A 57,671-nucleotide genomic window follows, 5' to 3' on the forward strand; every position below is an offset into this window, starting at 1 on the left:
TATAATAATAGTAGAACCCTATTTGCCTAATAAGTTTATTTGATATCTCATAGTTAGTAAGAACTTCAGCTTTATTTTATGCTGAAGTTCTTTGTTAGTAACTTTAAAGCTATATAATTGGTATAAATTGTACTGAATAATATTCTGGATTATTCTTGCTATGTCTAGTATAATATTCTATAGATGGTTTTATTGCTTAGATGATTATCGTTAATTGTATACGTTCATATATTAAGAGAGATTTGTCTAATAAATTTATTTGATGGAGGTAGTATAGATGGGAGAAGCAATTGTAGTAACATCAGGCAAAGGTGGAGTTGGGAAAACTACTACTACGGCAAACATAGGTACTGCATTAGCTGCTTTGAATAAAAGTGTAGTAGTAGTAGATGGAGATACAGGACTTAGAAATTTAGATGTTCTTATGGGACTTGAAAATAGAATTGTATTTACTATACTTGATGTAGTAGAAGACAAGTGCAGATTAAAGCAGGCTCTTATAAAGGATAAAAGACTACCAAACTTGTATCTTCTGCCTACAGCACAAACAAGAGATAAAGATGACATAAGTACCCAAGATATGCTAAATTTAATTGAAGAATTAAAAAGTGAATATGACTACGTAATTATAGATTGTCCTGCAGGAATTGAGCATGGATTTGAAAATGCAATAGTAGGGGCAGATAGGGCATTAGTTGTAGTAAATCCTGAAGTTACTTCAGTTAGGGATTCTGACAGAGTCATTGGAAAGTTAGATGCTAAAGGAATTGAAAAACATCAACTTATAGTAAACAGAATAAATTATGAAATGACTAAAAATGGAGATATGCTGGATGTAAATGACATATTAGACAGTTTGGCTATAGAACTTATAGGAGTAGTGCCGGATGACAGAAATATAACTATTTCTACAAATAAAGGTGAACCTATAGTACTCACTAGCAGCTCATTATCAGGACAAGCATTTAGAAATATAGCTAAAAGAATAACAGGGGAAAAAGTGCCTCTTATGGATTTGAATACTAGCCATGAAGGATTATTTTCTTCAATAAAGAAACTATTTGGTATTAAATAAAGGGGGAGTAAGGGAATGGATTTGTTTAAGATGTTCTCTAGGCAATCTTCCAAAGATGTAGCTAAAGAAAGATTGAGATTAATACTAATACACGATAGATGTGATATGTCAAAAGAGGTATTAGACAATATAAAGGATGACATACTTAAAGTACTTTCAAAATATATGGAGATAGATCGTTCTGAAATAGATGTAAAAATGACAAATTCAGAGGAATTAACGGGAAATTCAGCAGCACTTGTGGCCAGTATACCTATAAAAAAGGTTAAGTATAATAAATAGGCTATGTATAAATTATGCATAGCTTTTTTATATTCCTGTGTTATAATCATTATAGTTGCATTGGAGGGATGTATAAAATGCTTGAAAAATTTGTTATAAACAGGAAGCTTTTAAGGGAATTTGATTTTCCTCTACTAATTACTGTTATAATTATATGTATCTTTGGAAGTTTAAATATTTATAGTGCTTCCCATATGAGTGATGGGACTTATTATCTTAAATCCCAGCTTATGTATATGGCTGTAGGGCTTGTACTAACTTATTTTATACTTCTAGTAGATTATTCTGTGATAAAAGGTTATGTCGGCATAATATACTGGTTTGGTGTGTTTCTACTTATAATAAATTGTATACCGGCATTTCAGGCTACAGTTAATGGAGCTTCATCGTGGATTAAGCTTGGTCCTATTAGAATGCAGCCTTCTGAATTTGCAAAAATAGGTATTATATTAATGATTGCAAAAAAACTAGAGGATATGGAAGGAAATATAAACAATGTAAAAAATTTTATAAAGCTTATGATTTATCCACTTATTCCTATGGCTCTAATTGTAAAACAGCCTGATATGGGAATGACAATGGTATGTTTCTTTGCAGTTCTTGGGATAGTTTTTATTGCAAAATTGGATTTAAGAGTATTAATAGGAGGGCTTTTGGCATTAACTGTTTTAATAGTTATAGCTTTAAATACGCCTCTTATAGAAGAGTATCAAAAAATGAGAATTATATCTTTGTTTAATCCTGAAAAATATCAAATGTCTTATGCCCTTCAGGTTACCCAATCACAAATAGGAATTGGTTCAGGTGGAATTTGGGGAAAAGGATTCTTGAAGGGAACTCAGATATCAGGAGGGTATGTACCAGAGGCCCATACAGATTTTATATTTTCTGTAGTTGGAGAAGAATGGGGACTTGTTGGGGCTTTAGCTTTGATACTGTTTTATGTTATTATACTTTATAGATCCATAAAAATATCCAGGGAAGCTAAAGATATTTTTGGATCTATAGTATGTGTAGGAATAGCTTCAATGATGCTATTTTCAATTTTTCAAAATGTAGGTATGACTATAGGATTACTTCCTATAACAGGTATAACATTGCCTTTTATGAGTGCAGGTGGAAGTTCGCTGCTTGCAGCATTTATAGAAATAGCTTTAATTTTAAACATAGGTATGAGAAGAAAAAAAATTAACTTTTAGGGGGGAATTTTGTATGAGAATTGCTTTTATAGCACATGATAAGAAGAAAGACGATATAGTAGATTTTGTAAAAAGATATAAAGATGTTTTTGAAGGCCATGAGATTTTTGCTACAGGAACTACAGGAAAACTTATAAATGAGATGACAGGTCTAAAAGTTAATAGATTTCTTTCAGGACCTTTAGGCGGGGATCAGGAAATAGGAAGTAAAGTGGCACAGGGAGAAATGGATATAGTTATTTTTTTAAGAGATCCTTTAACTTCACAGCCACATGAACCAGATATTGCTGCATTACTTAGAATCTGTGATGTTCATTGTGTTCCTCTAGCTACTAATTTAGGTTCTGCAGAAGTTTTTGTAAAAGCACTAAAGTCACATAATTAATAGACAAGCTATATTTTTTAAGCTGAAAGTTGTTAACTCAACTTTCGCACATATAAAATTTTGACTTAATATAAAAAATTACGAAGCAACTTTTTCAAGAGGACAATTGACAGAGGACAGAGGACAATGAAGGTGAGTTTTCCTCCTTGCGTCAGAAAACTAATTTATTTTTTAAGGCTTGTTTTGCTAATGCAAAACAAGCCTTAAATTTATATAAGTCAGCAATATTTCGCTTTAGCGAGATGAGTCATTAAAAATTCAATTAAACATTTTTCGTAGTGCAGCGGAGAAAAATCCTCCTTCACTGTTCTCTGTCAATTGTCCTCTGTCCTCTCAAAAAAATCATCCATAACTATTAACTTTTAATTATTAAAAATATGCTTAAGTAATAAATAGGTCGTCCCTTAAATATATATAATTATGTGTATCATTTTAAATGGGGGAATCTATATTGGGAAATTATGATTCGGAATACCAAAATTATTATAATTCGTTAAAAGGAAGAGCCAATTACTCACCGTACCATGATAGAATGAGAAATAGTGGAAGTTTCTTTTTTCAAAAAGATAATTATTTGGTCAAGAGAATTATAAGGGATCTAATAGGAGTGTTAGTGTTGTTTGCATTCGTTATAGTTTGTAAAATTGTACAAACTCCACAGACTAAAAGTGTATATAGTTATTCTAAGGAAGTTGTGAATGAAAATTATGATTATAGCAAAATAGAAACTCAACTCAAAAATATAAATATAAATGATATTAAAAACGGGGCTGAAAATGTAATGAATCGTATTAGAGTAAATGAAGAAGAATAAATTTTAAGAGGTATTTCTGTGATTAAAATAAGTAAATATTTTATACCATATGTGATATTTCTGATTTTTATAGGGTATAAAGGGAAACTTATTTATACTTTTATTATAGTTTTCTTTCATGAAATGGTTCATTATTTAGTTGCTAGGTATTATAAATTTTCTGGGTTTGACATAGAATTTATAGCAATAGGGGCAGTTATAAAGCTTAAAGATATAGATGAAGCATTTCCAAGAGAAGATCTAATGATTTCAATTTCTGGTCCTGTAGCTAATTTAATTTTTAGCGCAGTTTTTTATTTTGCATATAAGAATTTTTGCTCAAGCATTTTCTATATGTTCTTCTCTATAAATTTAGCTATAGGATTATTTAATTTAATACCGGCTTTTCCTTTGGATGGAGGAAGAATATTGAGAAGCATCTTAAACTTAAAAATGACTTATAGAAAAGCAAATAGAATTATGATAATGACAAGTATACTTATTGGAATATCACTTATGTTTATGTACATTCTCTTATTTTTAAATGGATATAGCAATTTTAGTATAGGAATAATAGGGATATTTATAGTTACTACTTCTTTAAAGGAAAATGAAAGGATATCATATATAATTATGGGTGATATAATTAGAAAAAGGTACAAATTTATAAAGAGAGGTTATATTGAAAACAGGGCTTTATCAATATACTATAAACAGAATTTGCTTACAGCTATGGGGCTATTTGATAAGAATAAGTATAATACATTTATGGTCTTAGATGATGAGATGAATTTAATAGATACAATATACGAAGAAGAAATTATAGAAGGGTTGAAGTTATATGGAAATATAACTCTAGAAAAATTTATTGAAATATTAAATGATAAATAATACTTTTTAACCTAAGGAAAGAACAAGATTGTATAGATTTTGTCTTTGTCTTAGGTTTATATATTTTAAATTATTTTTGGTTATGCTAAAATATAGGGATGATACCTAAGAGGAGGATTTTTAATGAATAGAATTTCTGATGATATATTATTTAAAGTGGAAAAACCTGCCCGATATATTGGAGGGGAGATGAATTCCTATGTAAAAAATAAGGATGAAGTAGATATTAGATATGCATTTTGCTTTCCGGATGTATATGAAGTTGGAATGTCATACCTTGGTATGAAAATACTTTACTATATACTAAATGAAAGAAAAGATACTTATTGTGAAAGAGTATTTGCACCCTGGCCTGATATGGAAGAACTTATGAGAAAAAATAATATATCACTTTATGGACTTGAAAGCAAAGATCCTATAAAGAATTTTGATTTTATAGGGTTTACTCTTCAATATGAAATGAGTTATACCAATATTTTAAATATGTTAAATTTAGCTGGACTTTCTATTAGGGCTTCTGATAGAGGAGAAGAAGATCCTATAATTATGTGTGGAGGGCCTTGTGCCTATAACCCTGAACCTCTCTTTGATATAGCAGATATGTTTGCTTTAGGTGAATCAGAGGAACAGATGAACGAGATTATGGACCTTTACAAAGAGTATAAAGGAAGAAAAAAAGAATTTTTGAGGGCGGTGTGCCATATAGAGGGTATATATGTGCCTTCTCTTTACGATGTAAACTATAATGAAGATGGAACCATAAGAGAATTTAAACCGCTTTATGATGATGTGCCACCTAGGATTACTAAAAGGATAATCAAAAATTTTAATGATGTGGAATATCCAGATAAAATTATAGTGCCTTATACAGATATAGTACATGACAGGATAACTCTTGAGACTTTTAGGGGATGTACTAGAGGATGCAGGTTTTGTCAGGCAGGTATGATATACAGGCCTGTAAGGGAGAAAAAAACATCTAAACTTTTGGAAACAGCAGATAAGCTTATAAAAAGTACAGGATATTCAGAGGTATCTCTTACTTCTTTGAGTATATGTGATTATTCAGATTTAAAAAATTTAGTTGTTAATTTTATAAATGAACATGAAAAAGACAAAGTAGGGTTATCCTTGCCTTCACTTAGAATAGATTCTTTTTCTGTAGGACTTATAAATGAAATACAAAAAGTTAGGAAAACTGGACTTACTTTTGCACCAGAGGCAGGAAGTCAGAGGATGAGAGATGTAATAAATAAGGGTGTTACAGAGAAAAATTTGATGGATTCTGTAAGCAGTGCTTTTGAATCTGGATGGTCTACCATAAAGTTGTATTTTATGATAGGGCTTCCCTATGAAACTATGGAAGATATAAAGGAAATTGCACATTTATCCCAAAAAGTAGTGGATGAATATTTCAAAGTACCTAAGGATAAAAGAAAAAAGGGATTAAAAGTAACAGTTAGTACTTCAATATTTGTGCCAAAACCTTTTACACCATTTCAGTGGACTGCTCAAATAAAAATGGAAGATGTTAAAGAAGAAATTAGAGAATTGAGATCTTCCATAAACAGTAGGCATATAGTATATAATTGGCATGAGAGTCCTTTAAGCTATTTGGAAGCTGTATTTGCAAGGGGAGATAGAAGGCTCTGTGAAGTACTTATTAAAGCTTATGAAAAGGGAGCTAAGTTCGATAGCTGGTCAGAGTATTTCAATTTTGATTTATGGGAAGAAGCCTTTAAAGAATGTAATGTGGATGGCGATTTTTATGCTTATAGAAATAGAAATTATGAAGAAATACTTCCCTGGGATTTCATAGATATAGGAGTAAATAAGAAATTCTTAATAGAGGAAAATGAAAAAGCTAAAAGGGCTGAAGTAACTCCGGATTGTAGATTGGGATGTAAAAATTGCGGAGTTAATATTAATTTAGGAGGTGAATGTTTTGAGAGCTCAGTACTTAATAAAGTTCAGTAAAAAACATAATATAAGATTCATAGGGCATCTTGATTTATTGAGGACCATACAGAGGATGATAAAGAGATCAGAGCTTCCTGTAGAATATTCTAATGGATTTAATCCACACATAAATATGTCTATAGCACAGCCTCTAGCTGTAGGAGTTTATTCCTGTGGAGAATATATGGATTTATATTTTGAAAAAGAAATTTCAGAAGATCATATTAAAGAAAAATTAAATAAAAATGCACCTAGTGGAATAGGAGTATTAAGGGTGGATAAAGTAAAAAATGTAGAAAATAAAAAAGTATTTAAATCCATGGCAGAAATAAATGCAGCTAAGTACATAATCAACATAAAATATAAAGACATAAATAAACTTAAAGAAAGTATGGAAAGTTTAATGAAATCTCCAACTTGGAATACGATAAAAAAGACCAAAAAAGGAGAGAAAGAAATAGATATAAAAAAATTAGTAAAGGAATTGAACTATGAAGTCTCTGAAAATAGACTTAGACTAGAAACTGTTATAAGCTGTGGAAGTGTAGAAAATTTATCTCCAGAACTTTTATCAAGTTTTATACAAAACAATACTGAAAATGCTGACAAAGAGTGTTTTATTGATATAATGAGAGAAGAAGTGTATGGGAGAAGACAGAATAAGTTACTCCCATTACATGAGTATGTATCAGACTTATATTAACCTGAAGGAGAGGTGAATTATGGTTTGGAAGAAATATTTGTTGAAAGAAGTGCGGAAGGTTTTTTGAGAATTGCTATAAAGGAAAATGATATTCTAAAAGAATGCCATATTCAGGAAGAAAGGGGCAATGCTTACCCGGGAGAAGTGTACATAGGTGTAGTTAAAAATGTAGTACCAGCTATAAAATGTGCTTTTATAGATATAAACTGCAGGAGAAATGCCTATATGTATATGGACAGCAAGTTTAGAAATCTTAACTTAAAAAAAGGTGAAAAAATTTTGGTACAGGTAACAAAGGAAGATTATGGAAGAAAAGGAGCCAAAGTTATTAAGATTATAAGCTTACCAGGTAAATATTGCGTTTTAAGTAATTTTAGCAAAGGCATGAGGTTTTCACAAAAAATACAGGATGAATCGTTTAAGAAGCTTATATTGGAGAAAATAAAAATACCATCAGGTATTGGGGTAATGATAAGAACCGATGCCCAGAATGTTCCAGCAGAATTTATAAATAAAGAAATCCATAAATTGAATGATATATATAACAAGATAAAAAATAAAGCTCAGTATGCCCTAAAGCCTGAACTCATGTTTGATAGTGGGGGTGCGCTGGGTGAAGTACTTAGAGATAGATTGTGGGATAGTAATTTAAAGATATATGTAAACAATGATGTGGATTATAAATATATAGAGGATTTTCTAAAAGGTGTATGCAATGTAAATGTACACCTAGAACTGTATACGGGTGAAAAAACTCTTCTGTCTCATTATAATATGGAAAATCAAATATTAAATTTACGAAATAATAGAATAGAATTAAATTGTGGTGGATATATAGTTATAAATAAAACAGAAGCTATGTTTGTAATAGATGTTAATTCGGGTAAAAACATAAGAAATAATAAAATGGATAAAACAGTATTTATAACTAATCTGCAAGCGGCGGAAGAAATTGCAAGGCAAATAGTGCTTAAAAATTTAAGTGGAATAATATTAATAGATTTTATAGATATGGAAGATGAGGCAGATAAGAAAAAGGTTATGGACAAACTTAAAGCTGGTTTCTTAAATAGCAAAAGTAAGGTTGTTATATACCCTTTTACGGAGTTGAATCTAGTGCAGATAGCTAGAAAAAGACAGGGTAAACCAATATATGATTATATAGAGGAAGATTGCAGGTACTGTGATGGAACGGGAAAAAAAATAAAACTATCTTATATGATGGTTCTCATAAGAAATGAAATTTCAAATATAAGTTGTGACAGGGATGTAAAAGATTTTCACATACAGATAGATGTATCTTATGAAAAAGATGTTAAAAATAATATGGATAGGTTTATAAAAGGCATAGGTGCTGGGGACAAGAGAATATATATTACTTATGAAAAGAAAGTATCTTATAAGATAGAACCCCTTGAGTTTATGAGCCAGATAGAACATCTGAAAGAGTTTAAAGTAAATTGAAAAAACTTTACAAACAATAACATATGTGTTAAAATGGCATTTGTAGACCGCTCAAAAAAGGTTTTATAAATTATAGAAGAATGGATTTTCTATATACCTTTTAGGCGAGACTGGATTGAGGAGGTGTTTTAAATGTATGCAGTTGTAGCTACTGGTGGAAAACAGTATAAGGTTTCAGAAGGAGACGTTATATATGTTGAAAAATTAGATGCTGAAGTTGATTCAACAGTTGAACTTGACAAAGTTTTAGTAGTAGGTAAAGATGACGCAGGTGTAGTTATTGGAAAACCTGTAGTTGAAGGAGCTAAAGTAAGTGCTAAGGTATTGGCACAGGGAAAAGCTAAAAAAGTTATAGTCTTCAAGTATAAGGCTAAAAAGGATTACAGAAAGAAGCAGGGACATAGACAGCCTTACACTAAATTACAAATTGAAAAAATTGATGCGTAATTATGATTGAAGCGTTTTTTAAAAGAGAATCTTGTAATTTGGTTTCAGTTGTACTTAAAGGCCATGCGGAATCAGTAAACCAAGGGTATGACATGGTGTGTAGCGCTGTTTCTGCCATATCTCAAACTACTGTAATAGGAATAACAGAAGTGTTAAAGCTTAAATTAAAGTACTCTATAAAGGATGGATTTTTAAGCTTTTCTTTAAAAGATATGAAACAGGATGACATTTTAAAATGTCAGGTACTTGTGGAAACTATGTTACTCGGTTTGAAAAGTATTGAATTTAATTTTAGTGAATATATAAATGTAAAGGTAGAGGAGGTGTAATTTTATGTTAATTATGAATCTTCAACTATTTGCCCATAAAAAAGGAGTAGGTAGTTCAAGGAATGGTAGAGATAGTGAATCTAAAAGATTAGGTACTAAATCTGCTGATGGACAGTTTGTTTTAGCTGGAAACATATTAGTTAGACAGCGAGGAACAAAAATTCATCCTGGAACTAACGTTGGAAGAGGATCTGACGATACTTTATTTGCAAAGATAGATGGTGTAGTTAGATACGAAAGAGTAGGAAAGACTAAAAAGAAGGCCAGCGTATATCCTTTAAAGTTAGAAGAATTAGCAGCTGAATAGTATTATTAAGGCACCCTAATGAGGGTGCTTTTTTAAAATTCCTTATTTTAAGAAAAAAGTTGTATACTGTGGTTAGAGTGAATTACTTACTTATCTGTGGGAATAATAGAATTTAGAATAAAGTGATTTTTTAATTTAATATAATTAACTTTTGAAAGGAAGTGAGCGGCATGTTTGTAGATACAGCTAAAATATTTGTAACCTCTGGAGATGGTGGAGATGGATCCATTTCTTTTAGAAGGGAAAAGTATGTAGCCTTTGGAGGACCAGATGGTGGAGATGGCGGAAAAGGCGGAGATGTTATACTTGTAGTAGATACAGAAAGCACTACACTTTTGGATTTTGCATATAGGAAAAAGTATCGTGCAGAAAAAGGTGAAAATGGAGCAGGATCTAAGTGTTTTGGAAGAAATGGAAAGGATCTTTACATAAAGGTACCTATGGGAACAGTTGTAAAGGATGTGAAAACGAATAAAATAATGGCAGATCTTGCTCATCCTGAAGACAAATGCATAGTTGCAAAAGGTGGAAGAGGTGGAAGAGGAAATGTGAGGTTCACAACTCCTGTAAGGCAGGCACCAGATTTTGCTGAGCCAGGAATGCCAGGAGAAGAAAGATATATATCCTTGGAACTTAAGTTACTGGCAGATGTAGGACTTTTAGGATTTCCCAATGTAGGCAAATCAACTCTTTTGTCTATAGTGACTAAGGCTACACCTAAAATTGCAAATTACCATTTTACAACATTATCTCCTAATCTGGGAGTAACTAATATTTCAGGAATAAAAAGCTTTGTAATAGCAGATATACCAGGTATAATAGAAGGTGCAGCAGAAGGAGTAGGCCTTGGAATTGAATTTTTAAGACATATCCAAAGGACAAGACTTTTAATACACGTAGTAGATATATCAGGAATTGAAGGAAGAGATGCTTTCGATGACTTTACCAAAATAAATAATGAATTGAAAAAGTATGATGTAAAACTCTGGGATAAACCTCAGATAATTGCTGCAAACAAATCAGATATGTTATATGATAATGAATTATTTGAAAACTTCAGAAAAAAAGTTGGTCAATTAGGATATGACAAGGTATTTAAAATATCTGCAGCTACAGGACAGGGTGTTAAAGAACTTATGAAGGAAGCTGCTAGGATACTAAGTACTATACCTGTAGAAAATATTGAAATAAATGAAGAAGATAAATTTGTACCTGAAGAAAAGAAATTTACTTATAACATAAGAAAAGAAGAAAATACTTTTATAGTGGAAGGAAGTTTTGTTGATAGGTTACTTGGAAGCGTCAATGTAAATGATCCTGACGAATTACGATATTTTTATAAGGTACTTAAAAACAAAGGAGTTATGCAGGAATTAATGGATATGGGAATTAAAGATGGGGATGTAGTTAAGCTGAATGATTTTGAATTTGATTATGTAATGTAATAAAAAAATAAATGGAGAGAAAATAGATGGTTAAAAAAGCTATTTTTGGGGGAACATTTGATCCAATACACAATGGACATATACATATAGCTTATGAAACTTTATATAGATTGGGAGTAAATAATATTGTATTTATACCGACAGGTAATCCTCCCCATAAAGCGAACAAAGATGTAACAAGTGCTTTTTTGAGATACGAGATGGTAAAGGCAGCTGTAGGTACGGAAAGTAAATTCTCTGTAAGTAAATATGAAATAAATAAGCCTAATTTAAGCTATACGTATAATACCTTAAAACATTTTAATAAAGTCGAAAGGAAAACCAAATGGTATTTCCTAACAGGAGTAGACTGTCTAATGGACATTGAAAATTGGAACAGGGTAGAGGATATATTTAAGTTGTGTCAATTTATAGTATTTAATAGGCCAGGGTTTCCGGATTTTACTGCACAAAACATAAAAGAACAGAAAGAAAAAATAGAAAAAAAGTATTCTACTAAAATTATATATTTAGATGCTCCTCTATTTGATATTTCTTCTACAGATATACGAAAAAATATTAAAATGGGCAGAAATGTGAGTTATCTTCTTCCCGAGAGTGTTTATGACATTATTAAACAACATAATCTTTATAAATAAAATTAAATAATTTTTTGGAGTGATAAGGGATGTGGAGTGAAGAACAGATCAAAGAATATTTAAATGAGAAGCTGAAGAAAAACAGATATGAGCATAGTTTGAGTGTACAGGATACGGCAATAAAGTTAGCTGAATTTTATCATGTGGATGTTAAAAAGGCAAGTACAGCAGGGCTTGTTCATGATTGTGCTAAGCACATGTCAAATGATGAAATTTTGTCTATGGCACATGAGAATCAGATTCCTATAGATGAAGTAAGTGCATTAAATCCTCAACTTCTCCATGGAAACATTGCTGCAGTTATAGCAAAAAATGTTATGGGGATTTATGATGAGGAAATATTGAGTGCAGTAGCTTGCCATACCACAGGTAAAAAAGATATGAATCTTTTAGAAAAGATAGTGTATATTGCAGATTACATAGAGCCTTTAAGAAATTTCCCAGGAGTAGAAATACTTAGAGAAGAGGCGTTTACAAATTTAGATACTGCGCTTTTAGATGCCTTTAATAATACTATAAAAGTTGTAATTGATAGGGGACAACTCTTGCATGTAAATACAATTAGCGGCAGAAATTATTTGGTTTTTAAAAAAGCTCATAGATAAATTTTAATTGTATACAAGTAAATACGCTATAATTAGTATATTATAAATTTTAAGCTTATTTTAGGAGGTTTTTTATAATGGAAAAAGAAATAATAAGCACAAAAAAAGCGCCAGGGGCTGTAGGACCTTATTCTCAGGCTGTTAAGGTTGGAAACTTTTTATTTACATCAGGCCAAATTCCACTGGATCCATCTACAGGAGAATTAGTCTCAAGTGACATTAAAAAGGCAACAGAGAGGTCACTTGAAAACATAAAAGCTTTACTAGAAGAAGCAGGAACAAGTTTTGATAAAGTTATTAAGACTACTGTATATGTAAAAAGTATGTCAGATTTTGCAGCTGTAAATGAAGTATATGCAAAATATTTTAAAAAGGATATGCCTGCAAGATCTTGTGTAGAAGTAAAGCTTCCAAAAGATGCATTGATTGAAGTAGAAGTAATAGCATTAGTTGATTAATTGTAGAGTTCTTAAACGAAAAATAAATTTATACTCCGAATATTTTTACAATTACAAGTACGATTAAATGTTTTAATAAGTCTAAGCAGAAAATTTACAAAAACATAAGGGCTTTTGAAAACTCGTACCTCAGACAATTCAAAAGCCCTAAGTTTTTTGTGAATTTTCCACTAAGACTTATATGCAAAATATTTAAATGTACTTGCTTATTGTAGAATATTTTTACGTATAAGTTTATTTTAAGTTAGAAACTCCTAACACTTAAGAAAATCATCTATAACTATTAATTATATTTAGCAGTTTCATGCAGAAAGGAAGAGTTGTATGAAGGAAAATAAGATAGTATTTACAGTAGACGAAAAAGATGAAGGCTTGAAATTGAGATATTATCTGCAAAGAGTTCAGAGACTTTCAGGCAGACTTATAAAAGGGGCGGCCTTGAGTGGAAGGATAGAGATAAACAATAAAAGGGTAAAATTAAACCATATAGTAAAGTCAGGGGAAAGTATATCTTTAAACCTTGTAAAAGAAGAATTTCAAAATGTAGAGCCTGAGAAGATGGATATAGAAGTAGCATACGAAGATGATGATCTGATAGTTGTAAATAAAAGACCAGGTATAGTGGTGCATCCTACAAGAAGTTATCCCTCAGGTACTTTGGCTAACGGACTTATGTATTATTTTAAGGAAAAAGGAGAAGACTGTATAGTCAGATTAGTAAGCAGATTGGATATGGATACTTCAGGTCTTATAATAGTTGGAAAAAATCAATTTGCTCATATGGCTCTGGCAAGAGATATGAAGAGTGAAGAATTTGAAAAAAGTTACATTGCTGTTATCCATGGCAAGATGAAAGAAAATGAAGGAACTATAGATTTACCAATATATAGGCAAGAAGGAGAAGATATAAGAAGAATTATAGATGAAAGAGGACAGAAAAGTATTACTCACTATAAGGTAATAAAGGATTTTAAGAATGATCAGTTATTAAAGCTTATGTTAGAAACGGGAAGAACCCACCAAATAAGAGTACATTTAAGTTATTTAGGTCATCCTCTTTATGGAGATACATTGTATGGAAAAGAGGATGACAGTATGTATATAAATAGGCAGGCACTTCATGCGTATAGGCTTAAGTTTCCACACCCTAGGGGAAATAAGATATTGGAGCTAGAAACTGCTATTCCAGAAGATATTCTAAAATTAATAGAAAAAATAAGCTGAAACCCTATGTATTTTAAGTTTCAGCTTATTTTAATATGATTATTTGTTAGAGAATACACGTTTTTTCAACACAAATACAACAGCTAAAATTATAATGATAATTGGTACAGCGAGTAAATACTTATTTTTCATGATAATTTTTTGCATATTATTAGAATTTAATACTTGTTTTTCACCATGAGCTATACTGCTTGCAAGCTTTAATTTCCCTATTTCTTTTCCTTCAAAGGATATAGAAGCTTCGTCAACTATATCTCCCTTTTTAAAGAATCTAAACATTAAGTTTTTATCCTTTAGGGTTACCTGGGGTACATTTGTATCATCCTTAGGCTTAATATAGTAAAAATCATAAGCAGCAATTAGTGGAATAGAAAGTCCATCTTTATTATAAGTTGTGACTAAAGCTCCTTTTTGGTACAATTTAGTAAAGGTAAAATTGTTAAATCCAAAATTAAATAGGGATACTGCGTCAGGAAAAAAAGTTTTATTTTTATCATGAATTAGTGCAACTATAAGCTGTTGTCCATTTCTTGTAGCTGTAGATACGTAGGAGTGAAATGATTGTACAGTATATCCTGTTTTACCTCCTAGGCATCCACTGTAATAATAGGTGGATTGTTTTTGTATCAATTTATTTTCATTCCATACTTCTCTTGGCTGTGGGGATTTGTTGGTAGCTGGGATAGTGTAAGATATAGTAGTAGCTATCTTAGAATATTCAGGATGCTTAGATAATGCTCTCATCATTAGAGCTAAATCCCTTGCTGAGGTTTTATGGTTTTCATCAAATAATCCAGTAGGATTTACAAAATTGGTATTTTTGGCGCCAAGTTCCTTAGCCCGTTTATTCATCTTAACTACAAACTTATCCATAGTACCACCTATATGCTCTGCTAGTGCTTCTGCACAATCGTTGTCTGAAGCTAGCAGTAAACCATATAACAAATCCTTTACAGTTAATTGCTCGCCTTCACAGAGTCCAACTCTAGTTCCATCTACATTTGGTGGATTTTTACCGATTATAACTTTATCATTTAAATTTGTATTTTCAAGTGTTAAAAGTGCAGTCATTATTTTGGTAGTGGATGCTGGTGGATACGCAGTGTCTGGGTTTTTAGAATACAAAAGCTGGCCAGTAGCTGCATCCAAGATTACAGCGCCATCAGCTGAAACAGGAGGAGGCATTTCTTTAGCATGAACTACTCCATAGGGATTATTAGAACAAATAAGCAAAAACAGTAGTGCAAATGTGACTATTCTTTTCATTTTTTCCTCCTTTAGGACAATTCCTAAATATTATATCAAAAAAATAATATATATGCGACATAATTTTTTTAAATTGTCAATAATTTAAATTATAAACATAAATATATTTCATTGCAAATTACAATTATATAAGGCATTTGAAATAAAATAACAAGTCAAAGATGCGACGGATATTTTTTATCAGACAAGGAGGCAGGTTCCGCAGATAGTGAATCCTATCTAAGGGTTCTACCGACGCAGTATGATAAAAAATATCCTAGTATACTGACTAGTTATTTCTTTGAAAATGCCTAAAAGGAGAATAGTAATGAGAGATAAGAAAAAAATTATAGGTTCAATTGTTATTTTGATTATATTTGCCTTATTCTTAATTATAGGATATGTGAATTCAAGGCCATCCAGTAATACTGCAGTGAAGAGTGAAGAAGTATTTAAAGATCAGGATAATACTGGAGAAGCTTCTAAAAGTAAATCAGATAAGGGCATAACCGTATATGTAAATGGAGAAGTTAAAAATCCTGGAGTTTATAAATTGAAAAATGATAGTAGAATACAGGATATCGTAAAGGAAGCAGGTGGATTTACAGCTGCGGCGGATACAAGTAAACTAAATTTAGCTAAGAAGTTAAAGGATGAAGATTATATATATGTGGATAAAAAAGGAGAGAATGGAGCAAATAAGGTTGAATCCGGAGGAAAAGGAGGCAGTGGCGGAGGAGTAGAACAAGACGGAAAGGTAAATATAAACAAAGCTTCCAAAGAGGAATTAAAAACAATATCTGGAGTTGGAGATGTTACTGCCCAAAAGATAATAGACTATAGAGAAAAAAATGGTAAATTTTCTTCTATTGAGGATTTAAAAAAAGTGGGAAGAATAGGTGATAAAACCATTGAAAAGATAAAGGATAAGATAGATGTAAGGTAAATGTAGACAGATGAAGTTTGTTATAAAATGGTGTACAATATTGTAGAGAATGAATTTCTATTGGAGGTGTTATTTTGAAGTATAAAAGACTAACAGAACTTACTCGAACTTCTGGGTGAGCAGCTAAAATAGGACCGGAGGCCCTTTCTAAAATACTGGGTAAGTTACCTCGAATGGAAAACGAAAATTTAATGGTTGGTATAGAAACTTCGGATGATGCTGCGGTTTATAAATTAGATGATGATACAGCAGTAATACAAACACTTGATTTTTTTACACCAATAGTGGATGATCCTTATACTTTTGGTCAAATAGCTGCAGCAAATTCTCTAAGTGATATATATGCCATGGGAGGAAAGCCTAAAGTAGCACTTAATATAGTTTGTTTTCCTTCCTGTCTTCCTGAAGAGGTGCTAGGAGAAATACTAAAAGGTGGTGCTGATAAAGTTATTGAAGCAGGTGCAGTAGTAGTGGGAGGCCACACTGTAGAGGACAATGAGCCTAAATATGGGTTGTCAGTTATGGGACTCGTACATCCTAATAACATACTTAAAAATTGTGGATCTGAAGTAGGGGATGTAATTATACTTACTAAGCCGTTAGGTATAGGAATAATTAATACTGCCATAAAAGGAGAAATGGCATCTAAAGAAGCGTATGATAAGGCAGTTAAAGTTATGTCTACTTTAAATAAGTATGCAGGAGAAATAGTAAGTAAATACTCTGTAAGCGCTTGTACAGATGTGACTGGTTTTGGAATTATGGGACACGCATATGAAATGGCTTCTGCCTCTGGTGTTACATTAAAGCTTTATGCAAGTAGAATACCTTATATACAAGAGGCAAGAGAATATGCCGAAATGGGATTGGTACCGGCAGGTGCATATAGAAATAAAGACTATTTGAAAGGTAAATATTCAATAGAAAATGTACCTGAGTGGATGGAAGATATTTTATTTGATCCACAGACATCTGGTGGGCTTCTTATAACTTGCAGCAGGTCAGAAGGTATTAAAATTATGGAGGAACTTTCAAGGCTTGAAGTAAAATCTTCTGTAATAGGTGAAGTCATACCTATTCAGGTGAAGAAATATATAGAAGTAGAATAATGGTTTAAAGGGGTGAAAATCAAGTTGTGGATAAAAAACAATTATTAAGAAAACTTCCTAAGATGGATGAACTCTTGAACGAAGAAATTGTAAAATTAGAGACTGGCACTACAATGAAAGAAATTGTAATGGAATCTTTGAGACAAGCTGTAGACAATTATAGAAATCTTATTTTAAAAGGTAAAATTGAAAACTTTACAAAAGAAGGTATATTGAAAAGCTTTAGAATAATAATTGAACAAAAAAAACAGCCCAACTTGAAAAATGTAATAAATGCTACAGGAGTTATCATACATACTAATCTAGGAAGATCCATTTTAAGTGATGGTGCTTTAAAAAATGTAATTGACGCAGCTCATAATTATAGTAATTTGGAATACGATCTGGAAAAGGGCACAAGAGGATCTAGGTATAGCCACGTAGAAGAGCTGATTAAAAGGATTACAGGAGCAGAGGCTTCTTTAGTTGTAAATAACAATGCAGCTGCAGTAGTCTTGGTTTTAAATACTCTTTGCAGTGGAAAGGAAGCCATAGTGTCCAGGGGGCAACTGGTGGAAATAGGGGGCTCTTTTAGAATACCTGAAGTTATGGAATTCAGTGGAGTTAACCTTGTGGAAGTAGGAACAACTAATAAAACCCATCTCAAAGATTATGAGAATGCCCTTAGTGAAAATACGGGAGCATTTTTAAAAGTTCACACATCTAATTTCAAAATAATTGGTTTTTCAGAAGAGGTGTCTTTAGAAGAACTGGTGAAACTGTCAGTAAAAAGCAGGATACCAGTAGTAGAGGATATAGGAAGCGGAACACTTGTAGACTTTTCTAAATATGGATTTGAGTATGAGCCTACAGTACAGGAAAGTATAGATAAAGGTGTTGACGTAGTTACTTTTAGTGGAGATAAAATGCTGGGAGGGCCTCAGGCGGGCATAATTGTAGGAAAGAAAAAATATATAGACAAGATGAAAGAAAATCAGCTTACAAGGGCTCTTAGAATAGATAAAATGACTCTTGCAGCTCTTGAAGGCACATTAAAATATTATCTAGATGAAAGTGAAGCAATAAAAAATATACCAACACTGCATATGATACTTGCAAGTGAAGACGAGCAAAAACGCAGGGCTCTTATTTTGAAGGAAAAGCTTGAAAATAAGAATTTGAATTTTAAATTTACTGTAGAAGGAGATTATTCCATGGTAGGAGGGGGATCCATGCCGGGACAAAAAATACCTACCTATGTAATTAAAGCAGAAAGCAGCAGTGTATCACCAGAGCAGGTTGATAAAAAGTTTAGAAAGAGAAGAGTACCTATAATTGTACGGTTAGCGCATAATCAAGTTATAATGGATTTAAGAACTATGCTAGATAGGGATTTTGATGTTTTGGTAGATGCTTTTACAGAGTTTTAGCTTAAGGTATTTCTTTCAAATGCCTAACTTGATACATTTCAGTTTGGAGGTAATTTTGCATGAAGCATGTTGTAATAGGAACAGCGGGGCATATAGACCATGGCAAAACTGCACTTATAAGAGCCTTGACAGGAAGGGAAACTGATACTTTAAAAGAAGAGAAAGAAAGAGGAATATCCATAAACCTTGGATTTACTTTCTTTAATTTGCCATCAGGGAAAAAAGCTGGAATTATAGATGTGCCTGGCCATGAAAAATTTATAAAAAATATGTTAGCTGGGGTTAGTGGTATAGATTTAGTACTCATGGTGATTGCAGCAGATGAGGGAGTTATGCCGCAGACTAGAGAGCACTTTGAAATACTTCAACTTTTAAATGTAAATAAAGGTATTATTGTCGTTACTAAAATAGATCTAGTAGATGAAGAGTGGCTGGATATGGTATTAGAGGATATAAAGAAAGAGTTTAAAGGAACTTTTTTAGAGAATGCTCCCATATGCAAAGTTTCTTCTAAAACTAAAATTGGTTTAGATTCTCTGGCGAAAGAAATAGATAGACTTACAGAAGATGTTTCCTGTAAAGATGTAAGAGGGCATTTTAGACTTCCAGTAGACAGAGTTTTTTCTATAAGTGGATTTGGCACAGTTGTAACGGGTACCGTAATTAGTGGAAGTATTAGAGAAGGTGAACAAGTACAAATATATCCTTCCAAAGTATTATCTAAAGTGAGAGGTATACAAATAAATGATAAGCAGGTAAAAAGAGCTGAAGCAGGTGAAAGATGTGGAATAAATTTAGCTAATGTAAAAACCAGTAATATAGATAGGGGAGATGTAATATCGCTAGAAAATTTAATGGAACCATCTCTCATGATAGACTGCAAATTACATTATTTAAAGAGTGCACCAAAACCTTTGAAAAATAGACAAAGGGTAAGGATTTACCATGGTACCAGTGAAATCATATGTAGGGTAGTAATACTTGATAAGAAGGAAGTAAATCCAGGAGAAGATTCTTACGTTCAATTTAGATTGGAAAAGCAGCTTACTTCCCAGAGAAAAGATAGATTTGTAATAAGAAGCTATTCTCCTATGAGTACAATAGGTGGGGGAATTATAATAGAACCTTCTGCTAAGAAAGCTAAAAGATTTAATGAGGAATATATAGAAGAGTTAAGAATAAAAGAAAAAGGGAATACACAAAATATACTAGAAGGTGTCATTAAAAATTTAAGCGAAAATTATCCTAAAGAAGAGGATATATTAAAAGCTTTGGGCAAAAACGAAGTCAGCATAAAGAATCAGTTAAAAAAGCTAGTAGATAGTGGAATAATAATATTATTAAATGGAGGAGAAAAAACTGTATATCTTCATAAAGATTTTTTGAATGAAAAAATTAATGTATTAGAGAATATACTAGAAAAGTTTCATGAAGATAATCCTTTAAAAATAGGAATATCTAAAGAGGAAATTAAAAATAAAGTATTTGGAAAAAAAATTAAGCAAAAAATATATGATTGTATAATGGAGTTTTTGGAAAATGAAAATGTTATAAACACTTACAAAAATTTTGTATCCCTAATAGATTTTCAACCTAAATACAATGATATGCAGAATGATATTAGAAAAAATATACTGAGTGAGTTTAAAAAGCAAAAGTTTATTCCACCAAAGTATTCAGATTTAGAGAGTATGTGCAAGGATAAAAAATCATTTAAAATGGTATTTGAATCTTTAGTTGATAGAGAAGATATAGTTAAAGTTTCTGAGAATTTCTGGCTTCTTTCTGAGTACTATGAAAAAGCTAAAGATATTGTAATAAATTTTATAAAGGAGCATGGAAGCATATCAATTGCTGAATTTAGAGATGAACTGCAAACCAGCAGAAAGTATGCTTTGGCACTTATGGAACATTTTGATGCTATAAAGTTTACCAAGAGAATGGAAGATAAAAGAATCCTTTATTAACCACATATGAATTCGTTGACATTAGGTTTTGGTTTACTTATAATAGTACTTGGTGATTTCAAATGGGAGTAGATAGGTGCTGGTGTGCCTGCCAGTCTTCAAAACTGTGTTGTCGTGCTAATACCACGATGGGTGAGTTCGATTCTCACATATTCCCGCCAGTTGATATTACAAGCTTTAGATATCAAGGATTCAGATGGATTACATAAAATAGATTATATATTTAAAGGGATTTCTATAATAGTTATGTTATAGAAATCCTTTTTTGCTTTGCCTAAAAAGAGAGGAGATTAGTTATATCAATGGTTGGAAGGAAAAATGCGTAATATTTTACAATATATGAATTTAATATAAATTTAATTTCATGAGCAACTCTAATGTGTACATTTTGTATAAATTATTATTAAAAAAATGTACATTCTGCAAATAGAATTACAAATTTCCATTTGCTATAATATAATTATATCAAATAGTTGATAAATTACGACGATTTCTGCTGGTTCTTTTGTTACTTATACGATAATAAAAAATGTATAAATTTAGTCAGGAGAATTAGAGATTATGACATATCTTTTCAATTAAGGCAGCAGATACATATCCTGATTAGGGCCAATTAAATGTTGTGAACAGCTGAGGACCTGTATTTTCTTAATGTAAATGTTTAATAGGATTTTTGGGGTGTAGGATGATGAACATATTATATACAAAAATATTGTAAAAGCACCTAATCTCATTTTCCTGAATCCCGCTGTGTTATTTTTATCAACTATGTGTACAATGGGTGATATGGTCGTGATACCTATTGTAAGTAATTTATACTAGGTATTAAAAATGATAATTTAGCCAATGCTATTATTAGCGGATCATCCATGATAGGTGTTATTTTTGCTTTATTGGTGCTACTTTAGTAGACACAATAAACAAAAAGACATTAATAATTATCAGCTTTGTCTTGTTGACGTTTACTTCTGTTTTTGACAGTGCAATTGTCAACGATTACTATATGTTGGTATGCCGTTTGATTGTTATGGGCGTCGTATTGGGATTAGAAGTAGTACTGGAAAATATTCAGGATACAGCAATTGGTATAATGGGCGTAGTAAACGAAATTGCGTTATTTTTTTGTGTATATGCAGTTACAGGTATGAAATCAATTATGGAATTTACTTCCTCTTTGTCCGTATGGCCAATATTAGGTGTGATTTGTCTTGTGGCTGGTGTATTTGCCGTAATTGGATTTATTAAAAGTGAAAAAAGTTTTGATGAAAAGTATAAGGTACAAATCAAAGAAGTTTAAAGTGTTGTAGTATTAATTGACACAATTGTAACTTAAGTAAATGTTTAAAGAAGGGGTGTATATTATGATAATAATTGGTGAAAAAATTAATGGAGCAATTCCTTCCACAGGTAAAGCCATTGCAGCAAAGGATTCAGAATTCATAAGAAATCTTGCAATAAAGCAAACAGAAGCAGGTGCAGATTTTATTGATGTTTGTGCTTCAGTGGATGATGACATTGAACTGGAAACAATGAAATGGCTTATAGACATCGTACAGGATGCAACCGATGTGCCTATCGCAGTGGATAGTCCTAACCCCCACACATGCGTAGAAGCCATGAAATACTGTAAGAAGCCAGGCCTTTTCAATTCCGTGTCAATGGAAGGGGACAAGATTGACGTGGCATTTCCTGCAATCGCTGATACAAAATGGGAGTGTGTTGCTCTCTTGAACAGCGACAAAGGAATTCCCAAAACTGCTAAAGACCGTTTGGATGTATTTGCAGAGTTAATGGCAAAAGTAAAAGAATACAACATTGATCCGTCCAGGATGCATATTGATCCTTTGATTGAAATGCTGTGTACATCAGAAGAAGGGATTACCATGGTAACCGAAGTTATGAAGAAAATCAAAGAATTGTATCCTACGATTCATGTTGTTGGAGCTGTTAGTAATATCTCCTTTAATATTCCAGCCAGGAAAATTGTCAATCAGGCATTTGCAGTATTGGCTATGAATGCAGGAATGGACAGTTTTATTCTTGATCCATTAAATCAGGATTTAATAGGGATGTTGTTTGCAACAGAAGCACTATTAGGTGAAGACGAGTACTGCATGGAATATATTAGAGCATACAGAGAAGGAATATTCGGTAAAAAGAAATAATTACATAAATAATAAGGATAAATAATTATATAAACAATAAGGAGGAAAAAATAATGTCTAAAATTGAAGAAGTAAAAGTTAATTTAGAGGCAGGTAAAACTAAACTTATTAAAGGATTGGTGCAGGAAGCACTAGATGAGGGAAGCAAAGCAGAAGATATACTTCAAGCTATGATTGACTCAATGGGTGTTGTAGGCGATAAATTCTCCACAGGAGAAATATTCGTACCTGAAATGTTAATAGCAGCAAAAGCAATGTCAAGAGGTGTAGAAGTGCTTAAACCTCATCTTGCAAGTGGGGCTTCAACTTCTTTAGGCACATGTGTTATTGGAACAGTTGCAGGTGATTTACATGATATTGGTAAAAATCTAGTTTCAATGATGATGGAAAGCACTGGATTTAAAATAGTAGACCTTGGAGTAGATGTACCTGCTGATAAATTTGTTGAAGCAGTTAAGGCAAATGAAAATGTAAAAATAGTAGCATGCTCAGCACTTCTTACTACAACAATGGCAGCTTTGAAGAAAACAGTTGAGACTTTAAGAGAAAGTGGATTAAAAGGATTCAAGATAATGGTTGGTGGTGCTCCTGTAACAGCTGAATTTGCGGATTCAATAGGAGCAGATGCATATACACCTGATGCAGGTAGTGCTGCAGTTAAGGCTAAAGAATTGGCAACGGCATAAATATATTATAAATAATATAAGGAGGTATTGTTGTATGTTAACTAAAAGACAGAATTTACTCGAAACTATTAAAGGTGGAAATCCAGATCGTTTTGTTAATCAATACGAATTTTTGAATATGATCATGGAAGTGCCTTTGGGAGTTGAGTTCAATTACGGTAGTACTTGGAAAGATAATTGGGGAATAACATGGCAGTGGCCAGAAGGTCAACTTGGTTCTTTCCCTGTTCATGATGCAGAACACATAGTTTTAAAAGATGCTACTGAATGGAAGGAATCCGTTAAATTTCCTACAATTCCAACTTCTGATGAAGCTTGGGCTCCAGCTATTGCTCATGCTAATTCTGTTGACCGTAATGAGGAATTTGTGGCACCTTTCTATGCCCCAGGTATCTTTGAAATGACACATCATCTTATGGGTATGGAAAATGCATTAATGAGTTTATATGAAGAGCCTGAAGCTATGCATGAGTTAATTGACGCCCTTACGCAGTATGAGCTGGATTTTGCAAAAGTGATAGTTGAAAAACTTCATCCAGATTGTATTTTCCATCATGATGACTGGGGAAGTCAAAAAAACTCTTTTGTGGCTCCTAAAATGTTTGAAGAGTTCTTTCTTCCGGCTTATAAAAAAATCTATGGTTACTATAAAGCCAATGGTGTTGAATTGATTGTTCACCACAGCGATTCTTATGCTGCTAACTTGGTTCCATATATGATCGAAATGGGAATCGATATATGGCAAGGCGTTATGAACACTAATAACATCCCTGAATTGATCAAGCAATATGGTGGAAAAATATCCTTTATGGGAGGACTCCACAGTGGTTTGATTGATTTTCCAGATTGGACACTTGAAAATTGTATCAAACATGTAGAAGAAGCTTGCAAAGCTAATGGAAAGAAATACTTTATTCCATGCCTGACTGCGGGTTTACCTCAGGGGTATTTCCCAAATGTATATGAGACAGTAACTAAGGCAATAGATGAAATGAGTAAAAAAATGTTTTAAGCTACATAACTGAGATAAAACATTTTTGTTGTAAATAAAAAACATTTTGGATCAATGTTAAAAATAAATTAATCCAAAATGTTTTTTATGCAAAAAAGAAGTTAATTATTTTATATCACCATTTTCTATTAATGACATTTCAACCGATCCATATGTTCCGTGCATTCCATAAGTCAGTTCATCACCTTTAAGTGCTGGCTCACAGCAGGTTGAGGACACTTTGTGATATGTATTTTTTCATATTCAAGCACGAGTCTCACTTTATTGTCTAATATATAGGGAACTCCTATATTCTAAAACTTAAATTATGTATATTCAAGTAGAATATAATTATATTTAAAGAAAAATACTTCATAGGAGGAATTACATGAATATTTTGAATAAGAAAATTGAACTTATTATTAATTCAGAAAAGGGTAAAGATATCATAAAGGTTAAATCAGGGGAAAATTTATTTAATGTATTAATGGATAAGGGAATATTTATAGATAGTCCCTGCAATGGAAAAGGAATTTGTGGAAAATGTAAAGTTAAAGTAATAAAAGGATTAAAGGAAGCTACTCCACTTGATATAAAACAATTAACTAAAGAAGAGTTAGAAAGTGGATTTAGGTTATCCTGCAATTTTACTATTAATGAAGATGTAGAAATAGTACTTTTAGAAAAGAATAAAGATATGAAAGTATTAATAAATGGGACAGAACAGCAATATACGCTAGATACTGTAGTGAAGAAAAAATATTTAGTAATTGAGGAACCATCCATTAATGATCAACGGGATGATTATAGAAGGTTAAGTGATGCTTGTGAAAGTGATGATTTACTTATTGGTTTACAATATTTACCCCAAATAAGTGATTTATTAAGAGAAGCTAATTTTAATGTTACCGCATCACTTTATAAGAATCGTCTTTTACATTTAGAAAAGGACAACTGTTTGCAACAAAACTATGGATTGGCTGTAGATATAGGTACAACTACTATAGTAATTTATTTATTAAATCTAAATGATGGGAAAGTAATAGATATAGATTCAAGAGTTAATAACCAGAGGAGTTATGGGGCTGATGTGGTTTCAAGAATAAATTTTACTATTGAGAATCCAAAGGGATTAGGTATATTGAAGGATAATATTGTAAGTCAGCTTAATGATATGATAGAACTGTTATGTAAAAAAAATAACATAAGTGAAGATAACATATATGATATAGTTATTGTTGGAAACACTATTATGATTCACCTACTGCTTGGACTTCCATGTGAAAATATAACTAGGTCGCCATATATTCCAGTGGTTACAAAGGCACTGGAGATTGAAGCTAAGGAGATTGGAATTAAGACTAAAGGCATGGTAAGCTTACTTCCTGGTATATCAGCTTTTGTAGGAAGTGATATAACTGCTGGTATATTATCCTGTGGTATGTTAAATTCAGAAAAATACTCATTATTATTAGACCTTGGAACTAATGGAGAAATTGCGCTGGGCAATAAAAGCGAAGTAGTAACTTGCTCTACGGCTGCTGGACCAGCTTTTGAAGGTACAAATATTAAGCATGGAATTGGTGCCGTAAAAGGAGCTATAAGCAAGGTTGATTTATCAAGGGATAAAATATATGAAACAATAGGAAATGAAAGACCCTGTGGAATATGTGGTTCAGGAGTGTTGGATGCTGTGGCACAGTTTGTGAAGTTTGGAATATTAGATGAAGCAGGTAGAATGGTTGGAAAGGATGAAGTGGAAAACAAGGATTATCAGAATAGGATTGTTGAGATAGATAATATGAGACAGTTTATTCTAGCACAAAATAGTATACATGATGAAAGTATTACCTTTACACAAAAGGATGTACGAGAAGTTCAATTAGCAAAGGCTGCTGTATGTGCTGGTATCAAAATACTTTTAAAAGAAAAGAACATAAACTTTAATGAAATAGAAAAAGTGTACATTGGCGGTGGATTTGGTAACTATATGGATATAGAAAGCTCTGTTAATATAGGCATGATACCCAAAGAACTCAAGGGCAAGATTAAATCTGTGGGCAATTGTGCAGGGAGTGGAGCTAAAACATATTTGCTATCAAAACAAATAAGAGAGAATGCAGCAGATATTATTAATAAAACGACATATATAGAGTTATCAAAAAGAGAAGATTTTCAGGAGTATTTTATAGATTCTATGATACTGTATTAAGGCATTTGAAAGAAAATAACAAGTCAAAGATTTAATATATGAGAGACTTAGAAATCCAAAAAAGAGATTTCTATAAATAGTTATATTTATAAAGGTCTCTTTTTTATATAATAAATTGTTATGCTGTTTTATAGAAATAAGGATTTATCAAAATTAAATTTGTATACTAAATTCATAGTTAAATCATTAAATTCATATTTGTTAACAGAAATATTATTAAAAAAATCTATATGAGAAACATCTATTTTATTATGGGTGTTTACGCTTATGTTAAACCGGAGTGCTATTCTTTGATCTTGTTCCTACAACAGCTTTCTATATAAAAGGAATTATATTAGATTTTAAAAGGATGTTCTTTGGTATTCAAAATTAATTTTCTTTCTTCCATTATTTCAAATACGATTAGCAAATGAAGCTTGACTTTAGGATCATCTAAATCCAATTTTGATATTTCAAGAATCCGCTTCAATTGATATAAAAATGTTGCCCTCTGCATATAAAGATGCCGGATAGTTTTTGCAACACTCAGGTTATTTTGCAAATATATTTTCAAGGTTTTGGTATATTCTCGCCTGTGCTTTTTATCATAGTCCATTAACCTGAGCAAGCCCTGGGGGCAGAGAGCTTCTATCTTTGATTCAGCAGCCGCCCGGAGAATTAATCGCTTTAGAGCGTATTGTTCATAACGGTAGCACCAAATTGTTTCATCATAAATGCTTCCAATACGGATTGCATCACATGCTTGAAGATAGTATTCGTCGAGATTTTTAAAGTTGTGGAATTCTTCGCTTATACCAGCTTTCAAAAGTCCATCTCTTAAAATATAAACCAATACGGATAGCAGTTCATCTCTTGTCTTAGCCGCTACATTTAAATTTACAATCGCCAAAATATAGTCTTTCTGCTCTAAAGCTACACTTCCTGGAATATTTGCCTCAAGTATGGAGCCAATAGTTGAAACCGTATGAATCACCTGGTCATATCTACTGACTTCGACTGCAATGCAGAAATAGCAATCTGTTATATTCCAGTTCTTATACTGTAAAATTTTCTGCAGTTTTGATTCATCCACATTTTGTTTATCTAAAATCTGGTTGATGATTGTTTCAAAGCCCTTAGGATGATCGTTCATTGGGAAATCTTGCTTGACCATAGAAACTTCTAATATGCTACTTAAAAATTTCAGTAACGGTGAGTCGCTCACCTTGAATGGACGCTCTGTTTCACTGACTACGATGCGCGCTACGTAAATATCGCAAATGCGAATGTTGTAAAATAGAATTCGATATCCCCACATTTCTGCAGAAAATAATGTCGGATCCGTAGCTCCTATTGTACTGATAAATTCCGGATTAAACTTTAGTTCATCAATTTCTTCGGGACTTAAATATTTATTGGTGTCTTCCTCTGAATACAGCATCAGGTTTCTCGCTTTTTTTCTCTCACAGAAAAAAATGTTTCGAAGCCCCGGCGTATATATTCCAATTGGGTTGTTTATAAACGGAAGTGCAGATTCACCAAGCTCTTTCAGTGGAGCATTATTGGTTAACAACTCTAAAAGCTTTTTCTCCCAATTTGAAAACAGGTTAAACGTATCCTGCAGCTTTTCCATTATTTCTAGTGGATTAAGTTCTGGGGTTACAAAAATAATATCCATGTTTTTGTTAAATTCTATACTTTTATCATATCCGAAACAAATATATGCTCCATCCTGCTCAGAATTTCGAAGTGCGATTAACTCATCTAATTTAATCAAAGCCAAATCGGAAGATTGCCGCGTTTTATCCTGACGGTAAACCGTCACACGTTCCAGTCTGCAATCAATAGGATTGGAATTCAAAAAACTTGTGATTATAGGAAATGATACGTAGTCTTTGATAATATATGCATTTAATTTCATAAGCACCTCTAATTCATACATTTTGTATAAATTATATTTAAAAAAATGTATATTCTGTAAATAGAATTACAAATTTGTATTTGTTATAATATAATTATATCAAATAGTTGGTAGATTACAACGATTTCTGTTGGTTCTTCTGTTACTTATACGATAATAAAAAATGTATAAATTCAGTCAGGAGAATGAGAAATTATGGCATATCTTTTCAATTAACACAACACATACATATCATGATTAGGGTCAATTAAATGATGTGAAGCTGAAGAGGTTATGTTTCCCTAATGTAAATGTTTAATGGGACTTTTTTCGGTGTAGGATGATAAACATATCATATCCAAAAATATTGTAAAATCACCCAATCTGATTTTATGACTCTCGCTGCTTTATTTTTATCAACTATGTACATAATGGGTGACATGGTTGTGATATCTATTGTAAGTAATTTATATTAGGTATTAAAAATGATAATTTAGTCAATGCTATTGCAATTGTCAACGATTACTATATGTTGGTATGCCGTTTGATTGTTATGGGCGTCGTATTGGGATTAGAAGTAGTGCCGTAAAATATTCAGGATACAGCAATTGCATCATTTTTTTGTACATATGCAGTTACAGATATGAAATCAAAGAAGTTTAAAGTGTTGTAGTATTAATTGATATAATTGTAACTTAAAGTAAATGTTTAAAGGGGTGTATATTATGATAATAATTGGTGAAAAAATTAATGGAGCGATTCCTTCCACAGGTAAAGCCATTGCAGCAAAGGATTCAGAATTCATAAGAAATCTTGCAATAAAGCAAACAGAAGCAGGTGCAGATTTTATTGATGTTTGTGCTTCAGTGGATGACGACATTGAACTGGAAACAATGAAATGGCTTATAGACATCGTACAGGATGCAACCGATGTGCCTATCGCAGTGGATAGTCCTAACCCCCACACATGCGTAGAAGCCATGAAATACTGTAAGAAGCCAGGCCTTTTCAATTCCGTGTCAATGGAAGGGGACAAGATTGATGTGGCATTTCCTGCAATCGCTGATACAAAATGGGAGTGTGTTGCTCTCTTGAACAGCGACAAAGGAATTCCCAAAACTGCTAAAGACCGTTTGGATGTATTTGCAGAGTTAATGGCAAAAGTAAAAGAATACAACATTGATCCGTCCAGGATGCATATTGATCCCTTGATTGAAATGCTGTGTACATCAGAAGAAGGAATTAACATGGTAACCGAAGTTATGAAGAAAATCAAAGAATTGTATCCTACGATTCATGTTGTTGGAGCTGTTAGTAATATATCCTTTAATATTCCAGCCAGGAAAATTGTCAATCAGGCATTTGCAGTATTGGCTATGAATGCAGGAATGGACAGTTTTATTCTTGATCCATTAAATCAGGATTTAATAGGGATGTTGTTTGCAACAGAAGCACTATTAGGTGAAGACGAGTACTGCATGGAATATATTAGAGCATACAGAGAAGGAATATTTGGTAAAAAGAAATAATTACATAAATAATAAGGATAAATAATTATATAAACAATAAGGAGGAAAAAATAATGTCTAAAATTGAAGAAGTAAAAGTTAATTTAGAGGCAGGTAAAACTAAACTTATTAAAGGATTGGTGCAGGAAGCACTAGATGAGGGAAGCAAAGCAGAAGATATACTTCAAGCTATGATTGACTCAATGGGTGTTGTAGGCGATAAATTCTCCACAGGAGAAATATTCGTACCTGAAATGTTAATAGCAGCAAAAGCAATGTCAAGAGGTGTAGAAGTGCTTAAACCTCATCTTGCAAGTGGGGCTTCAACTTCTTTAGGCACATGTGTTATTGGAACAGTTGCAGGTGATTTACATGATATTGGTAAAAATCTAGTTTCAATGATGATGGAAAGCACTGGATTTAAAATAGTAGACCTTGGAGTAGATGTACCTGCTGATAAATTTGTTGAAGCAGTTAAGGCAAATGAAAATGTAAAAATAGTAGCATGCTCAGCACTTCTTACTACGACAATGGCAGCTTTGAAGAAAACAGTTGAGACTTTAAGAGAAAGTGGATTAAAAGGATTCAAGATAATGGTTGGTGGTGCTCCTGTAACAGCTGAATTTGCGGATTCAATAGGAGCAGATGCATATACACCTGATGCAGGTAGTGCTGCAGTTAAGGCTAAAGAATTGGCAACGGCATAAATATATTATAAATAATATAAGGAGGTATTGTTGTATGTTAACTAAAAGACAGAATTTACTAGAAACTATTAAAGGTGGAAATCCAGATCGTTTTGTTAATCAATATGAATTTTTGAATATGATCATGGAAATGCCTTTGGGAAGTAGATCTAACTACGGTTGTACTTGGAAAGATAATTGGGGGATAACATGGCAGTGGCCAGAAGGTCAACTTGGTGCGTTCCCTGTTCATGATGACGAACACAGAGTTTTAAAAGATGTTACTGAATGGAAGAAATATGTTAAAATTCCTACAATTCCAACTTCTGATGAAGCTTGGGCTCCAGCTATTGCTCATGCTAATTCTGTTGACCGTAATGAGGAATTTGTGGCACCTTTCTATGCTCCAGGTGTCTTTGAAATGACACATCATCTTATGGGCATGGAAGATGCGTTAATGGGTTTATATGAAGAGCCTGAAGCTATGCATGAGTTAATTGACGCCCTTACGCAGTATGAGCTGGATGTTGCAAAAGTGATAGTTGAAAAACTTCATCCAGATTGCATTTTCCATCATGATGACTGGGGAAGCCAAAAAAACTCTTTTGTGGCTCCTAAGATGTTTGAAGAGTTCTTTCTTCCGGCTTATAAAAAGATCTATGGTTACTATAAAGCCAATGGTGTTGAATTGATTGTTCACCACAGCGATTCTTATGCTGCTAACCTGGTTCCATATATGATCGAAATGGGCATAGATATATGGCAAGGCGTTATGAACACTAATAACATCCCTGAATTGATCAAGCAATATGGTGGAAAAATATCCTTTATGGGAGGACTCCACAGTGGCTTGATTGATTTTCCAGATTGGACACTTGAAAATTGTATCAAACATGTAGAAGAAGCTTGCAAAGCTAATGGAAAGAAATACTTTATTCCATGCCTTACTGCGGGTTTACCTAAGGGGTATTTTCCAAATGTATATGAGACAGTAAGTAAGGCAATAGATGAAATGAGTAAAAAAATGTTTTAAGCTACATAACTGAAATAAAACATTTTTGTTGTAAATAAAAAACATTTTGGATCAATGTTAAAAATAAATTAATCCAAAATGCTTTTTATGCAAAAAAGAAGTTAATTATCTTATATTACTATTTTCTATTCTCTAATTTAAAGCATTTTAACAAGAATGGCAGCCATATCTTCAGAAGAAACAATCATGTCATCTTTCAACCACTGTTGTATTACTCCAATACAGCCTGATATAGCGAAAGGCATAACATAGTGAGCTTCTGCTTCCGAGGATGTATCGTCTAGAGGAATCTGGCAGTGCTTTATAGCATCTTTAAACTTTTCTATAAAAGCGTAGTTCCCATCATATCCTAAAAATATTTTAAACATTTCAGCATTAGCTTTTACAAACTCGAATAGATATATAAAAAAAGACAGTAAGTCTTCGTAGGTGGTAGCTTCCTTTGAAAATTTGTCATAAGTTTCACTAAAATCATTAACCAATTCAGTTTCTATCATATCTACCATATCAAATATGTCTTTATAATAAAGGTAAAAAGTTGATCTATTAACATCTGCTAAGTCCGTAAGTTCCTTTACTGTAATACTATTAACTTTCTTTTTAGACATAAGTTTTGTCAAGGCTTGAAGTAGAGCCTTTTTAGTTTTTCTCACACGTCTATCAAGTTTCTTTTCCTCCATAAAAATCCTCCACAAAAAATTTTAATAATTATTCAACACATGTCTATTATATGTTGAATAACCAACAAAATCGCAATAGATTAATGATTGAAGTTATACAACACACATTTTATAATAAACGCATGCTTATAAAAGTACAAGCGTCTTATTGTTGATATTGTTTGTGCCAGTAGTCAATTCACAATTAAGTATGATTTTCTATTGTCGAAAAAAATCTAAAAATCTACCGAAATTTTGAATTGTGAACAATGTTTAAGCTAAAGGAGGTATAACATGAGGAAATTTATATATAAATTTAAGTATGTTCGTTCAGCGATAAAAAAATTAAGTAAAAAAAAGAAAATAGTTTGCATTTGCTTGGTTGTTGTGACTATAGCAGCATTAAGCACATATTTTATAATTAGCGGAAAATCTGATGAGGAAAAAACGTATACGAGGAGTTATCCAGTAAAAACTTTAGAAATTAAGAGTGGTAGTTATCCTATGTCACTGCAATATCAGGGGCTAACTGGAGGTAGTGAAGTTAGAAAGTTATCTTTTAAAAGTTCAGCTAAAATTTTAAAAATATATGTATCTAAAGGCCAGCATGTAAAAAAAGGTGATAAGCTGGTGGATCTTGATAAAAGTGATCTTAATTTTGCAGCACAAGCTGCTAAATCTCAAGTTGATGCTGCTTCTGCACAGTATAATAAGGCGGTAAACGGTGCACAGCAGGAAGATGTAAGTAAAGCACAGATAGCAGTTAAAAATGCACAAGACAGTAATAATTATTATAAAGATTTGTATGATAAGTACTGTAAACTAAGTGATGCAGGGGCAATTTCGAAACAAGAATTGGATGATGTCAAGTTACAATTAGACAATTCTCAAAATGCATTAAATAGTGCAGAGCAGAGTCTTGAACAAATACAAAATGGTTCCAGAGATGAAGATAAAAAGTCACTGTTAGCGCAATTAAATGAAGCAAAAGCAAATTACGATTCAAAGGAAAGTTTAATTCAAGATGCCTCTATGGCAGCAGACGAAAATGGATATGTGGTAGATGTACTGGGTAAAGAAGGAGAAATGCAGCAGGCAGGAGACCTAGTAGTTTTGTTTAGAAGTGAAAATGAAGTCATTACAGTTGGACTTTCAGATGATGATGTAAAGAAAGTAAAAGTTGGTACAAATGCAAAGGTCAAGATAGGGGATGACAGTGCAGAAGGGCAAGTCATAAATATAGTTCAAATGGCTGATAGTAAGTCTGGAACATATAGTGCAGAAATTAAACTCTCGAAACCAATAGATAATAATAAATATTATATAGGAGAAACAGCAGCAGTTTATATAGATATGGGGGATAAAAATGCAATATCTATACCAATTAGTTCTGTCTTAAATGATGGTGAAGATTATGTTTATGTGATTGAAAATGGACATGCTGTTAAGAAAAATGTAACTTTAGGTGATACTGATGAAGATAAAGTTTCAGTGGATGGTTTAAAAAATGGAGATGAGCTCGTAGTTGAAGGCATGAAAAGCCTAAAATCAGGATATAAAGTTACGGTTAAATAAAAGAAGAGGAGAATATAATATGGGATTAATTAAGTCAGCTATAAAAAATAAAAAGATTGTATTATTCCTGGTGGCTATAGTTATAATTGGTGGCTTTTACTGTTATAGTGGTATTTCAAAACAGGAAACCCCGGATGTTGCATCTCCAGCAGCTATGATTACTACGGTTTATCCAGGTGCCTCATCTAGTGATATAGAAAAGTTAGTTACAAAAAAAGTTGAACAGAAAGTTGAAGAAGTTGATGGATGTGATTATGTAGAATCTTATTCAGAAAGCAATGCATCAATAGTTATTATATATTTAAACAATGATGCTGATCAAGATAAAGCCTGGAGAGATTTAAGAGACAAGGTAAAGGATTTAAAGTCTGATCTTCCAAATGGATGTAATGATAGTGAAATTAATACTAATCTTGCAGAAACGGCTGGTATCATAATAAGTATATCAGGCAATAATTATTCTTATCAACAATTAGGAAGTTATGCTGATGATATAAAGAAGCAGCTTCGTGATACTAGTGGTATTTCAAGAATAGATGTAAAAGGTAAGCAAGCTAGACAAGTAAAGGTGCAGATAGATTGGAATAAAATAAATAAGTATCAAGTATCTGTAGCAGATGTATGTTCTGTACTAAGTGCACAAAATATAGACATACCATCTGGGTCTTTAAATTTAGTTACAGGTAAAATAAAAGTAAATACACCCGGTATGTTTAGTTCACTGCATGATATAGAAAATACTGTTGTAGGAGTTTCAAGCAGTACTGGTGAAACCGTAAGGATCAAGGATATAGCTAAAGTATATATGGATTATGATGATGACTCAAATTATAAATTTACTGACAATGGTCAAAATGCAGTATTACTTGCGGGATATTTTCAAAAAAATAAAAATATAGTTCCAATAGGAAAAGATATAACAAAAAAATTAGATACGATAAAAAAGCAGATGCCAAAGGATTTAACTATAGATGAGATTACTTTTCAGCCTAAAGATGTAAGCGATTCTGTCTCTTTCTTTATGAAAAATCTAAGAGATGGAATAATACTTGTAATTGTAACTGTTCTTATAGGTATGGGCTTTAGAAATTCAATGGTAGTATCTGCAGTTATACCTATATCAATATGTATGACATTTATCATTATGTATGCACTTGGAATTAAAGTTGAGCAGATGTCAACTACGGCACTTATTATAGCCCTTGGAATACTTGTTGATGATGCCATAGTAATAGGAGATGTCATACAGGTTGGAATAGATGAAGGCATGACAAGGGATGAAGCAGCATTTAATGGCATAAAGAAGCTGTTTGTTCCAGTATTTACATCTACTCTAATTATTGTGGGAGCTTTTTTACCTCTATTATCAATATCAGGAGAAGTAGGTGAGTTTTTAAAAAGCCTGCCGCAGGTTGTTATAATATGTGTAATTTGCTCTTATTTATCGGCATTGTTTGTAACACCAGCTATGTCTTCCTTGTTTTTTAGAAAGAGCAAGGAGAGCAAACGGGAAAATCCAATTCGTAGGATGTTTGAGAATCTTTTAAAATATGGACTTAAGCACAAGAAGACTATCATTGGGGCAGCACTAGCTGTTTTTGCAGTAGCATTAATTTTAATTAATACATTGGGAATGCAGCTTTTTCCATATGTAGATAAGAATGAAGTATACATAGATGTTGCAAATGAGAAATTTGACGATATAAAAAGTACTAGCAAGCTTGTAAAAAATATAGAAGGCGTATTAAAACAGCAAAAAGAGGTTACAGCTTATACTTCAGCTATAGGTGGTGGCATGCCTCCATTTTATGTAACACTGCCTACAGTTAATCCTTCTAATGATGTAGCTCAAATTATGGTAAAAGTAGATTTGGATAAGACTAAAAAGTTTAAGACAAGACAGGAATTGGTTGAACATATTCAAGAAGAACTGGATAGTAAAATTTCAGGAGGTACAGCTACAGTAAAACAACTTGAAGAAGCAGTACCTATAGGGGCACCAGTGCGCTTGAGAATTACTGGAGATGATTTAGATCAGATTGAGAATGCTTCCGAAAAAATACAGCAGCAATTAAAAAATATACCTGGAACTATGAATATAAGAGATGATGCAGCTAAAAAAAGTTATCAATATGAAATAAATATAGATGAAGATAGAGCATCACAACTTGGGTTATTGAAATCGGATATTCTGCAGCAGATAAATATTGCACTTAAAGGTTATACAGCTTCTGTTTATAGGAAAAATGGTAGTGAATATGATATCATGGTTAAAACAAATATTTCATCTGTAGGAGACCTTAAAAATTTATATATTGAATCAAGTATTACCAAGAACAAGGTGCCTTTATATGAGGTAGCATCTATTAAGCTTAACTCAGAGTTGGATGAGATAAAACATTATAAAGAAGACAGAACTATAACTGTTTATAGTGATGTTAAAAGTGGATATAATTCAGTTGATATAGAAAATGCATTAAAGCAAAAAATAGATGGAATGAATTTAGACCCAGTAAAAGTTATATATGATGGAGAAAAGGCTCAAGTAAGTAAGTACTTTACAAGCCTTGGCATAGCAGGTGTACTTATTTTAGCAATAGTATATATACTTTTATTTGTTCAGTTTAAATCATTTGTACAACCTCTTGTAATAATGTGTGCACTGCCGCTGTCTCTTATAGGAGTGTCAATAGGACTTCACGCATTTGGGATGGACCTGTCACTTACGGCTTTTATGGGTGTAATAAGTTTAATTGGAGTTGTTATAAGAAATGCCATACTTCTTATTGAATATATAAATAATGGAAGAGAAGATGGGCTTTCTGTGGAGGATGCTTGTATGTATGCTGTAAGTCAAAGATTCAGACCTATAATATTGAGTTCTGTAGCAACTATTACAGCACTTATACCACTAGCATTTTCAAGAAGTGCACTGTTTGGTCCTATGTCGGTTGCTATGATGTTTGGTCTTTTAACAGCTACTTTCTTAACATTTATTGTCGTTCCAGTAATTTATTCTTTAGTAAATAATAAACTTGAAGGTAGAGTAAAAAAATTATAAAGATTTATTTACATTACAATAGAAAGTTACATATTATATACAAACACATTAAAATGCAAATAAAGAGTAACTTAGAATGATAAATTATTGAGGGAGTGAGTTTGTAATGTTAACACTTAAATGTAATGCAAAATTGGATGGAACATTTAAAGTATGTGCTAAAGTAGGAAATCATGAATACATTATGGACCATTCAATTGAGAATGGCGGAAAGGATGAAGGTGCCATACCAGGTCAAATGCTATTAGTGGCTTTAGCTGGATGCAAATTAATGGTGATAAGTAGTTATGCTCAGAAAAGGAGAATTACTTTAGAAGAATGTGAGGCTCAAATCACTGGTGATTTTGATGAAATTAAAAATGGAATAGGTTTAAATATCAAAGTAGATATCTTAGTTAAAACAGATGCAGATGACAAAGAAATTAAAAAGATGAACGATTTTGTTGATAAAAATTGTAGTATTGCAGCCATCTTATCCCAGCCTAACATTGTCGAAGGACAAATAAAAAGAAAAAAGTGATATTTTATTAGTAAATAATAGGTTATATTAATCTTTATATATTATTTTGAGAATAGAATTATTTTGGGTACACACTTATACTTTTAAAAAATATATAAGTGTGTATTAGTATGAGTAAAAAATCTGTAATATTGAACCTGTGAGAAAAAACTATTATAATAAATATACTAATTAGGAAGGGGGTCGTTATAAAAATATGAAATTTATTATGAAATTTATAAAAAAAGATGACATTATAAATGTAGTGCTTATTATTTTGGGAAGTTTTTTGGGATGTATTAGTGTCAACATGTTTTTAACTCATGCTCATTTATTAAGCGGTGGTGTTACTGGAATAGCTTTAATAATACAGTATTTATTTAAAATACAAGCAGGATATGTTGTACTTATATTAAATATTCCTTTATTTATTTTAAGCATAATAAAATTAAATAAACGATTTACTATCTATTCATTGATAGGCATGTTAACATTTTCAATAGGATTAATTCTTACACAACCTATATCAAATATATTACATATTAATGATAATTTACTTTATTGTATTTATGGTGGAGTTTTAAATGGAATAGGATTTGGCATTGTTTTTTCATATCATGGGTCTACAGGTGGTTTGGATATAATAGCTATGCTCATTAGAAAAAAGCATTCTAATTTTGATATAGGAAAAATATCTTTTTATATAAATCTTATTATAGTTTCTATTAGTGCTTTTATATTTGGAATACCTAATGCTCTTTATACGTTAATAGCTATGTATTTAACATCTGCTGTACTCGATAAAGTAGTACAAGGGTTATATAAATCTAAATCGGTAATCATTATTACTGATAAAGAAAGAGATGTTACTAAACATATACTTGAAGACCTTAACCGTGGAGTAACAATGCTCTATGGAGAAGGTGCCTATACGGAAAAACAAAAAAAGATACTCTTTTGTATAATTCCTTTATCTCAGTTACCTGAATTAAAAAAGATTGTTACTTCTTGTGATAAAAAAGCTTTTATAAGTATATCTGATGCTTCTGAAATAATGGGAAAAGGATTTAAAAGAGCTATATAAACAGAGTTCTTGGCATCAGATGGAGTTTTGACTCCACCTGATGCTTATTAACAGGATTCTTAGTGCTTCAGCACTTAGAAGGCGTTATCCTTTAGGAAAAATCGTTATCCAGGGACATAGCTGATCTTTACTCCCACTTGGAAAAAAGCAGATATTCCAAATCTTTGATTTGGTGATAGTCGCTTTCGCTGTGCGCGTGGGAGTATTAGATCAGGTAGTCATCGGATAAAAATAAGAGAAGGGATTTTTATAATAGTTATGTTATAGAAGTCCTTTTTTAGTATTTGTAAAACTGTAATGGACTTTTTTGGATTAAAAGAGTAAGCTTTGTCAATTACTTTTATTATGTAAAGGAATTAAATTTGGGCACGATATATAACTCAAATGTAATTTAGTTAATGGGGGGTATAACTAAATTGATGTAAATTAATTTAAAATATGTAAACAATTTAAACTTAGAAGGAAATAATATTTATAGATGAAACATGGATGCCTTCAATGCAGCATTCACAAAATATTAGCGATATGACTTCTGATTTTAGGGTTTTAGAGTATGAACATATAATTGCTACGGATTCTAATACAATGAATGAAAAGGAATAAGAAATGCAAAGCAAAATTACTCAGATAAAAAGTGAAATTAAATCATGTGAAAAGTATCTCTATAATACTCAAGACAAAAATTTAATTCAGGATGTTAAGAGTGAGTGGAATAAGTATATTGATATGCATAAACAAGTTATACAGTTAAGTAGAGAATTGAAGAAGGATGATGCTATGAAAACAAAGATGAAATTGGTGAATTAGCTGTAAGCTTAAATAAATTTATATTCAATATAAAAGAAATAATGAAGGGAGTTAATGAAGCAATTGAAAAAGTTATTTTGATAAATGAGGATATAAATAATAATGTTAATGAATTGTCAAATAATATACAAGATGTATCTGCAACAACGGAAGAAATTGCAGCGGGAATGCAGAAGACAGCAGCTTCTTCAGAGAAAATGGCTGCTACATCAGAGGAGCCTGGAAAAGCTATAGAGGATATTGCAAAGAAATTTTAGTAGTACTTCAAAGCACCTTTCAACATCAGTAAATGATATGGTAAGAACTATAGATCAGCTAGCTGAAGCTTCATCACAGGGAGCTGAAGGTACAACAAATGTTGCTAAAAAGATAGATGATGTTAATTCTAAAACTAACAGTATAGTTGAACAAATAGCAATGTCAAGTGAGAGCATGGGAAAATTAAAAGAAGAAATAAGTAAATTTAAGTTATAGAATTAGTATCTTTTTAGAGTAAGATGTTACTATTTTATTACAATATATTTAAAGCCATATAAGTTAGGGAGGAAATTATTTTATGAAACATAAAGTAATAACTATAACACTTGTACTTATTATAGTTGGCAGTATTGCTTTGGTATTAGGATGTGAAAATCAATCTAAGACATCAACTAATAGTACAAGTAGTAATTCGAATATGAAGGCTTCAACTAATAAAGATACAGATAAATCGGCTGCTAAGCAAGAGATTAAGCAGAGGCAGGTTCAGGGAAAAGTAACAGATTTGGGAGCCGGTACATTTACAGTAGGGAAAGATATAGAAGAAGGATTATATGATGTCACTCCAGCAGATGGACAAGGCAATTTTATAATTCAAAATACGCAGCAACCAGATTTAACTGTAAATGAGATTTTAGGAAATGTAGGAGATATGGGTATTTCTAAAGCAAGGGTCAAGCTCGTAAAAGATGAACAAATACAATTAGAAGGTATAAACAAAACACATTTTGAACCTGTTACAGCTCCATTTATTACAGAACATAAGGCAACGTCACTTTATAGTGGAAGGTGGAGTGTAGGAGAAGATATTGGTAGTGGAAGATATGTAGTGACACCAGTAGTTGGAGAAGGAAATTTTATAGTTTACAGTAAGAATGAGATGCCTAAAGTAAATGAAATTTTAGGAAATTCTGGAGTGAAACAAGTAACTGTAAATTTAGATGATGGAGATATAATTACAATAATGTCATTAAATCAAGTTGATTTTGCACCTCAAAAATAATATAGAAACCCCAACTTAATTTTAAGTTGGGGTTTTGTTTTGATGTGAAAAATAATCTAGATTTTATAATATGAGTTTAAATTGCAAAATTGTATACTTACAGAAATGTAAGATTCACGTTTTAATTGTAAGCATCTAGTTATTGTTGTAGCTTACTTAAAAAAATATAATAGATTAAGAAAATATAATAAAAAATTTTTTGTTTAGTCACTTAAAGTAAATTAGGATATAGAGGGGGATAACAATATGGATGAAATATTAAAAGTTGAAAGCTTATCGAAGACTTATGGCAAGGGAGAAAATAAAGTTGAAGCTCTAAAGAATGTATCATTTACTATTAATAGAGGTGAATTTGTAGCAATAATAGGGGCATCTGGTTCTGGAAAAAGTACACTTCTACATATGCTGGGAGGACTTGACAGGCCAACATCAGGAAAAGTGTATATAGAAAATGAAGATATATATAAGTTAAATGAAGAAAAATTAGCTATATTTAGGAGAAGAAATATTGGGTTTGTATTTCAATTTTTTAATCTCATACCAGTTTTAAATGTAGAAGAAAACATATCTCTTCCATCACTTTTGGATAGGGAGAAAGCAGATAAAGGTTACTTAGATGAAGTAATAAGTATGCTTGGATTAAAAGAAAGGGTAACTCACCTTCCATCCGAGCTATCAGGAGGTCAGCAGCAGAGGGTATCAATTGGGAGGGCTCTTATAAATAAACCTGCACTTATACTTGCAGATGAACCAACTGGAAATTTAGACAGCAAAAATAGTAAAGAAGTAATAGAACTTTTAAAGTTATCATCAAAAAAATATAATCAAACTTTAATTATCATAACTCATGATATAAATGTAGCAGAGCAAGCAGATAGGGTTATTACTATATTTGATGGGGAAATAAAATCGGATAAATCAATCTAAAGTAGGGAGGTGATATAAGATGAATAGTTATAAGGAAATAACAAATAAATATTTAAAACACAACAAAAAGAGGACAATGCTCACTATTTTAGGAGTAATACTTTCTGTGGCATTGATTACGGCAGTGGGATTATTTATTGAAAGTCTGCAAAATTCTTTTGTTGAAAGTGCTATAAATCAAAATGGAAGTTATCATGTTAAGATTCAAAAAATTACTGCAGATGATTACAGCCAGTTAAAAGCTAATCCTAAAATTGAAAAAGTAGGTATTCAAGAAAAGTGGTTTGAAAGTAATTTAAAAGATGGAAAAAAGATTGAAATTAATAAATACAATAAATCTGCTTTAGAATTTTTACCTAAAAGCTATAATGCAGTAAAGGGAAGACTTCCTGAAAAAGAAGGAGAAATAGCAATTGAAAACTGGGCATTTAGTTATATGAAGGGTGATCTTAAAATAGGAGATACTATAAAATTTGAGGCAGATCAAGGAGAAGAAAAAAAATTTAAAATTACAGGAATTATTCAAAATCAGGCTGAAACTCAATACAATGGTACAGCTTTAGGCATGACTTATTCTACTATATTTAATATAGAAAAATCTGCAGTATATGTGAGCATATACAAAAAGGCAGGAATATCAAATACCGTATCAGAATTAAGTAATAAATTTAAAGACAACTGTATTTTAAATAAAGATTTATTGGACTATTCAGGTGAAGGCAGTAATAATTTAAATAAACAATTGTATGGTATAGCAGGTGTAATAATAGGTATAATTGTAATAGCAACTATAGCTGTAATATATAATTCTTTTCAGATAAGTGTAATTGAGAGAATGAAGCAATTTGGACTTTTGAGAGCTGTTGGAGCGACACCAGCACAGATTAGAAAAATAGTTTTGAGAGAAGCATCAATAATAAGTGCAATGGGCATTCCACTTGGGCTTTTGTCTGGAATATTTGCAATGTTTGTAGTGAGCAAGATATTTAGTATAATGTCAGATACAGCGTTTAACAATTTAAAAATAGTAATTCCCTACTATGTACTTGTTATAAGTGCATTAGTTGGAGTGATCTCAATATATTTATCTGCATTTATTCCAGCAAGAGCTGCATCAAAGGTATCACCTCTAGTTGCTATAAGCAGTAGGACATCTATATCAAAGGAAAAGATAAGCAAAAAGAGGGGAAATATTTTAAAAAGATTTTTGAACATTGAAAGTTTAATGGCATTTAAAAATATAAAGAGAAATAAGAAAAAATTCAGAGTTACTGTTTTTTCAATGGTAATAAGTATAGCACTTTTTATATTCTTTTCATCTTTTATAAATATGATGACAATTTTTACAGGTTCGCAGTCTGAGGATGTAAAAATGAATTTTGAATTAATTGGTGTAGTCGATAAAAAGGGAACAAGCTCCCTTAAAGAAAATATTATAAACAAAGTAAAGCAAAGTAAACTTGTAGATAAACAATATGTATCCTATGGAACTTATTCTTCCAATATGTTGATTCCAAATGAAAAGAGAAATGATTACTTAGTCAAAAATGCACCTAAGGTTTATAGTGATGTGACCTTTGAAAATAAAAAGATGAGTTCTATAACAACATTGTTTGATATTTATGATGATGACAAGATTAGAAGCATTAAAAGCTATATTAAATCTGGTAAGGTAGATACTTCAAATATGGCTGAAGAAAATGGTGTTGTCATAGTAAAGAATAGTATGTTAACTGTAAATAAAAAATACTATAGTGGTTCAATTACTAATTTAAAAGTTGGGGATACTATTTATATTGATAAGAATATGATGTATAGACCAGTACAGGGAGAAGATTATATTGATAAGAACAAAAAGGAAAATGAAGAGTTTAATAAAGACAATATGATAAAAGTAAAAGTAGCAGCAGTAGTAGATGATGCACCATATCAATTTTATTCAGATAATCTCAAACTTTTTCATATTATAATGACAAAAGATGTGATGAAGAATATTACTGGTAGAGATTTAAATAAGATGCCTGTAAAAATATCTGAAATACGTTTAAAGGATAAAAAAGATGAGGATAAGTTTAATAGTTTTATTGAACCAATATGTGATAAAGAAGGAGTAAAGGCTGTTGATATATCCAAACAATCTGAAGTTGCCAGGGGAAATACGATGCAGCTTATGATACTTATGTACGGATTTATAGTTGTAATTTCTCTAATAGGTGCAGTTAATATAATAAATACTATAACTACCAACCTGATTTTAAGAAAAAAAGAAATAGCATCTTTGAGTGCAATTGGCATGACTTATAAAAATATAAGACAGATGATATTAAAAGAAGGAGTTTTATATGGATTATATGGTGCATTATATGGCGGTATTGTAGGTAGTCTGTTATCTTATTCAGTATCGTCACCTATGAGAAAAATTATTGATTTTAAGTGGAATATTCCATGGAATTTGATACTTGTGAGCGGATTAGCTGCAATATTTATAGGGCTAATATCTGTAATAAAACCTTTAGCTAGAATTAAAAGGGAAAATATAATAGATGTCATAAGACAAGAAGATTAAGTGTAATATATTATATAGGGTTTCTAGATTAAAAATTGGTTTGATATATGCCATATGCTGCTAGATTTCACTGAGAATCCCATAAATTAATCTTGTAGAAGGTGGTTATATGAGGTTTGGTTTTATGTTTGTTGCTGGACTTATTTGCGCTGCTATAATTATTATGGTTGTAAAAGATAGAAAGTCAAATAAAAAGTAAAGATAACAAATTGCTTCTCTAATTAAATATACAGTGCCATTGGCTGCGGATTTACAATTTACACGGATAATTATTGATAAGCACCAGATAAAAAAATATTTCATCTGGTGCTTATCAATTTGTGTATATAACTAGACAAAAACCTTAGTTAGTGTATAGAATATATTTTAAAGATATATTGTGGAGGTGCTAATTTGAATAAAATATTACTTCTAGAAGATGATGAGGCACTGGCACTTGGAATTGATTTTACTCTTCAAGATGAGGGGTATGAAGTGAAAAGGTGTTCCTGTGTTAGTGAAGCTAAAAAAACTTTTGACAGTGAAACTTTTGACATTGTTATATTAGATGTGATGTTACCAGATGGAAGTGGATATGATGTATGTAAATATATACGTAAAAAAAGTCAGATTCCAGTAATATTTCTAACTGCTTGTGATGAAGAAGTAAACGTTGTTTTAGGACTTGATATAGGTGCGGACGATTATATAGCAAAACCATTTAGAGTAAAAGAATTTATTTCTAGAATTAAGGCAATTTTGAGAAGAACGGAAAAAAACAATTCGGATAAGAGTGATATATTAAAATCCAAAAAAATTGTTTTAAATACAACTAAATTAGAAGCCTATAGAAATGGATGTGATATGTCTCTTTCTATGCAGGAATATAAATTGTTATTACTTTTTATGACTAATCCCAAAAGAGCTATGAATAGAGAAGAAATACTAGACAAGCTTAGTGATGGAAGTGGAGATTACTTCGATACAAATACGCTTTCCGTATACATAAAGAGGATAAGAGAAAAAATAGAGGATGACTCTTCAAATCCTAAGTATATAAAAACAAAAAGAGGGTTTGGATATGAGTGGGATTTGGAAGTTGAAAAGGAGTAAAACATGAGGGAGTATTATGAAAATCCGGAACTTAGGAAAAGTTCCTGTATTATATTGATTTTAGCTTTATTGTCAATACTCATAAGTTCTTATACTATTGATAAGAGTTATGAAAAAATAAAGGATAGTTATGTAGATAATAATGCAGCTGTTGTTGGTAAAATAGTAAAGACTCATCCTGAATTGAAAAATCAAGTGGTAACTGTTATAACGAAAAATAGCAGTGGGGAAGATATAAAAAGTGGAAGAAGAATATTGAAAGATTATGGGTATAGTACAGAATTGAATATAGGTTTGATGCCTCAATTGGAAAATAATTATAGAAATTTAAGTAAGTTTTTATTTACTTCTATGGTTTGTTTTTTTGCAATAGTGTTTTTAACAAATGCTATTTTATATATAAGAATATATAAAAAACTTGAAAGACTTATATTAGCAGCAAAAAATATGTTGGATTATAATTTTGACATAAGAATTTATGAGAATGCGGAAGGTACTTTTGCAAAGCTTGCCTATGCTTTTGATAACATGAGGGTGATTTTAAAAAATAATTTTTCACAAATACAGCATGAAAAAGATTTTTTAGTTAACACTCTGTCGGATATATCACATCAAATAAAAACTCCAATTTCATCCCTTATAATATATAACGATATACTTTTGAATAGAAAGATAGATGGTAATAAGAGAATCGAATTTTTAGAAAATAGTAAAAATCAACTAAATAGAATTGAATGGCTTGTAAAAAGTTTACTCCAACTTGCAAAATTAGATGCAGGTGCAATAAAATTTAAAATGATAAGTTTAGATATAAATAAAACTGTAATGGAATCTTTAAAATTTTTAGATATAAAAGCAGAAAGTAAGAATGTTAAACTCAAGTTTTATCCTGGCAGGGATAAAATTATGTTAAAGTATGATCATAATTGGATAAGTGAAGCAATTGTAAATGTAATTAAGAATGCAATTGAACACACGAAGTCTGGTGGGGAAGTTAATGTGTTTACTGAAGTAAGTCAGGTTTGCACCAGAATCATAGTTAAAGACAATGGAGAAGGAATACCGAAAGAAGAACTTAAACATGTTTTTGAAAGATTTTATAAAGGAAAGATGAATAAAAGCACTGAATCCATTGGAATTGGCCTTGCCCTTTCAAAATCCATAATTGATGGAAACGGTGGTATGATTGATGTAAAAAGTAAGATAGGTAAGGGAACTGTTTTTACTGTTACTTTTTTAAATACAAATTAAACAGAGTTCTTGGCATCAGATGGAGTTTTGACTCCACCTGATGCTTATTAACAGGATTCTTAGCACTTCAGCTTTACTCTGACATATTTTTTAATCCTTCAATATCCTTAATATGAAAAGATGATCTGTTAAAATCAATAAGCCCTTCATCTCTCATATGACACATTTCCCGTGAAAGGGAAGGTCTTGAAACATTTAAAAATTCAGCTAATTCATTTCGTTTTAAGGGAAGTTTGAAAGTACTTTTTCCTGATTTTTTATATTGTTCTATTAAAAAGGTACTTATTTTACCTCTTAAGTTTTTGATATTTAAATACTCTACATGTTTGTTTAGCACTAGCGCCCTATTAGATATAATTTTAAACATATTGCGAATGAGAGGGCGGTGCCATGAGCACATGTTTTTACATTCACCTATAATTTTTTCACCAGGTAAAAATAAAACTGTACACTTATCTTGAGCTTCAACGGTAGCTGGAAGTACAGATTTTCCTGAAAAAACGGCCATTTCACCAAACATATCTCCTGGATTTAAATTTGTCATAAACATTCTGTTTCCTGCAGCATTTTCCTTTACTACAACAGCTTTCCCGGATATTACAATTCCAACGCTTTTAAATTCATCTCCACTTATAGCAATCAAATCATTTTTCTTGAATTGACTGATTTTAGGTTTAATGCAATTTAACATGATAGTAATATCTTCTTTGGTAATATCCTGAAATAAGCTAATTTTTGATAATATATCCACATATTTTTTAAACATTTAATCACCTTTAATTTGGTAACAGAGGATACCGATTTATTACCATTATTATATTATACTCATCTCATAAAAGCAATTAAAAAATAATAAGGTTATGGGGTGTAAATATGGATAATATGTTTTGTTTTCAATGTGAGCAAACTGCTTGTGGAAGTGGGTGTACAAAAGTAGGGGCATGTGGAAAGCAGCCTGATGTTGCAAATAAACAGGATAAACTTACATGCAAACTCATAGAACTTGCCTATGCTTCTGAAGGAAAAAATAGAGATAAGGCTGCAGATGAAGTTATGATGGAAGGTTTGTTTTCAACTATTACCAATGTAAATTTTGATGGATCAAGGATTGATGAAATTATAAATGCAGTAGAAGTACAAAGTGAAAAATTTAAATCTGACAGCAAATTCCATTTTGATGTACTTTGGGATGGAGATGCTGATATTATATCACTTCGCTCTACACTTCTTTTTGGAATTCGTGGTATGGCAGCATATGCATATCATGCCTATAAACTTGGTAAAAAAGATGAAGAAGTTATGGATTGGTTCTATAAAGGTATGAGAGCAGTTGGAGGAACTCATTCAGTAGAAGAGTGGTTGAACATTCTAATGGAATTTGGCGGTGTCAACTTAAAGTGTATGGCATTATTAGATGAAGCTAATACATCTGCGTATGGACAACCAACTCCTGTAAAAGTAACTACAAATGTTGAAAAAGGTCCATTTATAGTTATTACAGGTCATGATTTATATGATTTAAAGATGCTCCTTGAACAGACAGAGGGAAAAGGAATAAATATATATACCCATGGAGAAATGCTGCCTGCACATGGATATCCTGAGCTTAAAAAATATAAACACTTAAAGGGTAACTTTGGTACTGCATGGCAGAATCAGAGAAAGGAATTTGACAATATTCCTGCACCTATATTGTTTACAACTAATTGTCTTGTACCTCCAAAGGAAAATTATTCAGATAGAATATTTACTACAGATGTTGTAGCATTCCCTGGACTTAAACATATTACGGCAGATGAAAATGGAAAAAAAGATTTTAGTGAAATTATAAATAAAGCACTTGAACTTGGTGGATATACTGAGGACAAAAATTTTACAGGTATAAATGGTGGAAGTGTACTTACAACTGGATTTGCCCATGATGCAGTGCTTGGTGTGGCAGATAAAATAGTAGAGGTAATTAAAAATGGAGGAATCAAGCACATATTCCTGGTAGGAGGCTGTGACGGAGCAAAACCTGGAAGAAACTATTATACTGAATTTGTGAAAAAAGCGCCAAAAGATAGTCTTATATTAACTCTTGCCTGTGGAAAATATCGTTTTAATGATTTGGATTTAGGAGATATTCAAGGTATTCCACGTATTATTGATGTTGGTCAGTGTAATGATGCTTATTCTGCTATACAGATTGCTTTAGCACTTGCAAATGTATTTAAATGTGGAGTAAATGATTTACCTCTTACACTAGTACTGTCATGGTATGAACAAAAAGCTGTATGTATATTGCTTACCTTATTGTCCCTTGGAATCAAAAATATTTATGTAGGACCTTCTATTCCGGCATTTTTCTCATCAAATGTGTTGAACGTTTTAGTTGATAAATTTAGCATAAAGCCTACTACAACAGTAGAGGACGATTTAAAAGCTATATTGAAATAAGATAGAATATCTATAGAGAGTTCCTAAGTAGAAAGTTTACTTATACAAGCCATATACTAATAAAAATCATCACACTAAAAACTTTCTATAAGTCTAAAGCTCGGTATTTTGAAAATCTAAAGAAATTTATATAAACTCGTACCTCAGACATATATAAGCTTCTAAGATTTTCTAAAATACCTCACTAAGACTTATAAAAAAAGTTTTTAAGTGTGATTTCAATTTTATTAGTATTATTTTATGTATAATTTAAAATTTCAACTAGAATCGCTATATATAGATTTTTAAGTTAGAAAACTTACATATATAGGGCTTTCAATGTAAAAGCTAACTTATACTAGGAAATTCCTAGCATAAACTAACGAATTAAGTTTATCCTTTCATTACCTTTTCAAACCTAAAAAAGTTTTCTCCTCCTGGTGAACTCTCATCCTCTTTTGTAGGTGTTTCAGGATGGTTTTTATTTAAATATTCTAAAATTTTAAATCCACATTTATTTACATAAAAATGAATATTATGGATTAAATTTACCGTAAATTATATCTATGTCTTTAAATAAATTTTAAATATATTTTCATAAAAAGTAAAAGGACGCAGTCCATATACATTATCCTTTTTATATTCCCAAAATAATTTTGTACACATAACTTAATTAAACAATTTTAAGAAATATATCTAATAAATTGAAAGTTATGTTATTGGGTTTAAAAATTCTTTGATATAATATTATGTAGGTTATTTACATTAATATAAAATAGATTAAAAAGTATAATCGATTGAGATTATTTATAGAAGGGTAGAGAAGGATGAATAAAATATTAATTGTAGAGGATGATCCTAAAATCAATAAAATGGTACAAACTTTATTGAAAAAAAATGAATATGAAGTAGTAGCTGCGTTTTCTGGTACAGAGGCGCTTTTATTATTAGAAAAGGAGTCTTTTGATTTAATTTTATTGGACTTAATGCTGCCAGGATTAAGTGGGGAAGAAATTTTAGTGAAGATTAACGAACAGTTCCAAATTCCTATTATATGTGTATCGGCAAAAGATGATTTAAACACTAAACTTGAATTGATTCGAGATGGGGCAGATGATTATATAACAAAGCCGTTTAACAATGAAGAATTAATTGTACGGATAGGTGCAGTATTAAGAAGAATGAATAAGGGTATGACCATAGATAAAACCAACATATTCCGATTTAAAGATCTGATTTTAGATAGTGAAAATCATATTGTAACTATTAATGATGAGCCTATTGAACTTACTGCAAAAGAATATAGTATATTAGAATTATTAATTAGTAGCCCCAGGAAAGTATTTACCAAGCAGAATATATTTGAGAGTGTTTGGTCTGAAGAATATATTATGGATGAAAGAGTGGTAACAGTACATGTTAGTAATTTGCGTAATAAATTGAAACATGGAGAAGAATATATAAAAACAGTTTGGGGAATAGGATATAAAATGCAAGATAATTAATTGATAAAACTTGATACTTTCTTGATAAATTCTAAATTCTATTTTAATACCTTTTATTTATTATTTAAATATAGCATTAGATAATACTTTATTTTCGAAAGAAGGAGGTAAAAATATATGAGTTTAGTATTACAAACTAATGATTTAACTAAAAAATACGGAAAACAAATAGCTGTAAATAAGGTTAATCTTAATATTAAAAAGGGCGATATTTACGGTTTGATAGGGAAAAATGGTGCAGGCAAAACAACAATTATGAAAATTGCCTGTGGACTCATTTATCAGGAACAGGGGGATATTCAACTGTTTGAAAGTAGCAATTTAGAAAAGGCCAGAAAAAGAATGGGATGTGTTATTGAACAGCCAGCACTTTATCCTGACATGACAGCAAAGCAAAACTTGATTTATTATGATAAACTGCTTGGTATTACAGACTATAGTAATGTGGATGAGGTTCTAGGTTTGGTTGGTTTACAAAATACAGGTAAAAAGAAAACTAAAGCTTTTTCTCTTGGCATGAAACAGCGTTTATCCATTGCAATTTCCTTATTAGGTAATCCTGATTTTCTTATCCTAGATGAGCCTATTAATGGATTAGATCCCTCTGGTATCAAAGAAGTTAGAGAATTACTATTAAAACTAAATATAGAAAATGAAATTACTATTTTAATTTCCTCTCATATTTTAGGGGAGCTTGCTAAGCTTGCGACAAAATATGGAGTCATACATAAAGGAGTACTTATTGATGAATTTCAAGCAGTAGAATTGGAAGAACGCTGCAAAAAGTGTCTTACCATTGTAGTGAATAATTCTGAAAAAGCAGCTTACATTTTAAAAAATAACATCAACATCTCAAATTTTAAAGTATTTGATGAAGGAAAAATTTGCATTTATGATTGCTTGGATATACCAGAACAAATTAATAAAGAATTGGTTGAGAATGGTATTTTAGTATCAAGGATTTGCTTAGAAGGCAATGATATAGAAGGATATTTTGTAAAGTTGATGGAGGGCGATAAGTAATGATGAATGTAATTTTTAGTGAATTTTATAAAATATTTAGAAGCAGGATTTTTTATGCTGTTTCAATTATATTGTTAGGAATGAATGTTATTGCCTTTGTTTCAGTGTCTACTGCGACAAAATCCCAGATGTTAGGAACAGGAATTTCTAGTTATCAAGAATCTTATAGTGTAGATTTTATTTTCTATATCGTTCTCATATTTGTGGCTTGTATGATTACTGCTGAATATGCCAATGGCAATATACGACAAATGACTTGCCATGGAATAGCCAGATGGAAATTAGTTCTTGGACAGTATATAGCTATGTCTTCTGTTATTACAATAGTTTTATTAGGTTTTGGCATTTTAAATTTATTATCAACTATAATGCTATTTCAACTAGGACAAGTTGATGCGGCTGCATTTATTCGAATGAATATTGGAATGATTTGCATGTTTTGGGGTACATCAGGAATTGGTACTTTTTTGGCTTATTTATTAAAAAATGAAGGTGTTACAATTATAGTTTCTATTTTGCTAGTGGCAAGCAGCAGCTTCATAGTAAATCTGCTTACTTTGCTAACAAAGAACGATGTTTTTAAAAAATACTCTCTTACAAATATGCGTAATACCATAGTTAGTTTTAATTCAAAACCAGAGGATGTTGTGAATTATTCAATTGTATTTTTGTTAATTGGAATAATTACAGTTTTTGGATCTAGTTTATTATTCTCAAAGAGAGATGTAGATTGATTGACAAGAAGGAACAAAAATATGTTTAGATAAATCATAAATTCTTTGAAAATGTATGGTAAAGAAGAGAGGAGAGAATATTTTGGATATATTAAAAACAGAAAATCTTTCGAAAATTTATGGAAATGGTGATACAAAGGTTACTGCATTAGATAACTTGAATTTGAGAGTAGAAAAAGGCCAATTTGTTTCAATTATTGGACCAAGTGGATCGGGAAAATCTACACTTCTCCATATGCTAGGGTGTGTAGATCATCCTACAAAAGGGAAAATATATATAGATGAAACAGATATTTCGGCTATGAACGAAACAGAGTCTGCTTTATTTCGCCGACGAAAAATAGGATTAATATATCAATCTTATAATTTAATTCCTACTCTTACTGTGGAGAAAAATATGCTTTTACCTATGTTATTAGATAATGTGAAACCAAAGAAAGAAGAATTTAATAATATTGTGGAAATGCTTGGCTTGACGGAAAGACTTAATCATTTTCCAAATCAGCTTTCTGGTGGTCAGCAGCAAAGAGTTGCTATAGGACGAGCACTAATGTGTAAGCCGTCTATTATTTTGGCAGATGAGCCAACTGGTAATCTTGATAGAAAAAACACCAAAACAACTATTGATCTTTTAAAACGTTCAAACAAGGAGTACAAGCAGACAATTGTTATGATTACACATGACGAAGAAATTGCCACCTTAGCTGATAGAAGTATTAAAATTGTTGATGGAAAAATAGTTTCAGATGAGGTGATAGGGCAGTGAAAATAATGAATGAATACACCTATAACCAAATAAAAAAGAATAAGAGGCATACAATCTCTATATTAGTGGCTATAACAATTGCATCGGCTTTGCTATGTTCGCTTTGTATATTTATTTACTCTATGTGGGGAGCAAAGGTAACATCAACAATTAAAAATGGAGGTTATTGGCAAGGAGAATTAAGAGAGGATATATCTGGAGATAAACTTAAAAAAGTTCAAAAAGATCCAGCTGTTAAAACTACAATGGTTAAAGGAACTTGGGTTACTGCTAAGCTTTCTGATACAAAACTTCCATATTTTTTAATGAGAGATGCAGATGAAAATTTTTGGCACGATATGAATTTGAAAAATGAGCTTATACACGGCAGGCTTCCTAAAAAAAGTGGGGAAATAGTGGTATCAAAATTATTTTTTACAGATAATCCTGCATACAAAATTGGTGATAAGCTAACGCTTCCAATAGGAAATAGAATGTTAAACAATAAAGTACTTAAAACTCAAGCTTATAAAAGGTTAGGTGAAACATTTAAGGTAAATGGAACTAAGACTTATACAATAGTTGGTGAATTAGACATTTCAGGAAGTTCAGCTTATCCAGGGTATATTGCAATGGGATATTTAAACATTTCAGATATCAAACAAAATGACAAACTAACTGTTTATATGCTCTTTAATAATCCGTATAAAATATATAAAACATTGCCACAAATCGCGCAATATTCTGGAGTAACTAAAGATAAATATGGAAAATATAATGTTATGTATAATAACCAATTGCTAAATTTATATGGAATTAGTAATAACAGTGACGCAAATACCCAATTTGTTCTAATTATGGCTATAGTAATAATTTTATTTTTACTAGTCATGGGCACGTTTATTCTTATTATTTATAATGCATTTTCACTATCTGCTAATAGCAGAATTAAGGAATTGAGTATTCTAAAAAGCTTAGGAGCAACTCCAAAACAAATTAAATATTCTGTTCTTTATGAAGGATTTTTGCTATGGCTTATTCAATTACCAATTGGTTTAATTGCAGGATATGTTTTTAGTTATGGTGTATTTTCTAAAGTCAATAGAATTCTTAGTGTTGAAAAAGGTTATAGTAACATACATGTTTCTTTCTCATTCATAGTAATTGCTTTTTCAGTAATCATCTCATTAATTACTGTTTTAACCTCTGCATATATTCCAGCAAGAAAAGTGGCAAAAGTGTCAGCTGTTTCTGGAATACGTCAGAATATCAAAATGGCAAAAATAAAAAATCATTCAATGATTAAAAAAATATTTGGTATAGAAGGTGAACTAGCAAGTTCTCAAGCTTCAGCCAATAAGAAGAGTTTACGTACAGCTACCTTATCTATTTCAATATGTTTTATTTTAATAGCAGCCTATATTAATATTATTTCAATATATAAATTGGCGAATTCTAAGAACGAGAAAATAGTTAGCCATGACATTACCCTTAATTTAAATACTATTGATGAGCCAAATGAAAAAATGATTAATAAAATTATATCTCTACCTGAAGTTAAAGACAGTGTAATTAGAAGGCAAGTACGTACATCAACTTATTTAGCATCAAATCAGGAGTCAAAAATTTTTGCTAAAGCTGGTGGATTTGCTGGAGTTGACTACAAAAAGTACAACGTATTAAAACAAAATGGCAGATATAGAATTATAGTGAATTTAGTAGGATTGAATGATGAAGCCTTTAAGAAGTATTGTGGAAAAATTGGTACTAATTCGGGAAAATATTATAAAAAAGATATAGCAACAGGTATACTATTAAATAGCACACATTATAAACCAGATAATTCTAATGAGGTGAAACTATTACCTTTGTTAAATACAAAAGCTGGAAGTAAAATGCTTTTATATGAAAAAGTAGAAGATAACATGCAAACAAATAATAAATTCAAGATTAAAGTAGGTGATGTTACAGGAGTTTCTCCAAGTGACATAAAAACTAATAGATACAGTTTAGCTTTAATTATTCCTATGAAAAATTATAAACAGATAGTTGGTAATTTTTCATTAAGTCGTGAGCTTGAAGCTAATATAATGTCAATTGATTTATTAGTGGGAGATAAGGCAAGTCCAAATGTAAAGAAAAAGCTAACACAAATTTGTAATTCCTACTTAGGATCGCAGGATTTTACAATATGGAGCTTAGTAGACGAAAAGCATCATGGAGAGCTTGTTCAGAAAGCTATTTCAATTAGCGTTTTTGCTGTTGCTTTAATGATTGGAATAATTGGCATTTTCAATACATTTTCAACTGTTTCAAATAATATTAGACTGCATAAGAAAGAATTTTCTATGCTGCGATCAGTTGGAGTAACACCTAAAGGATTAAATAAAATGTTGACATTAGAAGGTCTATTTTTTGCATTGAAACCAATTATTATTGGCATTCCAGTTGTATTTATCATTTGTTTTTATATGTTGAGATTAACATCAATAACGTGGAATGAATTTATAGTTGTTTTTCCAGGTACGGCAATTTTGGTTTATGTTATGATAATATTTATGTCTATATTTATGTCATATTGGATTTCTTCTAAATCAATTAAACAAAATAATATTATAGAGGCAATGAAAGATGAAGTAGTATAATTTTAGCTTTTGTATAGGCACAAGGTAGTTAATATAAAGGAGTTAATATGAAAAACATTTGGATAGTTACAACTTTTTTGTCCCTTTTCATGCTTGTCATGCTTATTTTTTATCATTTATATTATCGCATGAATATTAAACATATTACAAAACAATTAAAGGAAATTATGAATATAAAAGATACCAATGAACTTTTGACGGTAGTAGTAAAGCAAAGAGATATTGCGGAGTTGGTTAATCAACTCAATAATTTAATAGGAGATATAAGAATGTCTCGTATAAAAATTAAAAGATTAAACAGAAATTTTAGACAGAGTATAACTAATATTTCTCATGATTTACGTACACCATTAACAACTGCTAGTGGATATGTTCAAATGCTCCAGACAAATGTTACAGAGGAAGAATACCAAGAGTATTTAGCAATAATACTAGAACGGCAGAATATGGTTAAGATACTACTAGAACAATTATTTGAGTATGTACGTATTGAATCAGGTGATATTACTTATGAACATGTGCCTATAGATGCAAAAAAAGTTTTGGTAGATACACTTGCCATGTACTATGATGATTTTTATAAAAAGGGACAAGAACCAACTGTTCATTTGCCAGAAAAACCATGTATAATACAGGGAGATGAACAGGCAGTAAAAAGGATATTTTCAAATATTTTATTTAATGCAATTGTACATGGTAATGGAGGATATTGCTTTAAAATCCATGAAGCAGACAGTAGTTATATATTTACTTTTTCTAATCTTAGTGAACCTATGACCAGGGATGATTTAGATTATATTTTTGAACGTTCTTATACAAAAGATAAATCTAGAAATAAAAAAACTACAGGATTAGGGCTTACGATAGCCAGAGAAATTACTGGATGGTTAAATGGAACAATAGAAGCTTCTTATGATGATGGCAAATTCTCAATATCTATTTTATTACCTAAAATTTAATAAATATATAAAAGTGATGTAATTTGGCTACGAAAATAATTTTGTGTACACATTATGAGCAAAAGGGGCTGTCGCACTAAAGTAAATACTACAATATGTTGTATTGATTTCTAATTCACAAGTCAACATATCGTATGTAAATTGCTTAGTGCCACAGCCCCTTGAAATTATATTTACAAATTAAGGCATCTATATATTTTAAACGTATTATAATTTTTTATAAAATCTATTGACGTCTCATAGCTGCTATCTGTCGTCAGTTAACTGCAATGACATCTTTGTAAGAGACAAAATCTGGAGAGTAGCAAACTAAAAATTTTTTATTTATTTAATAGATTTTTTAAGCTTATAGGGGTAATTGGAGCATCCGTGTAACCAGGGGCAAAGTAGAAATAAAAATATTTACGGACTTAAACTAAGTACATATTAACATTTATTTTAATTTTTATGACAGATTTTTTTCAGCATAGATCTTTGATTTAAAGAAGAAAAACATTATTATTAAAATCGTAAGTAAAGGTGAAATGTATTCAGGTACTTCAACATGAAACCCTTCAAGAACCATAACAATGCCAAGACATAGCACCGAGTACATAGCACCATTTTTGAGATAAATATATTTTTTAATTTTCTCTATACTTCCCATTGTAATCTTTCTAACAACAATAGCACCAATCCCATTACCCAATATAATTAATGGGATTGACATTGTAAATGCAAATGCTCCTAAAACTCCATCAATTGAAAATGTAGTATCTATTATCTCCAAGTATAATATTTTACTTATATCTGACATTTCGCTAGTATTGTCAATTAACTT

At 31.2% G+C, this 57,671-nt stretch carries 54 protein-coding genes and 1 tRNA gene (2 of these 55 cut by a window edge); 50 read left to right on the forward strand and 5 right to left on the reverse strand.

Annotation, left to right across the window (positions count from 1 at the left end; all coding sequences use genetic code 11):
• From minC to CLAU_RS13880, 18 genes are all read left to right on the forward strand, one after another.
• On the forward strand, positions 1 to 43 hold the end of the coding sequence (gene minC / locus CLAU_RS13795; protein WP_013237396.1) for a septum site-determining protein MinC. 590 nt of this gene lie to the left of the window's left edge; 43 of the gene's 633 nt are visible here — the last part of the coding sequence; its start codon lies off the left edge, out of view; it ends in the stop codon at positions 41 to 43.
• Between the two features lie 234 nt (positions 44 to 277).
• Positions 278 to 1,075, forward strand: coding sequence for a septum site-determining protein MinD (gene minD / locus CLAU_RS13800; RefSeq protein WP_013237397.1), 798 nt, complete (start codon positions 278 to 280; stop codon positions 1,073 to 1,075).
• A gap of 15 nt (positions 1,076 to 1,090) precedes the next feature.
• Positions 1,091 to 1,357, forward strand: coding sequence for a cell division topological specificity factor MinE (gene minE, locus CLAU_RS13805; RefSeq protein WP_013237398.1), 267 nt, complete (start codon positions 1,091 to 1,093; stop codon positions 1,355 to 1,357).
• 77 nt (positions 1,358 to 1,434) lie between these two features.
• Complete coding sequence (gene rodA, locus CLAU_RS13810) at positions 1,435 to 2,556, forward strand: rod shape-determining protein RodA (RefSeq protein ID WP_013237399.1); 1,122 nt, start codon at positions 1,435 to 1,437, stop codon at positions 2,554 to 2,556.
• Positions 2,557 to 2,569: 13 nt separating this feature from the next.
• The gene (mgsA, locus tag CLAU_RS13815) at positions 2,570 to 2,941 is read left to right on the forward strand and encodes a methylglyoxal synthase (RefSeq protein WP_013237400.1); all 372 of its coding nucleotides are present in this window, start codon (positions 2,570 to 2,572) and stop codon (positions 2,939 to 2,941) included.
• A 451-nt stretch (positions 2,942 to 3,392) separates the two neighbouring features.
• Entirely contained in the window at positions 3,393 to 3,755 is a 363-nt protein-coding gene (locus CLAU_RS13820; protein WP_013237401.1) for a hypothetical protein, read from the forward strand.
• A gap of 18 nt (positions 3,756 to 3,773) precedes the next feature.
• Positions 3,774 to 4,625 carry a M50 family metallopeptidase gene (locus CLAU_RS13825; RefSeq protein ID WP_023162869.1) on the forward strand — a complete coding sequence of 284 codons (852 nt, stop codon included), beginning with the start codon at positions 3,774 to 3,776 and terminating at the stop codon, positions 4,623 to 4,625.
• A 123-nt stretch (positions 4,626 to 4,748) separates the two neighbouring features.
• The gene (locus tag CLAU_RS13830) at positions 4,749 to 6,602 is read left to right on the forward strand and encodes a TIGR03960 family B12-binding radical SAM protein (protein ID WP_023162870.1); all 1,854 of its coding nucleotides are present in this window, start codon (positions 4,749 to 4,751) and stop codon (positions 6,600 to 6,602) included.
• Entirely contained in the window at positions 6,571 to 7,287 is a 717-nt protein-coding gene (locus CLAU_RS13835; RefSeq protein WP_023162871.1) for a TIGR03936 family radical SAM-associated protein, read from the forward strand. The genes CLAU_RS13830 and CLAU_RS13835 overlap by 32 nt, the downstream gene beginning before the upstream one ends.
• Positions 7,288 to 7,311: 24 nt before the next feature.
• A complete protein-coding gene (locus CLAU_RS13840) occupies positions 7,312 to 8,751 on the forward strand; it encodes a ribonuclease E/G (protein ID WP_013237405.1) in 1,440 nt (479 codons plus the stop codon).
• 132 nt (positions 8,752 to 8,883) lie between these two features.
• Entirely contained in the window at positions 8,884 to 9,198 is a 315-nt protein-coding gene (gene rplU / locus CLAU_RS13845; RefSeq protein WP_013237406.1) for a 50S ribosomal protein L21, read from the forward strand.
• Between the two features lie 2 nt (positions 9,199 to 9,200).
• Positions 9,201 to 9,527, forward strand: a complete 327-nt coding sequence (locus tag CLAU_RS13850; RefSeq protein WP_023162872.1) for a ribosomal-processing cysteine protease Prp — start codon at positions 9,201 to 9,203, stop codon at positions 9,525 to 9,527.
• Positions 9,528 to 9,531: 4 nt separating this feature from the next.
• On the forward strand, positions 9,532 to 9,834 hold the full coding sequence (gene rpmA / locus CLAU_RS13855) for a 50S ribosomal protein L27 (RefSeq protein WP_013237408.1): 303 nt from the start codon (positions 9,532 to 9,534) through the stop codon (positions 9,832 to 9,834).
• A 170-nt stretch (positions 9,835 to 10,004) separates the two neighbouring features.
• Positions 10,005 to 11,279: a GTPase ObgE gene (gene obgE / locus CLAU_RS13860; protein WP_013237409.1), complete on the forward strand. Its 1,275-nt coding sequence runs from the start codon at positions 10,005 to 10,007 to the stop codon at positions 11,277 to 11,279.
• A 26-nt stretch (positions 11,280 to 11,305) separates the two neighbouring features.
• A complete protein-coding gene (gene nadD, locus CLAU_RS13865; RefSeq protein WP_013237410.1) occupies positions 11,306 to 11,917 on the forward strand; it encodes a nicotinate-nucleotide adenylyltransferase in 612 nt (203 codons plus the stop codon).
• A gap of 29 nt (positions 11,918 to 11,946) precedes the next feature.
• Complete coding sequence (gene yqeK, locus CLAU_RS13870) at positions 11,947 to 12,522, forward strand: bis(5'-nucleosyl)-tetraphosphatase (symmetrical) YqeK (protein WP_013237411.1); 576 nt, start codon at positions 11,947 to 11,949, stop codon at positions 12,520 to 12,522.
• 77 nt (positions 12,523 to 12,599) lie between these two features.
• Positions 12,600 to 12,980: a RidA family protein gene (locus tag CLAU_RS13875; protein WP_023162873.1), complete on the forward strand. Its 381-nt coding sequence runs from the start codon at positions 12,600 to 12,602 to the stop codon at positions 12,978 to 12,980.
• A gap of 324 nt (positions 12,981 to 13,304) precedes the next feature.
• Positions 13,305 to 14,204, forward strand: a complete 900-nt coding sequence (locus CLAU_RS13880) for an RluA family pseudouridine synthase (RefSeq protein WP_023162874.1) — start codon at positions 13,305 to 13,307, stop codon at positions 14,202 to 14,204.
• 39 nt (positions 14,205 to 14,243) lie between these two features.
• Here the strand turns inward: CLAU_RS13880 and CLAU_RS13885 are convergent, their stop codons facing one another.
• Entirely contained in the window at positions 14,244 to 15,470 is a 1,227-nt protein-coding gene (locus CLAU_RS13885) for a D-alanyl-D-alanine carboxypeptidase family protein (RefSeq protein WP_023162875.1), read from the reverse strand.
• 307 nt (positions 15,471 to 15,777) lie between these two features.
• On the opposite strand from CLAU_RS13885, the gene CLAU_RS13890 reads away from it, so the two are divergent.
• The 10 genes from CLAU_RS13890 (at position 15,778) to CLAU_RS13930 (ending at position 26,934) form a co-directional block, all read left to right on the forward strand.
• Entirely contained in the window at positions 15,778 to 16,395 is a 618-nt protein-coding gene (locus CLAU_RS13890) for a helix-hairpin-helix domain-containing protein (protein ID WP_023162876.1), read from the forward strand.
• Positions 16,396 to 16,469: 74 nt separating this feature from the next.
• Positions 16,470 to 17,504 carry a selenide, water dikinase SelD gene (gene selD / locus CLAU_RS13895; protein ID WP_087877534.1) on the forward strand — a complete coding sequence of 345 codons (1,035 nt, stop codon included), beginning with the start codon at positions 16,470 to 16,472 and terminating at the stop codon, positions 17,502 to 17,504.
• Between the two features lie 26 nt (positions 17,505 to 17,530).
• A complete protein-coding gene (selA, locus tag CLAU_RS13900; protein ID WP_023162878.1) occupies positions 17,531 to 18,913 on the forward strand; it encodes an L-seryl-tRNA(Sec) selenium transferase in 1,383 nt (460 codons plus the stop codon).
• Positions 18,914 to 18,972: 59 nt separating this feature from the next.
• On the forward strand, positions 18,973 to 20,880 hold the full coding sequence (gene selB / locus CLAU_RS13905) for a selenocysteine-specific translation elongation factor (protein WP_013237418.1): 1,908 nt from the start codon (positions 18,973 to 18,975) through the stop codon (positions 20,878 to 20,880).
• A gap of 64 nt (positions 20,881 to 20,944) precedes the next feature.
• A tRNA-Sec gene (locus CLAU_RS20560) sits at positions 20,945 to 21,041 on the forward strand.
• An 878-nt stretch (positions 21,042 to 21,919) separates the two neighbouring features.
• Positions 21,920 to 22,177, forward strand: coding sequence for a hypothetical protein (locus tag CLAU_RS13910; protein ID WP_029170134.1), 258 nt, complete (start codon positions 21,920 to 21,922; stop codon positions 22,175 to 22,177).
• 64 nt (positions 22,178 to 22,241) lie between these two features.
• The gene (locus tag CLAU_RS13915) at positions 22,242 to 23,045 is read left to right on the forward strand and encodes a methyltetrahydrofolate cobalamin methyltransferase (RefSeq protein ID WP_023162882.1); all 804 of its coding nucleotides are present in this window, start codon (positions 22,242 to 22,244) and stop codon (positions 23,043 to 23,045) included.
• Positions 23,046 to 23,098: 53 nt separating this feature from the next.
• The gene (locus CLAU_RS13920) at positions 23,099 to 23,731 is read left to right on the forward strand and encodes a corrinoid protein (protein WP_013237421.1); all 633 of its coding nucleotides are present in this window, start codon (positions 23,099 to 23,101) and stop codon (positions 23,729 to 23,731) included.
• A gap of 34 nt (positions 23,732 to 23,765) precedes the next feature.
• On the forward strand, positions 23,766 to 24,743 hold the full coding sequence (locus tag CLAU_RS13925) for a uroporphyrinogen decarboxylase family protein (protein WP_023162883.1): 978 nt from the start codon (positions 23,766 to 23,768) through the stop codon (positions 24,741 to 24,743).
• 367 nt (positions 24,744 to 25,110) lie between these two features.
• Positions 25,111 to 26,934 (forward strand): ASKHA domain-containing protein, encoded by a 1,824-nt coding sequence (locus tag CLAU_RS13930; RefSeq protein WP_023162884.1) that lies wholly within the window; start codon positions 25,111 to 25,113, stop codon positions 26,932 to 26,934.
• A 334-nt stretch (positions 26,935 to 27,268) separates the two neighbouring features.
• Here CLAU_RS13930 and CLAU_RS13935 read toward each other — a convergent pair whose 3' ends face one another.
• Complete coding sequence (locus tag CLAU_RS13935; protein ID WP_013237424.1) at positions 27,269 to 28,834, reverse strand: PucR family transcriptional regulator; 1,566 nt, start codon at positions 28,832 to 28,834, stop codon at positions 27,269 to 27,271.
• Between the two features lie 704 nt (positions 28,835 to 29,538).
• On the opposite strand from CLAU_RS13935, the gene CLAU_RS13940 reads away from it, so the two are divergent.
• From CLAU_RS13940 to CLAU_RS13950, 3 genes are read left to right on the forward strand one after another with little or no spacing between them, the layout of a single operon-like run.
• Complete coding sequence (locus tag CLAU_RS13940) at positions 29,539 to 30,342, forward strand: methyltetrahydrofolate cobalamin methyltransferase (RefSeq protein ID WP_013237420.1); 804 nt, start codon at positions 29,539 to 29,541, stop codon at positions 30,340 to 30,342.
• Between the two features lie 53 nt (positions 30,343 to 30,395).
• A complete protein-coding gene (locus tag CLAU_RS13945; protein ID WP_013237421.1) occupies positions 30,396 to 31,028 on the forward strand; it encodes a corrinoid protein in 633 nt (210 codons plus the stop codon).
• 34 nt (positions 31,029 to 31,062) lie between these two features.
• Positions 31,063 to 32,040, forward strand: a complete 978-nt coding sequence (locus CLAU_RS13950) for a uroporphyrinogen decarboxylase family protein (protein WP_013237425.1) — start codon at positions 31,063 to 31,065, stop codon at positions 32,038 to 32,040.
• A 137-nt stretch (positions 32,041 to 32,177) separates the two neighbouring features.
• Here the strand turns inward: CLAU_RS13950 and CLAU_RS13955 are convergent, their stop codons facing one another.
• Positions 32,178 to 32,720, reverse strand: a complete 543-nt coding sequence (locus tag CLAU_RS13955; protein WP_013237426.1) for a TetR/AcrR family transcriptional regulator — start codon at positions 32,718 to 32,720, stop codon at positions 32,178 to 32,180.
• Between the two features lie 273 nt (positions 32,721 to 32,993).
• Here CLAU_RS13955 and CLAU_RS13960 point away from each other — a divergent pair, with 273 nt between their 5' ends.
• The 12 genes from CLAU_RS13960 (at position 32,994) to CLAU_RS14015 (ending at position 46,822) form a co-directional block, all read left to right on the forward strand.
• Positions 32,994 to 34,274: an efflux RND transporter periplasmic adaptor subunit gene (locus CLAU_RS13960; protein WP_013237427.1), complete on the forward strand. Its 1,281-nt coding sequence runs from the start codon at positions 32,994 to 32,996 to the stop codon at positions 34,272 to 34,274.
• A 19-nt stretch (positions 34,275 to 34,293) separates the two neighbouring features.
• Entirely contained in the window at positions 34,294 to 37,335 is a 3,042-nt protein-coding gene (locus CLAU_RS13965) for an efflux RND transporter permease subunit (protein ID WP_023162885.1), read from the forward strand.
• 106 nt (positions 37,336 to 37,441) lie between these two features.
• On the forward strand, positions 37,442 to 37,855 hold the full coding sequence (locus tag CLAU_RS13970) for an OsmC family protein (RefSeq protein WP_013237429.1): 414 nt from the start codon (positions 37,442 to 37,444) through the stop codon (positions 37,853 to 37,855).
• Positions 37,856 to 38,051: 196 nt separating this feature from the next.
• The gene (locus tag CLAU_RS13975) at positions 38,052 to 38,918 is read left to right on the forward strand and encodes a YitT family protein (protein ID WP_013237430.1); all 867 of its coding nucleotides are present in this window, start codon (positions 38,052 to 38,054) and stop codon (positions 38,916 to 38,918) included.
• 606 nt (positions 38,919 to 39,524) lie between these two features.
• Positions 39,525 to 39,725: an MCP four helix bundle domain-containing protein gene (locus CLAU_RS21190; protein WP_023162887.1), complete on the forward strand. Its 201-nt coding sequence runs from the start codon at positions 39,525 to 39,527 to the stop codon at positions 39,723 to 39,725.
• Between the two features lie 41 nt (positions 39,726 to 39,766).
• A complete protein-coding gene (locus CLAU_RS21195; RefSeq protein WP_013237431.1) occupies positions 39,767 to 39,982 on the forward strand; it encodes a hypothetical protein in 216 nt (71 codons plus the stop codon).
• A complete protein-coding gene (locus tag CLAU_RS21200; RefSeq protein WP_013237432.1) occupies positions 39,966 to 40,199 on the forward strand; it encodes a hypothetical protein in 234 nt (77 codons plus the stop codon). Before CLAU_RS21195 ends, CLAU_RS21200 begins: the two co-directional genes overlap by 17 nt.
• An 82-nt stretch (positions 40,200 to 40,281) precedes the next feature.
• Entirely contained in the window at positions 40,282 to 40,986 is a 705-nt protein-coding gene (locus tag CLAU_RS13995; protein ID WP_013237433.1) for a hypothetical protein, read from the forward strand.
• A 246-nt stretch (positions 40,987 to 41,232) separates the two neighbouring features.
• A complete protein-coding gene (locus tag CLAU_RS14000; protein ID WP_013237434.1) occupies positions 41,233 to 41,913 on the forward strand; it encodes an ABC transporter ATP-binding protein in 681 nt (226 codons plus the stop codon).
• A gap of 19 nt (positions 41,914 to 41,932) precedes the next feature.
• Positions 41,933 to 44,479, forward strand: a complete 2,547-nt coding sequence (locus CLAU_RS14005; protein ID WP_023162888.1) for an ABC transporter permease — start codon at positions 41,933 to 41,935, stop codon at positions 44,477 to 44,479.
• Between the two features lie 393 nt (positions 44,480 to 44,872).
• A complete protein-coding gene (locus CLAU_RS14010) occupies positions 44,873 to 45,571 on the forward strand; it encodes a response regulator transcription factor (RefSeq protein WP_023162889.1) in 699 nt (232 codons plus the stop codon).
• 3 nt (positions 45,572 to 45,574) lie between these two features.
• Positions 45,575 to 46,822 carry a sensor histidine kinase gene (locus CLAU_RS14015; RefSeq protein ID WP_013237437.1) on the forward strand — a complete coding sequence of 416 codons (1,248 nt, stop codon included), beginning with the start codon at positions 45,575 to 45,577 and terminating at the stop codon, positions 46,820 to 46,822.
• Between the two features lie 73 nt (positions 46,823 to 46,895).
• Here the strand turns inward: CLAU_RS14015 and CLAU_RS14020 are convergent, their stop codons facing one another.
• A complete protein-coding gene (locus CLAU_RS14020; protein ID WP_013237438.1) occupies positions 46,896 to 47,588 on the reverse strand; it encodes a Crp/Fnr family transcriptional regulator in 693 nt (230 codons plus the stop codon).
• A gap of 107 nt (positions 47,589 to 47,695) precedes the next feature.
• Between CLAU_RS14020 and hcp the strand changes: the two genes are divergently transcribed.
• The 7 genes from hcp (at position 47,696) to CLAU_RS14055 (ending at position 56,851) form a co-directional block, all read left to right on the forward strand.
• The gene (gene hcp / locus CLAU_RS14025; RefSeq protein ID WP_013237439.1) at positions 47,696 to 49,261 is read left to right on the forward strand and encodes a hydroxylamine reductase; all 1,566 of its coding nucleotides are present in this window, start codon (positions 47,696 to 47,698) and stop codon (positions 49,259 to 49,261) included.
• A gap of 806 nt (positions 49,262 to 50,067) precedes the next feature.
• A complete protein-coding gene (locus tag CLAU_RS14030; RefSeq protein WP_013237441.1) occupies positions 50,068 to 50,745 on the forward strand; it encodes a response regulator transcription factor in 678 nt (225 codons plus the stop codon).
• 117 nt (positions 50,746 to 50,862) lie between these two features.
• On the forward strand, positions 50,863 to 51,768 hold the full coding sequence (locus tag CLAU_RS14035) for an ABC transporter ATP-binding protein (protein WP_013237442.1): 906 nt from the start codon (positions 50,863 to 50,865) through the stop codon (positions 51,766 to 51,768).
• Positions 51,768 to 52,502 carry an ABC transporter permease gene (locus tag CLAU_RS14040; protein WP_013237443.1) on the forward strand — a complete coding sequence of 245 codons (735 nt, stop codon included), beginning with the start codon at positions 51,768 to 51,770 and terminating at the stop codon, positions 52,500 to 52,502. Before CLAU_RS14035 ends, CLAU_RS14040 begins: the two co-directional genes overlap by 1 nt.
• Before the next feature lie 82 nt (positions 52,503 to 52,584).
• Entirely contained in the window at positions 52,585 to 53,268 is a 684-nt protein-coding gene (locus CLAU_RS14045) for an ABC transporter ATP-binding protein (protein ID WP_013237444.1), read from the forward strand.
• A 5-nt stretch (positions 53,269 to 53,273) separates the two neighbouring features.
• Entirely contained in the window at positions 53,274 to 55,892 is a 2,619-nt protein-coding gene (locus CLAU_RS14050; RefSeq protein WP_013237445.1) for an ABC transporter permease, read from the forward strand.
• A 47-nt stretch (positions 55,893 to 55,939) separates the two neighbouring features.
• Positions 55,940 to 56,851 carry a sensor histidine kinase gene (locus CLAU_RS14055; protein ID WP_023162891.1) on the forward strand — a complete coding sequence of 304 codons (912 nt, stop codon included), beginning with the start codon at positions 55,940 to 55,942 and terminating at the stop codon, positions 56,849 to 56,851.
• 445 nt (positions 56,852 to 57,296) lie between these two features.
• Here CLAU_RS14055 and CLAU_RS14060 read toward each other — a convergent pair whose 3' ends face one another.
• Positions 57,297 to 57,671, reverse strand: the end of a protein-coding gene (locus tag CLAU_RS14060; RefSeq protein WP_029170144.1) for a DUF475 domain-containing protein. Its footprint extends 552 nt past the window's final position; the window shows 375 of its 927 coding nt (coding positions 553–927); the start codon falls outside the window, past its right edge; it ends in the stop codon at positions 57,297 to 57,299.

The organism is Clostridium autoethanogenum DSM 10061, assembly GCF_001484725.1.
GTDB classification, from domain to species: domain Bacteria; phylum Bacillota; class Clostridia; order Clostridiales; family Clostridiaceae; genus Clostridium_B; species Clostridium_B ljungdahlii.

Excerpts from the sequence above, each read along its gene's own strand:
- CLAU_RS13850 (WP_023162872.1), top strand. The coding sequence starts at position 9,201 with ATGATTGAAGCGTTTTTTAAAAGAGAATCTTGTAATTTGGTTTCAGTT.
- CLAU_RS13975 (WP_013237430.1), top strand. The coding sequence starts at position 38,052 with ATGAAATTTATTATGAAATTTATAAAAAAAGATGACATTATAAATGTA.
- CLAU_RS21190 (WP_023162887.1), top strand. The coding sequence starts at position 39,525 with ATGCAAAGCAAAATTACTCAGATAAAAAGTGAAATTAAATCATGTGAA.
- CLAU_RS13935 (WP_013237424.1), bottom strand. The coding sequence starts at position 28,834 with ATGAAATTAAATGCATATATTATCAAAGACTACGTATCATTTCCTATA.
- CLAU_RS13960 (WP_013237427.1), top strand. The coding sequence starts at position 32,994 with ATGAGGAAATTTATATATAAATTTAAGTATGTTCGTTCAGCGATAAAA.
- CLAU_RS14015 (WP_013237437.1), top strand. The coding sequence starts at position 45,575 with ATGAGGGAGTATTATGAAAATCCGGAACTTAGGAAAAGTTCCTGTATT.
- CLAU_RS14000 (WP_013237434.1), top strand. The coding sequence starts at position 41,233 with ATGGATGAAATATTAAAAGTTGAAAGCTTATCGAAGACTTATGGCAAG.
- CLAU_RS14055 (WP_023162891.1), top strand. The coding sequence starts at position 55,940 with ATGAAAAACATTTGGATAGTTACAACTTTTTTGTCCCTTTTCATGCTT.
- CLAU_RS13950 (WP_013237425.1), top strand. The coding sequence starts at position 31,063 with ATGTTAACTAAAAGACAGAATTTACTAGAAACTATTAAAGGTGGAAAT.
- mgsA (WP_013237400.1), top strand. The coding sequence starts at position 2,570 with ATGAGAATTGCTTTTATAGCACATGATAAGAAGAAAGACGATATAGTA.
- CLAU_RS13915 (WP_023162882.1), top strand. The coding sequence starts at position 22,242 with ATGATAATAATTGGTGAAAAAATTAATGGAGCAATTCCTTCCACAGGT.
- CLAU_RS13940 (WP_013237420.1), top strand. The coding sequence starts at position 29,539 with ATGATAATAATTGGTGAAAAAATTAATGGAGCGATTCCTTCCACAGGT.
- selB (WP_013237418.1), top strand. The coding sequence starts at position 18,973 with ATGAAGCATGTTGTAATAGGAACAGCGGGGCATATAGACCATGGCAAA.
- CLAU_RS13945 (WP_013237421.1), top strand. The coding sequence starts at position 30,396 with ATGTCTAAAATTGAAGAAGTAAAAGTTAATTTAGAGGCAGGTAAAACT.
- rplU (WP_013237406.1), top strand. The coding sequence starts at position 8,884 with ATGTATGCAGTTGTAGCTACTGGTGGAAAACAGTATAAGGTTTCAGAA.
- CLAU_RS14035 (WP_013237442.1), top strand. The coding sequence starts at position 50,863 with ATGAGTTTAGTATTACAAACTAATGATTTAACTAAAAAATACGGAAAA.
- obgE (WP_013237409.1), top strand. The coding sequence starts at position 10,005 with ATGTTTGTAGATACAGCTAAAATATTTGTAACCTCTGGAGATGGTGGA.
- nadD (WP_013237410.1), top strand. The coding sequence starts at position 11,306 with ATGGTTAAAAAAGCTATTTTTGGGGGAACATTTGATCCAATACACAAT.
- CLAU_RS13995 (WP_013237433.1), top strand. The coding sequence starts at position 40,282 with ATGAAACATAAAGTAATAACTATAACACTTGTACTTATTATAGTTGGC.
- CLAU_RS14020 (WP_013237438.1), bottom strand. The coding sequence starts at position 47,588 with ATGTTTAAAAAATATGTGGATATATTATCAAAAATTAGCTTATTTCAG.
- CLAU_RS13970 (WP_013237429.1), top strand. The coding sequence starts at position 37,442 with ATGTTAACACTTAAATGTAATGCAAAATTGGATGGAACATTTAAAGTA.
- rpmA (WP_013237408.1), top strand. The coding sequence starts at position 9,532 with ATGTTAATTATGAATCTTCAACTATTTGCCCATAAAAAAGGAGTAGGT.
- CLAU_RS13830 (WP_023162870.1), top strand. The coding sequence starts at position 4,749 with ATGAATAGAATTTCTGATGATATATTATTTAAAGTGGAAAAACCTGCC.
- CLAU_RS13925 (WP_023162883.1), top strand. The coding sequence starts at position 23,766 with ATGTTAACTAAAAGACAGAATTTACTCGAAACTATTAAAGGTGGAAAT.
- CLAU_RS13955 (WP_013237426.1), bottom strand. The coding sequence starts at position 32,720 with ATGGAGGAAAAGAAACTTGATAGACGTGTGAGAAAAACTAAAAAGGCT.
- CLAU_RS21195 (WP_013237431.1), top strand. The coding sequence starts at position 39,767 with ATGAAGGGAGTTAATGAAGCAATTGAAAAAGTTATTTTGATAAATGAG.
- CLAU_RS13880 (WP_023162874.1), top strand. The coding sequence starts at position 13,305 with ATGAAGGAAAATAAGATAGTATTTACAGTAGACGAAAAAGATGAAGGC.
- CLAU_RS14005 (WP_023162888.1), top strand. The coding sequence starts at position 41,933 with ATGAATAGTTATAAGGAAATAACAAATAAATATTTAAAACACAACAAA.
- CLAU_RS13965 (WP_023162885.1), top strand. The coding sequence starts at position 34,294 with ATGGGATTAATTAAGTCAGCTATAAAAAATAAAAAGATTGTATTATTC.
- CLAU_RS14050 (WP_013237445.1), top strand. The coding sequence starts at position 53,274 with ATGAATGAATACACCTATAACCAAATAAAAAAGAATAAGAGGCATACA.
- rodA (WP_013237399.1), top strand. The coding sequence starts at position 1,435 with ATGCTTGAAAAATTTGTTATAAACAGGAAGCTTTTAAGGGAATTTGAT.
- CLAU_RS13885 (WP_023162875.1), bottom strand. The coding sequence starts at position 15,470 with ATGAAAAGAATAGTCACATTTGCACTACTGTTTTTGCTTATTTGTTCT.
- CLAU_RS13890 (WP_023162876.1), top strand. The coding sequence starts at position 15,778 with ATGAGAGATAAGAAAAAAATTATAGGTTCAATTGTTATTTTGATTATA.
- CLAU_RS13875 (WP_023162873.1), top strand. The coding sequence starts at position 12,600 with ATGGAAAAAGAAATAATAAGCACAAAAAAAGCGCCAGGGGCTGTAGGA.
- CLAU_RS13920 (WP_013237421.1), top strand. The coding sequence starts at position 23,099 with ATGTCTAAAATTGAAGAAGTAAAAGTTAATTTAGAGGCAGGTAAAACT.
- minE (WP_013237398.1), top strand. The coding sequence starts at position 1,091 with ATGGATTTGTTTAAGATGTTCTCTAGGCAATCTTCCAAAGATGTAGCT.
- CLAU_RS14040 (WP_013237443.1), top strand. The coding sequence starts at position 51,768 with ATGATGAATGTAATTTTTAGTGAATTTTATAAAATATTTAGAAGCAGG.
- CLAU_RS14030 (WP_013237441.1), top strand. The coding sequence starts at position 50,068 with ATGAATAAAATATTAATTGTAGAGGATGATCCTAAAATCAATAAAATG.
- minD (WP_013237397.1), top strand. The coding sequence starts at position 278 with ATGGGAGAAGCAATTGTAGTAACATCAGGCAAAGGTGGAGTTGGGAAA.
- hcp (WP_013237439.1), top strand. The coding sequence starts at position 47,696 with ATGGATAATATGTTTTGTTTTCAATGTGAGCAAACTGCTTGTGGAAGT.
- CLAU_RS13930 (WP_023162884.1), top strand. The coding sequence starts at position 25,111 with ATGAATATTTTGAATAAGAAAATTGAACTTATTATTAATTCAGAAAAG.
- yqeK (WP_013237411.1), top strand. The coding sequence starts at position 11,947 with ATGTGGAGTGAAGAACAGATCAAAGAATATTTAAATGAGAAGCTGAAG.